Annotated in this window: 39 protein-coding genes, 1 tRNA gene and 3 pseudogenes; 21 read left to right on the forward strand and 22 right to left on the reverse strand. The window is 64.0% G+C overall.

The genetic code is table 11. The features are described 5' to 3' along the window. Positions 1-580: 580 nt before the first annotated feature. Positions 581-2,056: a porin gene (locus SO139_RS32350; RefSeq protein ID WP_449380859.1), complete on the reverse strand. Its 1,476-nt coding sequence runs from the start codon at positions 2,054-2,056 to the stop codon at positions 581-583. 598 nt (positions 2,057-2,654) lie between these two features. Then, positions 2,655-2,748 (reverse strand) — tRNA-Ser (locus SO139_RS32355). Positions 2,749-3,070: 322 nt separating this feature from the next. Between SO139_RS32355 and SO139_RS32360 the strand changes: the two genes are divergently transcribed. Further along, positions 3,071-5,080, forward strand: coding sequence for a tetratricopeptide repeat protein (locus SO139_RS32360; protein ID WP_498541253.1), 2,010 nt, complete (start codon positions 3,071-3,073; stop codon positions 5,078-5,080). Positions 5,081-5,165: 85 nt separating this feature from the next. On the opposite strand, the gene SO139_RS32365 is transcribed toward SO139_RS32360, so the two are convergent. Next, positions 5,166-5,432, reverse strand: coding sequence for a hypothetical protein (locus SO139_RS32365; protein WP_449380881.1), 267 nt, complete (start codon positions 5,430-5,432; stop codon positions 5,166-5,168). Positions 5,433-6,713: 1,281 nt separating this feature from the next. Between SO139_RS32365 and SO139_RS32370 the strand changes: the two genes are divergently transcribed. Beyond that, positions 6,714-6,896 (forward strand): hypothetical protein, encoded by a 183-nt coding sequence (locus SO139_RS32370; RefSeq protein WP_449380882.1) that lies wholly within the window; start codon positions 6,714-6,716, stop codon positions 6,894-6,896. A 25-nt stretch (positions 6,897-6,921) separates the two neighbouring features. Here SO139_RS32370 and gatB read toward each other — a convergent pair whose 3' ends face one another. The 7 genes from gatB to SO139_RS32405 all read right to left on the reverse strand — a co-directional run bounded on the left by gatB (position 6,922) and on the right by SO139_RS32405 (position 13,008). Continuing rightward, positions 6,922-8,400 carry an Asp-tRNA(Asn)/Glu-tRNA(Gln) amidotransferase subunit GatB gene (gene gatB, locus SO139_RS32375; RefSeq protein ID WP_449380883.1) on the reverse strand — a complete coding sequence of 493 codons (1,479 nt, stop codon included), beginning with the start codon at positions 8,398-8,400 and terminating at the stop codon, positions 6,922-6,924. Next, complete coding sequence (locus SO139_RS32380) at positions 8,397-8,687, reverse strand: hypothetical protein (RefSeq protein ID WP_449380884.1); 291 nt, start codon at positions 8,685-8,687, stop codon at positions 8,397-8,399. Before SO139_RS32380 ends, gatB begins: the two co-directional genes overlap by 4 nt. 2 nt (positions 8,688-8,689) lie before the next feature. After that, complete coding sequence (gene gatA / locus SO139_RS32385) at positions 8,690-10,165, reverse strand: Asp-tRNA(Asn)/Glu-tRNA(Gln) amidotransferase subunit GatA (RefSeq protein ID WP_449380885.1); 1,476 nt, start codon at positions 10,163-10,165, stop codon at positions 8,690-8,692. Further along, complete coding sequence (locus SO139_RS32390) at positions 10,162-10,374, reverse strand: hypothetical protein (RefSeq protein ID WP_284262967.1); 213 nt, start codon at positions 10,372-10,374, stop codon at positions 10,162-10,164. Before SO139_RS32390 ends, gatA begins: the two co-directional genes overlap by 4 nt. Before the next feature lie 80 nt (positions 10,375-10,454). Next, positions 10,455-10,742 carry an Asp-tRNA(Asn)/Glu-tRNA(Gln) amidotransferase subunit GatC gene (gatC, locus tag SO139_RS32395; RefSeq protein WP_449380886.1) on the reverse strand — a complete coding sequence of 96 codons (288 nt, stop codon included), beginning with the start codon at positions 10,740-10,742 and terminating at the stop codon, positions 10,455-10,457. Between the two features lie 192 nt (positions 10,743-10,934). Continuing rightward, complete coding sequence (locus tag SO139_RS32400) at positions 10,935-12,011, reverse strand: NAD(P)H-dependent flavin oxidoreductase (RefSeq protein ID WP_449380887.1); 1,077 nt, start codon at positions 12,009-12,011, stop codon at positions 10,935-10,937. Positions 12,012-12,027: 16 nt separating this feature from the next. Then, entirely contained in the window at positions 12,028-13,008 is a 981-nt protein-coding gene (locus SO139_RS32405; RefSeq protein WP_449380888.1) for an NAD(P)H-dependent flavin oxidoreductase, read from the reverse strand. Positions 13,009-13,103: 95 nt separating this feature from the next. Between SO139_RS32405 and SO139_RS32410 the strand changes: the two genes are divergently transcribed. After that, complete coding sequence (locus SO139_RS32410) at positions 13,104-13,994, forward strand: LysR family transcriptional regulator (RefSeq protein ID WP_449380889.1); 891 nt, start codon at positions 13,104-13,106, stop codon at positions 13,992-13,994. Here the strand turns inward: SO139_RS32410 and SO139_RS32415 are convergent. Then, entirely contained in the window at positions 13,981-14,196 is a 216-nt protein-coding gene (locus tag SO139_RS32415; RefSeq protein ID WP_449380890.1) for a hypothetical protein, read from the reverse strand. The two genes, SO139_RS32410 and SO139_RS32415, sit on opposite strands and share 14 nt — an antisense overlap. 47 nt (positions 14,197-14,243) lie before the next feature. Here SO139_RS32415 and ruvX point away from each other — a divergent pair, with 47 nt between their 5' ends. Next, positions 14,244-14,735 carry a Holliday junction resolvase RuvX gene (gene ruvX / locus SO139_RS32420; protein WP_449380891.1) on the forward strand — a complete coding sequence of 164 codons (492 nt, stop codon included), beginning with the start codon at positions 14,244-14,246 and terminating at the stop codon, positions 14,733-14,735. 3 nt (positions 14,736-14,738) lie between these two features. Further along, positions 14,739-15,662, forward strand: a complete 924-nt coding sequence (locus tag SO139_RS32425) for an AEC family transporter (RefSeq protein WP_449380892.1) — start codon at positions 14,739-14,741, stop codon at positions 15,660-15,662. Here SO139_RS32425 and SO139_RS32430 read toward each other — a convergent pair. From SO139_RS32430 to SO139_RS32445, 4 genes and pseudogenes are all read right to left on the reverse strand, one after another. Then, positions 15,548-16,413: pseudogene (locus tag SO139_RS32430) on the reverse strand (CPBP family intramembrane glutamic endopeptidase). The gene SO139_RS32425 and the pseudogene SO139_RS32430 overlap by 115 nt on opposite strands. Before the next feature lie 269 nt (positions 16,414-16,682). Then, positions 16,683-17,450, reverse strand: a complete 768-nt coding sequence (locus tag SO139_RS32435; RefSeq protein WP_449380893.1) for a CPBP family intramembrane glutamic endopeptidase — start codon at positions 17,448-17,450, stop codon at positions 16,683-16,685. Between the two features lie 146 nt (positions 17,451-17,596). Next, a complete protein-coding gene (locus SO139_RS32440) occupies positions 17,597-19,240 on the reverse strand; it encodes an isovaleryl-CoA dehydrogenase (protein WP_449380894.1) in 1,644 nt (547 codons plus the stop codon). A gap of 200 nt (positions 19,241-19,440) precedes the next feature. Next, on the reverse strand, positions 19,441-20,205 hold the full coding sequence (locus SO139_RS32445) for a M15 family metallopeptidase (RefSeq protein ID WP_449380917.1): 765 nt from the start codon (positions 20,203-20,205) through the stop codon (positions 19,441-19,443). A 216-nt stretch (positions 20,206-20,421) separates the two neighbouring features. On the opposite strand from SO139_RS32445, the gene SO139_RS32450 reads away from it, so the two are divergent. The 4 genes from SO139_RS32450 to SO139_RS32465 all read left to right on the forward strand — a co-directional run bounded on the left by SO139_RS32450 (position 20,422) and on the right by SO139_RS32465 (position 24,655). Beyond that, positions 20,422-21,375, forward strand: a complete 954-nt coding sequence (locus SO139_RS32450) for an aspartate carbamoyltransferase catalytic subunit (RefSeq protein WP_027522965.1) — start codon at positions 20,422-20,424, stop codon at positions 21,373-21,375. A 5-nt stretch (positions 21,376-21,380) separates the two neighbouring features. Further along, positions 21,381-22,682 (forward strand): dihydroorotase, encoded by a 1,302-nt coding sequence (locus SO139_RS32455; protein ID WP_449380918.1) that lies wholly within the window; start codon positions 21,381-21,383, stop codon positions 22,680-22,682. Positions 22,683-22,708: 26 nt separating this feature from the next. Next, the gene (gene plsY, locus SO139_RS32460; RefSeq protein ID WP_449380895.1) at positions 22,709-23,305 is read left to right on the forward strand and encodes a glycerol-3-phosphate 1-O-acyltransferase PlsY; all 597 of its coding nucleotides are present in this window, start codon (positions 22,709-22,711) and stop codon (positions 23,303-23,305) included. 150 nt (positions 23,306-23,455) lie between these two features. Beyond that, a complete protein-coding gene (locus tag SO139_RS32465; protein WP_449380896.1) occupies positions 23,456-24,655 on the forward strand; it encodes a patatin-like phospholipase family protein in 1,200 nt (399 codons plus the stop codon). Here SO139_RS32465 and SO139_RS32470 read toward each other — a convergent pair. Beyond that, complete coding sequence (locus SO139_RS32470) at positions 24,647-25,888, reverse strand: amidase (RefSeq protein WP_449380897.1); 1,242 nt, start codon at positions 25,886-25,888, stop codon at positions 24,647-24,649. The two genes, SO139_RS32465 and SO139_RS32470, sit on opposite strands and share 9 nt — an antisense overlap. Before the next feature lie 91 nt (positions 25,889-25,979). Between SO139_RS32470 and dprA the strand changes: the two are divergent. After that, a pseudogene (gene dprA, locus SO139_RS32475) lies at positions 25,980-27,121 on the forward strand (DNA-processing protein DprA). 132 nt (positions 27,122-27,253) lie between these two features. Here dprA and SO139_RS32480 read toward each other — a convergent pair. Beyond that, complete coding sequence (locus tag SO139_RS32480; RefSeq protein ID WP_449380898.1) at positions 27,254-27,664, reverse strand: winged helix-turn-helix transcriptional regulator; 411 nt, start codon at positions 27,662-27,664, stop codon at positions 27,254-27,256. Positions 27,665-27,747: 83 nt separating this feature from the next. On the opposite strand from SO139_RS32480, the gene SO139_RS32485 reads away from it, so the two are divergent. Beyond that, positions 27,748-28,353: an FMN-dependent NADH-azoreductase gene (locus SO139_RS32485; protein WP_449380899.1), complete on the forward strand. Its 606-nt coding sequence runs from the start codon at positions 27,748-27,750 to the stop codon at positions 28,351-28,353. Positions 28,354-28,425: 72 nt separating this feature from the next. On the opposite strand, the gene SO139_RS32490 is transcribed toward SO139_RS32485, so the two are convergent. Continuing rightward, entirely contained in the window at positions 28,426-28,608 is a 183-nt protein-coding gene (locus tag SO139_RS32490; RefSeq protein ID WP_449380900.1) for a hypothetical protein, read from the reverse strand. Positions 28,609-28,771: 163 nt separating this feature from the next. Further along, a pseudogene (locus tag SO139_RS32495) lies at positions 28,772-29,544 on the reverse strand (SDR family NAD(P)-dependent oxidoreductase). 119 nt (positions 29,545-29,663) lie between these two features. Between SO139_RS32495 and SO139_RS32500 the strand changes: the two are divergent. Then, on the forward strand, positions 29,664-30,131 hold the full coding sequence (locus SO139_RS32500) for a winged helix-turn-helix transcriptional regulator (RefSeq protein WP_449380902.1): 468 nt from the start codon (positions 29,664-29,666) through the stop codon (positions 30,129-30,131). A gap of 11 nt (positions 30,132-30,142) precedes the next feature. On the opposite strand, the gene SO139_RS32505 is transcribed toward SO139_RS32500, so the two are convergent. Next, complete coding sequence (locus SO139_RS32505) at positions 30,143-30,670, reverse strand: hypothetical protein (RefSeq protein WP_449380903.1); 528 nt, start codon at positions 30,668-30,670, stop codon at positions 30,143-30,145. A gap of 279 nt (positions 30,671-30,949) precedes the next feature. Here SO139_RS32505 and SO139_RS32510 point away from each other — a divergent pair, with 279 nt between their 5' ends. Further along, on the forward strand, positions 30,950-32,395 hold the full coding sequence (locus tag SO139_RS32510) for an adenylate/guanylate cyclase domain-containing protein (RefSeq protein WP_449380904.1): 1,446 nt from the start codon (positions 30,950-30,952) through the stop codon (positions 32,393-32,395). A gap of 219 nt (positions 32,396-32,614) precedes the next feature. Here the strand turns inward: SO139_RS32510 and SO139_RS32515 are convergent, their stop codons facing one another. Further along, positions 32,615-32,854 (reverse strand): hypothetical protein, encoded by a 240-nt coding sequence (locus tag SO139_RS32515; RefSeq protein ID WP_449380905.1) that lies wholly within the window; start codon positions 32,852-32,854, stop codon positions 32,615-32,617. A 226-nt stretch (positions 32,855-33,080) separates the two neighbouring features. Here SO139_RS32515 and topA point away from each other — a divergent pair, with 226 nt between their 5' ends. The 4 genes from topA to SO139_RS32535 all read left to right on the forward strand — a co-directional run bounded on the left by topA (position 33,081) and on the right by SO139_RS32535 (position 39,387). Next, complete coding sequence (topA, locus tag SO139_RS32520; RefSeq protein WP_449380906.1) at positions 33,081-35,822, forward strand: type I DNA topoisomerase; 2,742 nt, start codon at positions 33,081-33,083, stop codon at positions 35,820-35,822. 7 nt (positions 35,823-35,829) lie between these two features. Next, positions 35,830-38,178, forward strand: coding sequence for a ribonuclease R (gene rnr / locus SO139_RS32525; protein WP_449380907.1), 2,349 nt, complete (start codon positions 35,830-35,832; stop codon positions 38,176-38,178). Then, positions 38,166-38,546: a DUF983 domain-containing protein gene (locus SO139_RS32530; protein ID WP_498541254.1), complete on the forward strand. Its 381-nt coding sequence runs from the start codon at positions 38,166-38,168 to the stop codon at positions 38,544-38,546. The genes rnr and SO139_RS32530 overlap by 13 nt, the downstream gene beginning before the upstream one ends. 91 nt (positions 38,547-38,637) lie before the next feature. Further along, a complete protein-coding gene (locus SO139_RS32535) occupies positions 38,638-39,387 on the forward strand; it encodes an NUDIX hydrolase (protein ID WP_449380909.1) in 750 nt (249 codons plus the stop codon). Positions 39,388-39,398: 11 nt separating this feature from the next. Here the strand turns inward: SO139_RS32535 and SO139_RS32540 are convergent, their stop codons facing one another. Further along, the gene (locus tag SO139_RS32540) at positions 39,399-39,941 is read right to left on the reverse strand and encodes a hypothetical protein (RefSeq protein ID WP_449380910.1); all 543 of its coding nucleotides are present in this window, start codon (positions 39,939-39,941) and stop codon (positions 39,399-39,401) included. A 235-nt stretch (positions 39,942-40,176) separates the two neighbouring features. On the opposite strand from SO139_RS32540, the gene SO139_RS32545 reads away from it, so the two are divergent. From SO139_RS32545 to SO139_RS32560, 4 genes are all read left to right on the forward strand, one after another. Further along, entirely contained in the window at positions 40,177-41,502 is a 1,326-nt protein-coding gene (locus SO139_RS32545; protein ID WP_449380911.1) for an LLM class flavin-dependent oxidoreductase, read from the forward strand. A 124-nt stretch (positions 41,503-41,626) separates the two neighbouring features. Further along, positions 41,627-41,794 carry a 50S ribosomal protein L33 gene (rpmG, locus tag SO139_RS32550; protein WP_449380912.1) on the forward strand — a complete coding sequence of 56 codons (168 nt, stop codon included), beginning with the start codon at positions 41,627-41,629 and terminating at the stop codon, positions 41,792-41,794. A gap of 129 nt (positions 41,795-41,923) precedes the next feature. Beyond that, entirely contained in the window at positions 41,924-42,427 is a 504-nt protein-coding gene (locus tag SO139_RS32555) for a hypothetical protein (protein ID WP_449380913.1), read from the forward strand. A 160-nt stretch (positions 42,428-42,587) separates the two neighbouring features. Then, on the forward strand, positions 42,588-43,014 hold a 427-nt coding region (locus SO139_RS32560), incomplete at its 3' end, for a transposase (protein ID WP_449380914.1).

Genomic DNA, 43,014 nt, shown 5'->3' on the forward strand with positions numbered 1-43,014 from the left:
TCCAACTGCTCACAGTCGTATCTCCAACTCCGCTGCTTTCCTCGGAAAGAAGCCGTTACGTTCGAGCCAATATACCCCGCAACATCCGCGAGAAAAACCCAGGTGGCTGCTCGTCGGATTCTCTCTCTGATCGGCCGAATGATCGATCATAGGCAGCGTTCACGACGGGCAATCTCTTGGGCGGCGCGCTGTTCTACCGGACGAGTCGGCGAGGTCGACGATGGGCAGGATCGTCTCGGCGACCTGGCTGAATTGCACCCTTTTGCGGCCCGCCAGGCGAGCTAACTACGGGCCGAGGTGGGCCACCGGCGCCTGCTCCCGGATCAATGCTGTCCGAGCCCCCTCCCATGCCACCGGCGCCTTGGGCATGTGCAAAGCCTATGGCAGCGACGATCGCTGCGCCAAGCGCGCCAATCACCGCTCCCGTTCGAATGGTCGAACCGCAACTCACGCTGAAGACTTCAATGCCGCTCCCCCTCGAGAAAGCCGGCTCGGTCGAGCCAATATAGGCCGCAACACCAGCAAAGAAAAACCCCGGCGGTTTCCCGCCGGGGTTCTCTGATCGGTCGAAAGATCGATCTTAGAAGTTGCGCTGAGCGCGGAGGAGCAGGGAGACCGAGTCCTGGTCCTTCATCTCATACAGAGCTGCCGGCTTGGCAGCCGCAGGAACGCCCGGGCTCGCGATGACGCCAGAGTACTTCTGGTCCAGACGCGACCAGTTGACGTCCGCCGTGAAGGCCAGGTTCTTGACCGGGGTCCACACGGTGTTGACACCGATCACTGCGAAGTTGAAGTCCGGGTTGCAGTTGCCGGTCAAGCCGAGGAGCCCAACCATGTTGGCACAGATCGCGGTCTTGCCACCGCCACCGTATTGCACTGCGCCGTAACCGCCGTAGATGGCGCTGGCCCAGTTCGGGTTCCAGTTGTGGGTGTAGCCACCACGGAAGCCCCAAGTCTTGACGGTCTCGATACCTGAGCCGTTGACGAAGACGCCATCAGCAATGCCGGCGATCCCGAGGCCCTGGTAGGCGCCAATGCCGCTGCCGCTGTACATAAAGAACGTCTGCGGGAACAGGCTCTGGAAGTTGTAGCGAGACGCGCCATCCGTGTAGACGGCCTGCAAGTTGATGGAGTCGCCAGGTCCGGTCGGGATGTTCTTGATCGACAACGAACCCTGAACTGCCCAGCCCCACTTGTCGTCGGGGTGACCGGTCGGCTCAGTCAGGCCGTAGTAGGCGGCATGGAGGTTATGTCCAACAACCGACAACTGGGCCAGACCCCAAGCCTGGTCGACGCGGATCGCACCGACGAGGTCGGGAACACGCGTTCCACCCCAATCGTTGTTGCCGTAGATACCCTGAACCATGTTGGCTGCAGTCGCACCCGACAGGTTCCAGAGGTTCGACTCGCCACCTGCCGAAGTCGTTTCATCCTGCAACGCCACCGAAGCGGTGATGCCCTGACCGAAATCAGCCGTGTAAGCGACCTGGTTCACGCCGGTGACGTGGTTGGAGCCGCCCGGAATGGTATCGGGACCGCCAGCCGGATAGCTCTGCCACGGTGCGTCGAAGATCGAGACCGTGCGGCCGAAGGTGAAGCCAGCGAACTGGATGAACGCGTGGTAGAGACCGAGCGAGGCGCTGCCGGTTGAGAACGTCGACGGGTTGCTGCCGGTGACCGAGGTCGTATCCCAGGTGAAGACCATATCAGCGTAGGTGCGAACCACGCCGTACTCGGTGGCCGTACGCGTATCGACCGTGAAGTCCATACGGGCGCGGCTGCCCCAGTAGTTGGTCAGACGGTTGTTCGAACCCTGGTTCGCGCCTTGACGGAAGCCGTAGTCGCCACCGAGGGCCCAGGCATCGGCGCGCAGATAGCCGCCGAACTTGATGCAGGTGTCAGTGCCCGGCATGTAGTAGAATCCGGCACCGTACAGGGAGCAGATCTTCACGTATTCGACCGCTTTGGCCTTCACGGGGAGATCGGCTGCCTGTGCTCCGCCCACGGCGATCAGACCCGCCGCTGAGCCGAGCAAAAGGCTCTTAACCAACTTCATGTTAAACCTCCAAGTTGCTCTTCAGGGAAGGTCACTGACCGGATGGCCAATTTCCCATTCCCGTTTCAAATCACCGCCTAGCCGCTTCGCGCCTTCGGACACACCCGCATGAACGCGAGGGACTTAAGCGAACCACCTAAAACGGGACGACCTCGGGATGCCCCCCTCCGTCGCCCGGTCACAATTACCGAACGTCCTTGCACACACAACAAAAGAACGCTCCAGACCGGCCCTACGAAGCGCGTTTTCCAACGGGTGTTGCACAAATAACACGTGGATGTGATCGCGGCGCGTTTGTAAGTATTTGTTTTCCATGCCGTTTTTGAAACGGTTCCAAATGCCACCAAATTCTTCGCCGTGAAGCGGCGGCCGTGCCAGCTCTCCGTGACGCCCTTGCGACGCACGCGAATCGAAGAATCGGCAACCGACTCGGAATGGATGCTGGATGGTCTCGTCGCCGCGCCGTTCGACCGTTGGGCGCACCAGGCCAAGCCAAAGACAAAGTGCGATTTCGCGGGGGACGAGCTGCCGCCGCGGCCGGACTAACCTTGGACTTATATTGTGCGGGGGATTTGTAACGGAGGCTGGACGTCACGACTGGCGGAGACGGAGGGATTCGAACCCTCGATAGGCCTTTACAAGCCTATAACGGTTTAGCAAACCGCCGCCTTCAGCCACTCGGCCACGTCTCCGGCTTCGCCGGGTATGCCCGACCCGGCGGCGAGCCGCAAGCGGCAGAATTGAGGCTGGCGGGTTTCTTTGCACATGAAAGCTTTTGCAGCGAGGAAAGCCAAGCACAGGTTGGCACTGGCTGACGTCCGGAGCGCCGGCCGTCGTCACGCCCGCACATCGGGCAGCCATCGCGTCAGTTGGTCGCGCGTGGAGACTCGGCACGAGCGCTGTTTCGTGCCTTGCAGCACGAGCCGCGTTGTTCTCTCGAGTAAAGGCGACTAGTCTTTTTGCACCAGTTCGCCAAAGCACAGACCCGCCATCGGGGTCCGGAAACCCAATCACATGTCGCAGCAAAGCCGCAACAAGGGAGCTTCGGCCCCCTCCTCACTCCATCCGTCGGCTATTCTGGACCAGGCGATTGCGGCCCACCGTTCGGGCAAACTGTCGGATGCGGAACGCGGCTACACGACCATCCTGAAGGGAAGCAGAACACATCCCGTCGCGCTGCATATGCTGGGGCTGTTGCAGGCCCACCGCGGCAATTTCGCGGACGCCGAGCCATTGCTCAAGAAGGCTGCCCGCGTCGACCCCGGCAATCCCGACGTTCTTTTCAACTATGCCAACGTGCTGCGTGCATTGGACAAGACAGACGATGCGCTCGCCTGGCTTGCGAAGGTGATTGCCCTGTCGCCGGACTTCGCCGATGCGCATCTCAATCGCGGAGCGATCCTGCTTGCACGGAAGGAGCTTCACGGCGCGATCGCGGAGCTTGATCGTGCCATTGCGATCGCGCCATCGAGCGCAGCGTTCTTGAACCGAGGCAGTGCATTCCAGCAGCTCGGTCAGCTCGACGAAGCACACGACAGCTACCAAAGGGCCGTCGAGCTCACACCGTCGAATCCACAGTACCATTTCGTCTTGTCTGAGGTCCTTACCCAAATGGGCCGACACGACGAAGCGATCGAGGCGCTCGAAAGAACGGTCTCACTGAACAAGGCCTTCCCGTTCGCGCTGAGCAAGCTCGTTGATTCCAGGCAGAAGCGCGCCGACTGGCGCAGTTTCGAACGTGAGCGGGCCGCCCTGGACGAGGCCGCAGAATCCGGCGTGGCGATCGATCCCCTCACCTTCATTCTCGCCTCGTCGTCTCCCGCACACCAATTGACCTGTGCGAAGACATATGTCGCCAATGTCGCCCCGGAGCGAGGTGCCGCGAGACCCAGAACGCCGTCACCGGCTTCCCGGCTGCGGGTCGCGTACGTGTCTGCCGATTTTCACAATCATGCCACCGCGCATTTGATGGCCGGAGTTTTCGAGGAGCACGACCGCGAGCGCTTCGACATAAGCGCCATCTCCTACGGACCGGATGACCGCAGCAAGATGCGCGACCGCGTGAAGGCAGCATTCGAGCGCTTCGAAGACGTCAGGCACCTTGCCGACGAGGACGTGGTCAAGCTGATACGCCAGCTCGACATCGAGGTCCTCGTCGATCTCGGAGGCTTCACCGCCCTTGCGCGGCCGAAAATCCTTGCGCACCGGCCGGCTCCCATCCAGGTCAACTATCTCGGCTTTCCCGGCACGATGGGCGCGCCGTACATCGACTACATCATGGCCGACCGGATCGTCATCCCCGAAGCAGAGCAGAAGTATTACGCCGAAAAGGTGATTTATCTCCCCAACAGCTATCAGGCGACCGACGCAAGGCGACCGCCCCTGTCAAATGCACCGGCCCGAAGCGAGGTCGGGCTGCCGGACGATGCATTCGTCTACTGCGCGTTCAACAAAACATTAAAGATCACGCCCCGGCTGTTCGATGTCTGGATGAGGCTGCTTACCAAGACCGCCGGCAGCGTCCTTTGGCTGTTTGATGGGGGCCCGATCGCCAGTGAGAACCTGAGGCGTGAAGCCGTTGCGCGCGGCATCGCCGCCGAGAGAATCGTGTTTGCCCGACCCATCGCTATCGACGAACACCTGGCGCGCCACCAGCTTGCCGATCTGTTCCTGGACACGTTGCCCTACAACGCCCATACCACGGCCAGCGACGCCCTGTGGGCTGGCTTGCCGGTCCTGACATGCCTCGGCACCGCCTTTGCGGGACGTGTTGCAGCCAGTCTCCTGAATGCTGTCGGCCTTCCTGAACTGGTGACGCGATCGCTGGACGAATATGAGGCTTTGGCGCTTCGGATCGCGCACGACTCCGAACTTCGAACCGCCCTCAAGAGCAAGCTGGCGACGCATCGGTCCACCTGGCCTCTCTTCGATACTGTCGGCATGGCGCGAGACGTCGAAAAGGCCCTCACCGAAATGTGGCGCCGGCATTGCGCCGGCGAAGCGCCGGCCTCGTTTGCCGTCTGATCTCATCACGAGGTCGGCCTAAGGTCACCTTGGCGCGATCGCATCGATCGGTCAAAGTTCGGTTCCCTGCGGCGGAGTGAACCGGTCAGTGCGCGGTGGCCCAGGCCCTCGCCTCGCGCTGCGCGGCTGCGATCTCGGCATCCGACATCTGCCCGGCGACTTCCTGGCGAAGCGCGATCGCGTCCCTACGGCCCTTCAACGCCGCGAGGTTGAACCATTTATGCGCAGCGATGAGATCGACGAGGCCGGAGCGGCCGCTCGCCCAATACATGCCCCGCTCGAACAGCACGTCCGACAACGCAGTCGCGTCGATCGGCGTCGCGGTCTCCAGATCGAAAGTCCCCTGAAACATGTCGCATCCCCTTTATTGTTGTGCCGCCTCGTTCCCCCGAGCGCGGCTCCCGTCCAAACTGTTCAACTCGTCCCCATGCCGCTCTTGCCGGCTTGTTGAGGCGATCTTGGCGAGCAAATTTGAATGGCAGTTTAAGTATCGCGATGAAGGGGACGTAAACGCGAGGTCACGCGGCGCGGCTGCGAAAATGCAAGAAGTCAGGGATTCTCAAGCACTTCTGCGATCCGTCAGATTTTGTTTACCGTTCGGATCTTCGGACGATGATAACCATCGCGCGTGGTGAGAGGCGCACGATCGCAGCCACCTCCTGAGCCGTCATTTCCCGCGACGGCGGGGAATCCAGTACGCTGCGACTTCTCCGTATGCGTCACTGCCTCTGGAATACTGGATCGCCCGGTCGAAGCCGGGCGATGACGCCGGAGTGTGGGCGCGCAGTCGGACCACAGGGGGCGCAAGCCTGTTCGGCTGCGTGTCACGCCTTGGACCTGAAACTTTGGAAAATGAAAACGCCGGCGAGGATCCCGGCTACTCGAACGAGGGCGTCGGCGAACACGTCAGGACCAGATTTCATTTTGGCCGCGAGGCTACTCATGAAATTGCGGGGCCGATAAAGGCGAACCGCACCGAACGAAGAAAACTGGTTTCTTCTGCCGGACCAGACCTTGACGAGCAAGCTCGGCAAGGAAGGACGATCCGACCGTTGACCTGATGTCTCGCCGACACCCTCTATCGCCGATCAGAGCCCGGTTGACTGAGACCTGCCCTGCCTGAGGCAAACCAGATCGCAGAAGGCGCTGATGACGTGCCGGCCGTCAGAGAGGCCGGCGACTTCAGAAGCGAAGTTACTTCTTCTTCTTCGCGACCTTGCGGGTCTTCTTCGCAGTCTTCTTCACTGCGCTCTTCGCCTTCTTCGCCTTCTTCGCTTTCTTGGCCATGTTGCCCTCCGATGTGTGAGATGGCTTTAATCGCTGCGTGCATTCGGGGATCGAATGCACTGCATCCCGAATACACCAACACGGCGAAAAAAACATCTTCTCGCTTAAGGAAGTGTTGACGGAGCAAAGCGCGCAAGTACTCCGCGCTTCGCGCACGCGCTCGACGAGTCGTTCGATCGTCTATGCGGAAAGTGCCTGCCGCATCAGCGCCGGCGAAAGCATCGATTGCAAGAAAACCCTATGCTGCAAGCCCATTCCGCATTCGCACATTGCGCGCGATCGACGTTCCGTCGCGCGTTGCGTCTCGCTCGAAGGCGCACGAAGTGCGTTTCGCGGACTCTGAGTCGTGAATTTTGGCAATGAAAATATTTTCATGCTTAACGGCGCGACCGCTCGCCGGAGCGTGCTCGCAGCCGCCGTTTTGCACGAATCGAAGATGGCGATTCGGTTGGACGTGGACGGTGCGATCGAGGCGACGTCGGTGTCGCCGCATGCGCGCGACGGATGCGCGAAGGCAGGATCGCGGTGACGGCACGCGCCGTCACCGCATCGCGTCAGATGCCGAGCTTGGACTTGAGCAGGTCGTTGACGCTCTGCGGGTTGGCCTTGCCGCCAGACGACTTCATCACCTGGCCGACGAACCAGCCAAGCGCCTGCGGCTTATCCTTGACCTGCGCGACCTTGTCGGGATTGGCCGCGATGATGTCGTCGACCACCTTCTCGATCGCCGAGAGATCGGTGACCTGCTTCATGCCGCGGCTTTCGACGAGCGCGCGCGGATCGCCGCCCTCCTGCCAGACGATCTCGAACAGATCCTTGGCGATCTTGCCGCTGATCGTACCCTCGCCGATCAGGTCGATGATCGCGGCAAGCTGCTCGGCGGCGACGGGAGAGCCCGAAATAGCCCGGCCTTCCTTGTTGAGACGGCCGAACAGCTCGTTGATCACCCAGTTCGCCGCCATCTTGCCGTCGCGCGCGCGATTGCCGAGCCTGTCCAGCACGGTCTCGTAGAAGTCAGCGCTTTCGCGCTCGGCGACGAGCACGCTCGCATCATAGGCTGACAGACCCAAGTCGGCGACGAAGCGCGTCTTCTTCTGATCCGGCAGTTCGGGCAACTCCGCCTTCAGCGCATCGACAAACTCTTGCGAGAACTCCAGCGGCAAGAGATCGGGATCGGGGAAGTAGCGGTAATCGTGCGCCTCTTCCTTCGACCGCATCGAGCGCGTCTCGCCCTTGTTGGGGTCGTAGAGCCGTGTCTCCTGGTCGATCTCGCCGCCATCTTCAAGGATCTCGATCTGGCGCCGCGCCTCGTACTCGATCGCCTGTCCAATGAAGTTGATCGAGTTCATGTTCTTGATCTCGCAGCGGGTGCCGAGCGGCCCGCCGGGACGACGCACCGAGACGTTGACGTCGGCGCGCAGGTTTCCCTTCTCCATGTCGCCGTCGCAGGTGCCGAGATAGCGCACGATCGAGCGCAGCTTGGTCACATAGGCCTTGGCCTGCTCGGCGTCGCGGATGTCCGGTTTTGAGACGATCTCCATCAAAGCGACGCCACAGCGGTTGAGATCGACAAAGGACAGCGACGGCGACTGGTCGTGCAGCAACTTGCCGGCATCCTGCTCCAGATGCAGCCGCTCGATGCCGACGTTGACGCTGCGGCCGCCGTCGAGCTCGACAAGCACCTCCCCCTCACCCACCACCGGCGACTTGTACTGGCTGATCTGATAGCCCTGCGGCAGGTCGGGATAGAAATAGTTTTTCCGATCGAACACCGAGCGAAGATTGATCTTCGCGTTCAGCCCGAGCCCGGTCCGGACAGCCTGTCTGACGCATTCCTCGTTGATGACCGGCAGCATGCCGGGCATCGCCGCGTCGACCAGCGACACGTGGGTGTTCGGCTCACCGCCGAATGCGGTGGACGCGCCCGAGAACAGTTTTGAGTTCGACGTCACCTGGGCGTGGATCTCCATGCCGATGACCATCTCCCAGTCGCCGGTGGCGCCCTTGAGAAGCTTGTGCGTGGCCGTGCTCATGTCGTGCTCCCGAGCAGGGCGGCAGCGATGCGCTCCCACTCCGTCTGTAATGAATCCTTCGCGGCCGGTTGGCCCGCCTGGCGATACCAGTAGCCGGCATTGCCGAGATCGCCTTCAACACGATGCAAATAGGCATGCACCCAGGCGGCGTCGCGGCTGTCCTCGTCCTGGACGATCTTGTGCGCCTTGTCCCAGTCGCCCTTCGCGGCCCACCAGAGCCCTGCGAGCGGCGCGCTGAGGTTCGGCGCAGGCGCGGCGCAGTCGAGGCTGGCGATATACGCCGCCATGTTCACCACCACCTCGTCGGCGTGAAGTGGCCGGCCGCTTGCTCGATCACCTCGCCGAGCGAGAACAGCGTCTCCTCGTCGAAGGGCCGGCCGATCAGTTGGAGGCCGAGCGGCAGGCCTTGCGCGTCCTTGCCGGCGGGCACGGCGATGCCCGGCAGGCCGGCCATGTTCACGGTCACCGTGAAGATGTCGTTGAGATACATCTCGACCGGATCGGCGCCGCCCTTCTCGCCAATGCCGAAGGCGGCGGACGGTGTCGCCGGCGTGAGGATCGCATCGACACCCTTGGCGAAGCAATCCTCGAAATCCTTCTTGATCAGCGTACGCACTTTTTGCGCGCGCAGGTAATAGGCGTCGTAGTAGCCGGCGGAGAGCACGTAGGTGCCGATCATGACGCGGCGCTTCACCTCGGCGCCAAAGCCTTCGGCGCGGGTGTTTTCATACGTCTCGATGATGTTGCGTCCCTGCTCGCGCAGGCCGTAGCGCACGCCGTCGTAGCGCGCGAGGTTGGACGAGGCTTCCGCCGGCGCCACGATGTAATAGGCCGGCAGTGCGTATTTGGTGTGCGGCAGCGACACCTCGACGAGCTCGGCGCCGGCCGCTTTCAGCCAGGCCGCGCCTGCTTCCCAAAGCTTTTCGATCTCGGCCGGCATACCGTCGAGCCGATATTCCCTGGGTATGCCGATCTTCATGCCCTTCACGGACCTGCCGATCGCGGCCTCATAGTCCGGCACGGCGATGTCGACGGACGTCGTGTCCTTCGGGTCGTGGCCGGCCATTGAACGCAGCAGCATCGCGCAATCGCGTACGCTGCGCGCGATCGGACCTGCCTGATCGAGCGAGGAGGCAAAGGCGACGATGCCCCAGCGCGAGCAGCGGCCATAGGTCGGCTTGATGCCGACGGTCGCGGTAAAGGCCGCTGGCTGGCGGATCGAGCCGCCGGTGTCGGTCGCCGTCGCGCCCATGCAGAGTAGCGCAGCAACGGCCGAGGCCGAGCCGCCGGACGAGCCGCCCGGCACCAGCGTCGTGTTGGAGCCCTCGCGCCGCCAGGGATTGCCGACAGGACCGAAGCAGGAGGTCTCGTTCGACGAGCCCATCGCGAACTCGTCATTGTTGAGCTTGCCGAGCATCACCGCACCATCGCGCCAGAGCTGCGAGGTGACGGTCGACTCGTAGGTCGGCACGAAATTGCCGAGGATCTTTGAGCAGGCCGTGGTGCGCACGCCCTTCGTCGCAAACAGGTCCTTGATACCGAGTGGAATGCCGGCGAGCGGACCGGCACTACCCTTGGCGATCTTGCCATCAGCTTCGCGCGCCATGGCGCGCGCCTGGTCGGGCGTCTCCAGGATGAAGGCGTTGAGCGCGCGTGCAGCTTCCATCGCGCTCAGATGCGCGTCGGTCAGCTCGAGCGACGTGAATGTCTTGTCGGCGAGACCCTTGCGGGCCTCGGCGAGCGTCAGCGATGTCAAATCGGTCATTTATTGATCGGGCTACAGAAGAACGGAGACAGGGTCTTGTCGTTGGCCGGGTCGTCTTTTTTGGCGGCGGCTTTCGCAGCCGCCTCGATCTCGTCGAGCACGGCATTGACGGCCACATTGGGATCGGCAGTCTTGCCCTGCCGCTCCATCGCGTCGAGATAGTTCATGTAGGCCTGATAGGCCTTCTCATCGTCGCATAGCAGGCACATCGGACTCGTGTCCTAATACTCTTTAGTTTGACGCGTTTTCTTCACGCGAACCGGCTTCCACTTCGCTCGAAAACGCCATGCTACTCGACGACCTTCGGCACCAGGAAGAAGTGACCTTCGGTCGCGGGCGCATTGGCAACGATATCGTCGGCGATCTCGCCGTCACTGATGACGTCCTCGCGCTTCTTCATCTCCATCGGGGTCACCGAGGTCATGGGCTCGACGCCCTCGATATTGACCTCCGAGAGCTGTTCGACGAAGGCAAGCATGGCGTTGAGCTCGCCCTGGAGATGCGGAACCTCATCGTCGGAAACCGCAATGCGCGCGAGATGCGCGATGCGGCGGACGGTAGCGGCGTCAACGGACATTATATAAGGCCTCGAACGGCAGAAATCCTGTCTGCCGTATAGCAGAGGCCGGTTTTGCGCCGCAACCGGCGCTGGGCGCATGATCCGGACCCGAAGGGCCGCGTTAGCGCAAAGTGCGCAGCGGTTTTCCGAAAGATCATGCGCAAACAATAACCTAAAGCGCGATGACGATCCTCCTGGATCTCATCGCGCCTAGCCGGCCAGCGCTTTCAGGCGGGCCTGCGCGGATTTGGCCAGGTCCCGGGTCAATCCGGCCGCAGGCATCTCGCGGCCCATGCCGATGGCCTGTCCCGCCCAGAGATTGGTGAAATCCACCCTCCCCTGCTTTTCGGCCGCCGCCTTCAACGGCCCCAGCGCGGTCGCGGCATGGGGAAAGGCCGGCGCGTCCGGCGAAATCGGGCCGGCTTCGCGCATCAGGCGGTTCTGTACACCGCGCGCGGGCCGGCCGGTCATCACATTGGTGATCACGGTGGAATCGTCCCCGGCCTCCGTGAGTGCCCTGCGACCGCCGGCGCTGACCTTGGATTCCGGGCAGCGCAAATAGGCACTGCCGATCTGCACCCCGGACGCGCCGAGCGCGAAGGCAGCGGCGATACCGCGTCCATCCGCGATACCGCCGCAGGCGATCACCGGCACCTTCACGGCATCGACGACCTGTGGCACCAGCGCGAAGGTGCCGGGCTGCTCCGAGATATTTTCAGTCAGGAACATGCCGCGATGGCCGCCCGCCTCTGCGCCTTGCGCGATCACGGCATCGACGCCGTGCTGCTCGAGCCAGACCGCTTCCTTCACGGTGGTGGCGGAGGAAATCACGATGCACCCGGCCGCCTTGACGCGCCTCAGCAGCGCCTTGTCCGGCAGGCCGAAATGGAAGCTGACGACTTCTGGCTTCAGCTCCTCGACGACCTCGCAGAACGCCGCATCGAATGGCGCGCGGTTGGCTGCATTGATGGGCGCCGCCGGATCGAGACCATGCTCCTTGTAGTAGCCCGCGAGGCGCTGCTTCCAGCGCGCTTCGGCCTCGGCCGTGAGCTCGACCGGCGTGTGGCAGAAGAAGTTCATGTTCACCGGCGTGGAGACGCGCTGGCGAATGAGATTGACCTGCTCGCGCGCTTTCTCCGCCGACAGCATGGCGCATGGCAGCGAGCCGAGCGCACCGCCCTGCGCCGCGGCGATCACGAGCTCCGCATCCATCACGCCGGCCATCGGCGCCAGCACGATCGGAAATTCGATCTTGAAGAGGTCGATCAGTCGACGGTCAGGCCACATGGTTGTTCTCTCTTGTTCAAGCAGCGGAAGCGACGGAGTTGCGCCGGCCGGTCAGCAACTGCTCCGCCTCAGCTGCGATCCGCTCGACGATGTCGGCTGCCGGCGGAATATCATGGATCAGGCCGACCGCCTCGCCTGCAATCACGGCGGCGACGTCGAAATTGCGGCTCGCCTTTGCGGCGGCATAATCAGCCGCAACCTTGGCGACATTCTGCATCAATTCGACCTCGCGCCCCATCCAGCGCCGGGCGTGATCGTTGATCAGGCATCGCCCGGTAAACGGCGCCGGCCAGACATTGTTGCGGGAGAGATCGAAAATGATGCCGCGCATGGTCGAGCCGCTCGTTGCATCACAGATGCGCCGTTTCGCCTCGTCAGCGCCGTCGGCCTCCTGGCTCGCATAAAAGCGCGTACCGAGCAGCACGCCGCTTGCGCCCAGCATCACCATGGCGGCGAGCCCGCGCCCGTCGGCGATGCCGCCGGCCGCGACCACCGGCACACGACCCGCCGCGAGATCGACGATTCCAGGCACGAGATCGACGGTGGTGCGGGATGCACCATGGCCGCCTGCCTCGGTGCCTTGCGCGATGAGAACGTCCGCGCCGGCATCGAGCGCCTGTCGCGCCATGGCCTCGTCCTGCACTTGGCAGATCAGCCGCGCACCGGTCGATTTGATCTTCGGCGCGAACGGCGCGGGATCGCCGAACGACAGCATGATCGCTGCGGGCCTTGCCGCGAGCGCGATATCGAGAAGGTCGGGGTGCCTGGCGAGGCTCCAGGTGATGAAGCCGATTCCGAACGGGACGCGCAGCGCTTTCAGCTTCGCCGTCTCCTGCTCCAGCCAAGCCCTCTCGCCATAGCCGCCGCCCAGAATACCAAAGCCGCCGGCGCGGCTCACCGCCGTCACCAGGCTGCTGCCAGCGATGATATCCATCGGAGCAAGGAGGATCGGGTGCTCGATGCCGAGCAGCGTGGTCAGCGGTGTGGTGATCGCCATGGCTCCTCCTGTGTGGACAGCGACACTAAGTGAGAATAACATTCTTGAAAATTGAATTCTTTCGAACGCTGCCATCTCGAAAACGAAACGAGGCCATGGAACTCAGCGATATCAGGACTTTCGCCGCGGTCGCCCGCGCCGGCGGCATCACCCGTGCCGCGGAAGAGCTCAATACGGTGCAGTCGAATGTCACCCAGCGGATCAAGGCGCTGGAGGCCGAGATCGGCACGCCCCTGTTCGAGCGGCACAGCCGCGGCATGACGCTGACCGGCGCGGGCAAACGGCTTTTGCCTTACGCGCAACGGATGGCGGCGCTCTCGCGCGAGGCCTTCCTTGCCGCGCGCGATGATGGCGAGCCCAAGGGACCGCTCGCGATCGGCTCGATGGAAACGACGGCGGCTGTTCGCCTGCCACCGCTGCTCGCCGATTTCCATCGCCGTTTCCCTGCCGTGCGGCTGAGCTTGCGCACCGCGACCACCGCCGATCTCGTCGCCGCCGTGCTCGATGGCGCGCTCGACGGCGCCTTCGTCGCTGGTCCCATCGAGCATGCCGAGCTCATCGCCGTCAGCGCCTTCCGCGAGGAGCTGGTGCTGGTCAGCGCGCGCCGTTGGGCATCACTCAAAGAGCTCCGCGCCGGCACGCCGGAGTCGGGCCCGACGGCGCTGGTGTTCCGCACCGGCTGCACCTATCGCCAGCGGCTCGAGCAGATCTTCGTCGAGTTCGGCTGGCCCTCGGCGGCGCGCTTCGAGCTCGGCACGCTCGACGGCATGATCGGTTGCGTCGCCGCCGACATGGGCGTGACATTGCTGCCCCGCGCTGTGGTCGAACGCAGCGCGATGATCGGCAACGTGGCGATCCACGAGCTGCCCCCGTCTTATGCAGGGGTCGAGACGCTGTTCATCCAGCGCCGCGCCGGCCACCAGTACAGCGCACTCCAAGGGTTCGTGTCCTGCCTGAACAGGGATGACGAGGTCATCGCGGCCTGAACGACCAACGCCGCAGCGCCACCATCGCCCAGATCGCCTCCACCACGCCGAACGGCCAGGCGCCTTGCAGGAAGCCGTAGGCCGAGCCGAGCGCGCAGGATGCGGCGAACAGCAGGACGAACCAGTGGCTGCGATCCTCCAGCGCATAACAGACCAGCATCGCGGTGACGGCGAACAGGCCGAATAAGGTCAGCGCATCCATTGTTCTCGGTTCACTCCGCAGCGCTTCGCATGGTATGCGCTAACGCCATGCCGGCACCTATCCTACCTCTCATCGACGCTGCAACCCACTGGCCCGCGCGCGGTGCGCTGATCGGGCTCGATCTCGGCACCAAGACGATCGGCGTTGCCGTCTCCGATCCCGACCGGCGGCTCGCGACCGGTGTCGAGACCATCCAGCGCAAGGCGTTCAAGCAGGATGCCGCAAAGCTCCTTGCCATCGCCACAGAGCGCAAGGCAGTCGGCTTCGTGCTCGGCCTGCCAATCAACATGGACGGCAGCGAGGGCCCGCGCGCGCAATCGACCCGCGCCTTCGCCCGCAATCTTGCCGGCCTCACGGCCTTGCCGATCGGCCTGTGGGACGAACGTCTCTCGACGTCGGCGGTCGAGCGCGAGCTGATCGGCATGGACGTCAGCCGCGCCAAGCGCGCCGAGGTGATCGACGAGCACGCCGCGATCTTCATCCTGCAAGGCGCGCTCGATCGCCTCGCCAATCTTCGCGCGGCACCCGGAACGGACTGACCCATGGCGGTGGTGATTGCTGCACTGCTGCCGGTCTTCATTCTCATCGTGCTCGGCGTAGTGCTGAAGCACAGCCTGATGCGGCTCGACACCCAATGGCACGGGCTGGAGCGGCTGACCTATTACGTGCTATTTCCGATGCTGCTGATCCAGACGCTGGTGAAGGCCGACCTCGACAAGGTACCGGTCGCAGGCGTCGGCGGCGCACTGCTCTTGTCCTCGCTTGCGATGTCACTGTTGTGCCTGGCGCTGCGCCCGGCCCTGGCGCGGCTCGACATCGATGGGCCCGCCTTCACCTCGATCTTCCAGGGCGCGACCCGCTGGCAGACCTATGTCGCGCTGTCGGTCTCGGCCAATCTGTTCGGCGATGTCGGCCTTGCGCTGGCCTCAGTCGCGATGGTCGCGATCATTCCGCTGGTCAACGTGTTCAGCGTCGCGGTCCTCGCGCACTACGCATCGCCGAACAAGCAGTCCGTCGGCGCCATCGTCATGACCGTGGCAAGCAACCCGCTGATCTGGGCCTGCGCGATCGGCCTCTTCGTCAACGTCCTGCACCTGCCGCTGCCAAGGATCTGGCACGAGGTGGCGGATGCGTTGAGCCGCTCTTCCCTCGCCATCGGCCTGCTCGTCACCGGCGCGGGCCTGCATCTGAACGGCCTGCTCCGCCCGAGCGTGGCCGCCGCCATCGGCGTCGCCTTCAAGCTCGTGCTGATGCCCGTGATCGCGCTTCTGCTCGCGCTGTGGTTCGGGCTGACCGGGACGAGCCTTGCGATCATCGCAGTCTGCGCGGCGGTGCCGACCTCGCCCAGCGCCTACGTGCTGGCCCGCCAGATGGGCGGCGATGCGCCGCTGCTCGCGCAGATCATCACGCTGCAAACGATTTTGGCGGCGATCACGATGCCGATCGCGATCGCGCTGGTGGCCTGAGCGCTAGACGTACGGACGCATTGCAAGACGACGATATTGGAAGTTGAGTGGGCTATCACTGTCAGCCAGGTTGAGGCACTTCTCCAACGGATATAGCCAAGAGCAAGTCCAGAGAGGAAAATATTGGTCTGCCCAATCCAGCTGTATTGGACGTGGCAGATCGCCACAAAGCAGACGTGAGCACAATGGTCCCGATCGCCCCTAGAAATGTCTCGGACCATCCGCGGAACATGAAGCCCCGAACGATCAACTCCTCCACAACCGGCGCGGCGATGCAACTCCCTACGAGCATGATCAGCAACCCGCCCGCACCGCCGACGCCGATGTACGCGCTCGTCGTTTGCTCCTGCGGACCAAGCACGAGGTAAGACAACACAGACTGCAGGCCGAATACGACGGCCACAATGCCCACGGCCCTCAACAATTGGCCCGGGCGCGGCCAGTTCAAAGCCAAATACTCCGAGAATTCTCTACCTGCCTTCCGGGTCGCAACCCAGAGTACGGTAACCGCAGCAGGGGATCCCAGGATGGTCGCGGCGCCCTGCCAATTCGGTTGGTACCACAACGCGTCAATTTTCTCGGCTGACGACCCATCCATGGGCTTCAGGATAAGAGTCAGCAACACTTGGGCCGACAATAAATAAGCGGCGCAAGCAATCAGCGCACCGAGCAACGTCTCCATGAAATCCCAGGTCCGAGGCTTCCGAACGGAGCCCGCAGCCGAGGGATTGGCATTTTCGAGATCGGACATTTGGGCTTTCCGCGACAACGTCGCAGCGAAGGTGGGCACAGGTTCTACCCAACATACTTGAGGACCAAACGGCCGGCAATGCAATGGCGCGGGCGGTCTGAGGAACGCCCCCAATACCTCGTCATTGCGAGCGAAGCGAAGCAATCCAGACCGTCGCCGCGGGGGGATTCTGGATTGCTTCGCTTCGCTCGCAATGACGGTTTCCGTGGCTGCAACTCAAGGCTACTGCTTGGCGCTCGTTCATTTCGCGCGAGGCTAGAGCCGCCCGCCTACCCCCCCAGCCACATCGTCAGCACCACCGCCGTCAGATTGTTCAGCGCGTGGAGCACGATCGTGAGCCACAGCGAGTTGGCGCGGTAGCGCATGTAGCCGAACCACAATCCGATCGAGAAGACCTCGGCAAGAAAATACATGTCGTACTGCAGATGCACGGCGGTCCAGACCAGCGACGACAGGATGATCGCGCCGGGCACGCGCAGAAAGCTTTCCGACCAGCCGCGGAAGAGGAAGCCCCGCGCGATCACCTCTTCGGAGATCGGCGCGGCAATGCTGAAGGAGAGCACGAGCATCGTCGCCGCGCCCTTGTCGCGGCCTGATTTCAAGAGATCTGTCATGAAGCCTGGCGTCGCCTCGCGGCCCAGCGCACGCGACATCGCCTCCCAGATCACCACGATCAGAACGAGACCGACGGCACCGAGCAGAATCTGCAACCAGGATGGCCAGCGCAGCGCAAGGTAGTCGGCGAAGGAAGCTCCCTTCAGGCGAATGGCCAGCCACACCGCGGCCAGCGTGGTCGGCAGGCCCGCGATCACCGACCACGCCAGCGCCTGCGGATCGCGGCCGACGGACTCGAGCGATGCCATGTCGATCGGGCCACCACGATGCGCGACGAGATAGACGATGGTGCCAATCTGGCCGACGAACATCGCGGCGAAGACGAACACGCCCCACAGCGCCGTGCCCCAGAATTTCCAGACGGGCGGCGGCGCCCCGGGCGTCACGATCAGCGGCGGGTGGTCGGGATTGAGAGTGTCCATCAAGAAGCTTTCGTTAGGCGCGGCAAACTATCGAGAGATCGTCATGCCCGGGCTTGTCCCGGGCATCCACGTCCTTCGTGCCGCACTGTGACACGTGGATGGCCGGGTCAAGCCCGGCCATGACGGGCAGTGAGAGCGTTCCCCGATCAAGGCAGCGCCCGTTCCAGCAGCGCTCGCTGGTCCCCACTCTCCAACTCCACGGCGCCATACATGCTGGCGTGATTGGTGGCGAGGCGTGTGGCGGCAAACAATTCGGCGTTGCGGGGTGATACGAGGTTGAGCGCCGCGGCCGCCGACAGCAGCGCCAGCTTCTCCACCGCAAGCCGCGCGACGCGCTCGCTATCGCCTCGGCGGAAGGCTTTGCCGATGAAGCTTATCGCCTCACCCGTTCCTGGCAGGCCCTTGGTCTCAGCGGCCAGGCTTTGCAGCACCGTCATCGCCGCATCGGGCTCGCGCGCCAGCGCACGCAGCACGTCGAGGCACATCACGTTGCCCGAGCCTTCCCAGATCGCGTTCACCGGCGACTCCCGGTAGTGGCGCGCCAGAATGCCGTCTTCGACATAGCCGTTGCCGCCGAGGCATTCCATTGCTTCGTAGAGGAACGCCGGCGCGCTCTTGCAGACCCAGTATTTGATCGCGGGCGTCAGCAGCCGCATGTAGGCGGCCTCGCCTGCATCGTGCGGCGTGCGGTCGAAGGCACGGCAGAGCCGCATCACCAGCGCGACCGTTGCCTCGACATGCAATGCCATGTCCGACAGCACCGCCTGCATCAGCGGCTGATCGGCGAGATGTTTCTGGAATACGCTGCGGTGACGCGCGTGATGCAGCGCATGGGCGAGCCCCGAACGCATCAGTCCACTAGAGGCGATCGCACAATCCTGCCGCGTTAGCTGCACCATCTGGATGATGGTGCGGATGCCCTTACCTTCGTCGCCGACGGCTTGCGCATAGGCGCCGACGAACTCGACCTCCGAGGACGCATTGGAGCGATTGCCGAGCTTGTCCTTCAACCGCTGAAACTGGATCGCGTTCACCGAACCATCCGGCGCAAAGCGCGGCATGAAGAAGCAGGTCAGCCCGCCCTCGGCCTGCGCCAGCACGAGGAAGGCATCGCACATCGGCGCCGACATGAACCATTTATGGCCGGTGATGCGATAGGCGTTCCCATCGCGCACCGCGCGCGTCATGTTGGCGCGTACGTCGGTGCCGCCCTGCTTCTCGGTCATGCCCATGCCGAGCGTCATGCCGCGCTTCTCCCACCACGGTGTGAAGGTGGGGTCGTAGCTTTTCGTCGAGAGCACCGGCATCACGCGCGCGAGCAACTCCGGCTGCATCGCCAGCGCCGCGACGGAGGCGCGTGTCATGGTGATCGGACAGAGATGTCCGGTCTCGACTTGCGATGCGATGTAGAATTTGGCTGCACGAATGACCTCGGCCGCATCGCCCGCGGGCTGTCCATCCGCGGTCCAGGTGGAGTTATGCACGCCGGCATGCGCGCTGTGCGCCATCAGCTCGTGATAGGCGGGGTGAAACTCGACCTGGTCGCGGCGGTTGCCCTTGGCATCAAAGGTGCGGAGTTTTGGCGTGTTCTCGTTGGCGAGGCGCCCACGCTCGGCCATCGCCGCCGAGCCCCAATGCCGGCCGAACGCGGACAACTCCTGTTCGGCAGCGGTCCCGCCATTGGCCTTCACCGCCTCGACCAGCGGCCGGTCAGCGGCAAACAGGTCGATGTCCTCGAACGGCGGCGACTGATTGAAAACCTCGTGGGTCGCGAAGCTCGGCTGGGTCATCGAGTGTTCCCGATTGATCACGATATCGCAGTGGGGCAATCCCTCACCTCTCCCGGAGGGAGAGGTCGGAGTGCGCAGCACTCCGGGTGAGGGGATCAGGTCCCTCGATAGAGCTGTTCCCCTCACCCGCGCCTTCGGCGCGACCTCTCCCTGTGGGAGAGGTAATCCGACTCCTGGCTGCCCAAACGACCATCTGCACTCTACCTCGTCCGCGGCTGGATCGGGAAATCATAGGCCGCCCCGCCAGCCCCCGGCAGGGAAAAATGCCACCACTCCTTCGAATAGTTCACAAAGCCTTGCCGGGCCATCGCAGCGACCAGCCGCTTGCGCCAGGCCCGCTGATCGGCCGTGATCATTGGCGCTGCGGTATGGCCCTTCGCATCCGTGCAGTCATAGCCCGTGCCCATGTCAACGCTGCCTTCAGGCGGCCGAGCCTCGACCGGCGCCGTGCAGTCGCCATAGGCCTTCGCGGGATCGTATTTGGCGGAGTTGTCGGCCTTGAGATCGATGAGCGTGAGATCGAGCGCAGCACCGGTGGAATGCTGCGAGCGGCTCGCGATATAGCCGAGCCGGAACAGCTCGGTCTTGGGAATCTTGGGGTTGTAGCGCCGCTCGGCCGCCGGCTCGCGGCCGTTCTGCGCCCACGCCACCATATCGAGGGACGCACGCACCGGCCGATAGCAATCGAACATCTTCAGCGAGAGGTTTTGGCCGGCGAGCTCCTGCTGGATCGCTTTCAGCCGCAGCCCCACCTCCCGCTTCACCACGCATTCGCCGGCGCCATAGCCGCTCAGCGGATGGCCGGTGAAATTGTTCGAGGTCGCGTAGCGGATGTCCTGGACGATGCTGGGATCGATGTCGCGCAAGTACACGAAGCCGCCGGGGAGCGGTTGGGCGTGGGCTTCGCCAACGAGTGCTGCGACCAAGAGCGCTGACAAAATTGCTTTCAAGGGAAGCTCCCACATCGTCATGGCCGGGCTGGTCCCGGCCATCCACGATCTTCTATCGCATTTGACGCAAAAAGAACGTGGATGCCCGGGACAAGCCCGGGCATGACGGAGGAGACTGCAACAGCCCAAATTGGGGCACCAAACGTTTGCCAGATCAGATCAGGGGATAACTCACTTCCCTACCTTTGGCCCTTGCCCCCTCACCCATCCCCGCCTATAGCTCTGCTTTTAATGACCCCTGCATCGAAATCGACCTTCGTCCTCGGTCACCGGCATCTGCTGGGTATCGAGGGCCTTTCCGCTGCCGACATCACCGGCCTCCTCGACCTGTCCGAGGAATATGTCGAGGTGAACCGCCAGGTGGACAAGAAACGCGCCGTCCTGCGTGGACGGACGCAAGTGAACCTGTTCTTCGAGGCTTCCACCCGCACCCAATCCTCATTCGAGATCGCCGGCAAACGCATGGGTGCCGACGTCATGAACATGTCGGTCTCCTCCTCCTCCATGAAGAAGGGCGAGACGCTGATCGACACCGCAGTGACGCTCAATGCCATGCACCCGGATATCCTGGTGGTGCGGCATCACGCCTCCGGCGCGGTGGAACTTCTGGCCCGCAAGGTTGACGGTTCCGTGATCAATGCCGGCGACGGCGCGCATGAGCACCCGACGCAGGCGCTGCTGGACGCGCTGACGATCCGCCGCAACAAGGGCCGAATCGAGGGCCTCGTGATCGCGATCTGCGGCGACGTCCTGCATTCGCGCGTTGCCCGCTCCAACATCATCCTCCTCAACACCATGGGTGCCCGCGTCCGTGTCGTCGGACCCTCCACGCTCTTGCCGCCCGGCATCGAACGGATGGGCGTCGAAGTTGCGCGCGACATGCGCGAGGGCCTGGAAGGCGCCGACATCGTCATGATGCTGCGCCTCCAGCGCGAGCGCATGAACGGCTCCTTCGTGCCGTCCACCAGCGAATACTTCAACTATTTCGGGCTGGACCAGAAAAAGCTCGCCTACGCCAAGCCCGATGCGCTGGTGATGCATCCCGGTCCCATGAACCGCGGCGTCGAGATCGACACCGCGGTCGCCGACGGCGCGCAGTCCCTGATCCGCGAACAGGTGGAGATGGGCGTCGCCGTGCGCATGGCGGTGCTGGAAGCGCTCGCCCGTAACCTGCCGAACGCGTGATGCCAATGCTGACCGACCGCCGCCCGATCCTGCTCGCCAACGCCCGCGTCGTCGATCCCTCCAGGGACTTTGACGGCGTCGGCGACGTCCTGATCGCCGACGGCATCGTCCGCGAGACCCGCCGCGGCATCGGCGCGGCTGGCGTCCCCGAGGGCACCGACATCGTCAACTGCTCCGGCAAGATCGTCGCTCCCGGCCTGATCGACATGCGCGCCTTCGCCGGCGAGCCGGGCTACGGCCATCGCGAAACCTTTGCGAGCGCGAGCCAGGCGGCGGCGACCGGCGGCATCACCACCGTGATCTGCCAGCCGGACACCTTGCCGGTCATCGACAATTCGGCGACCGTCGACTTCGTGATGCGCCGGGCCCGCGACACCGCGATCGTCAACATCCAGCCGATGGCCGCCCTGACCAAGGGGATGCGTGGCGAGGAAATGACCGAGTTCGGTCTCCTGAAAGCCGCCGGCGCGGTCGCCTTCAGCGACGGCGACCGAAGCGTCACCAATGCGCAGGTGATGCGCCGCGCCCTCACCTATGCGCGCGATTTCGACGCGCTGATCGTGCACTACACCGAGGATCCCAACCTCGTCGGCGAAGGCGTCATGAACGAGGGCGAGTTCGCGACCCGCCTCGGCCTGATGGGCATCCCGAACGCGGCGGAAGCCGTGGTGCTGGAGCGCGACATGCGCCTCGTTGCGCTGACCGGCGGCCGCTATCACGCGGCCTCGCTCTCCTGCATCGACTCGCTCGATATTCTCAAGCGCGCCCGCGATGCCGGTCTTGCCGTCAGCGCCTCGGTCTCGATCAACCATCTCGCGCTGAACGAGAACGATATCGGGCCCTACCGGACGTTCCTGAAGCTATCGCCGCCGCTGCGCACCGAGGACGACCGCCGGGCCCTGGTTGCGGCCGTCGGCTCCGGCCTCGTCGACGTCATCATGTCCGACCACAATCCGCAGGACGTCGAAGGCAAGCGCCTGCCGTTTGCGGAAGCAGCTCCCGGCGCTGTGGGCCTCGAGACGATGCTGTCGGCGGGCCTGCGACTGGTACATAATGGCGAGATGGAACTGAACACGCTGATCCGGGCAATGTCGACGCGGCCGGCCGAGCTGCTCGGCCTGCCCGGCGGCACCTTGCGCGCCGGCGCGCCGGCCGACGTCATCGTGATCGACGCCGACACGCCCTGGGTGCTCGATCCGGCCGATCTCAAATCGCCCTGCAAGAACACGCCGTTCGACGAAGCCCGCTTCTCGGGACGGGTGGTGCGCACCATCGTCGGCGGGCGGACGGTGTTCGAGCATGTCTAAACTGCGCCGGCCAGGGAGACGCCGCGATGGGAATTGAAGCTGTCCTGCCAGTTGCATTCCTTGTCGGCTATTTCCTGGGCTCGATCCCGTTCGGGCTCGTCCTGACACGCCTTGCCGGCACGCAGGACCTGCGCACGGTCGGCTCGGGCAACATCGGCGCGACCAACGTGCTGCGCACCGGCCGCAAGGGACTGGCGGCAGCGACGCTACTCCTCGACGCACTCAAGGGCACGGTTGCGGTGGTGGTTGCGGGCTATCTCGCCGGGCCCGATGCAGCGATGCTGGCAGGGCTCGGCGCCTTTCTCGGCCATCTCTTCCCGGTCTGGATCAAGTTCAAGGGCGGCAAGGGCGTTGCGGTCTATATTGGCATCCTGCTTGGCCTGTTCTGGCCGGGCGCGCTGTTCTTCTGCCTGCTCTGGCTCGCCACTGCCTTCACCACGCGCTACTCCTCGCTCTCGGCGCTGGTCGCAGCCTTCGTGACGCCGATCTTCCTGTGGTGGTTCGGCCACCTCGCACTCGCCTCGCTGTTCGCGGTGCTGACGCTGCTTTTGTTCTACATGCATCGCGAGAACATCAAGCGATTGCAATCGGGCACCGAGAGCCGGATCGGCCAGAAATCATAATCCGGAAAAAATACGGATATCGCCGCACCTCCTCCGCAATATATGCCAATTCCTGTTCGCAACTTTCGGCTTGTTTCCCGGCCGGAGTGGTCAACGGGTCCGAGGCCTGTCATCCTGACGGCAGAAAATGGCGTTACGCGGTAGCTCAGAATGAGCGAGACGATTGTCGACATGCATGACGAGGGTAGCTTGCAGGGTGCTGCGCGCACGCGCGCAAGCATGCTGCTCTCCGCCGCGGACATCTGGTCCAGTGCGCCCTCTCCACCTCCTGTTGCTGAGATTGCGCCCGCATCACCGCTGTCGCCCGCTCCTGCTCCGGTCGCGCCAGCAGTTCCACTGATCGAACCTGTGACCGCCGTTGCAGCCGTCGCGCCGAGCGTGACACCCTCCGAGCACTGGCCGCCTCGAAGATTGTCGCTGGCACTCCAGGGCGGTGGCACCTTTGCGGCTTTCACCTGGGGCGTGCTGGAGCGCCTGCTGGAAGAGCCGGGAATCGAATTCGACACCATCAGCGGCGCCAGCGCGGGCGCCATCAACGCGCTGCTAGTCGCCGGCGGCCTCGCCGAGGGCGGCCGCGAGGGCGCGCGGGCGCGCCTCGAGCGGTTCTGGGTGCGGCTGATGCACGAGGCCTCGTTCCGCTCGCTGATGCTGGTCGGCGGCTTTTCGCCGGCGGGAAGCTCTGTGGCATTCGGGCCGACGCTGCGCTCCGGCCAGTTCGATCCGTTCGACCTCGATCCGCTGCGGCAGGCGCTGTCCCGCGACATCAATTTTGCGGCGCTGCGCGACAAGGCCTGCCCCAGGCTCCTGATCGCGGCGACACGGATCCGCGACGGGCACCAGCAGGTGTTTTCGAACGAGGCGATCACCGCCGACGTCGCGCTGGCTTCGACCTGCCCGCCGCTGGTGCATTGCGCGATCGAGGTCGACGGCGATGCCTATTGGGACGGCGGCTATGGCGGCAATCCGCCGCTGGTGCGGCTGGTACAGGAGTCGCGCGCGTCCGACGTGCTGGTCGTCCAGGTGACGCCCTCGCGCGACAGCTACGTGCCGATCACGCTCGCCGCGATCGACCGCCGGCTCGACCAGATCGCGGCCAACGCCGCGCTCAACGCCGAGGTCGCCGCGGTGGAATGGGCACGCACCGGCACCGCCCCCGCGCTGCGGCTATTCAGGATCGCGGCGGAAGACGAGATCGAGGGGCTGGCGCAGCGCTCGTCGACCGATCTCGGCCGCGGCTTCATCCGCCTGTTGCACCGGAGCGGCCGCACTGCTGCCGACCGCTGGCTGCGGCGGGAGACGCGTAGCGAGCCGTCCGTCCAGCGCACGCGCGCCGAGCCCGCGCTAGTTTGACGCCGCGAGCGCGTTCTCGAGGAAGCGCGCGGCGGCCAGCGCGCCCGCATCATTGCCAAAGCGCGCGATGAGCTGCACGCCGACCGGCAGGCCTTCCACCTTGAGAGCCGGCACGTTGACACAAGGATTGCCCATCAGCGTCCACAGCCGGTTGTAGCGGGGATCGCCGGTCGACGAGAGCCCCTTTGGCGCGGTGCCCGGGGCCGAATAGGTCAGGAGCACGTCGACCCCCTCAAAGACTTCGCCGAGCTCACGGCGGCCGCGGCGGCCGATTCGGCGCGCCTCGTCGTATTGGCGCGACGTGACCCCAACCGTTGCATCGAGGGTCGCGCGCAGCATCGGCGCGATCTCGTCGTGACGTTCGGAAAACTCCCAGGCGAGCGCACGATGCGCCTCAAAATCCTGGATCACGGGGTGAATGCGCCAAGCCTCCTGCACCATCTCGGGCAGGTCGATCTCTTCCACGCTCGCACCGGCGCGCGTCGCGGCCTTGATCGCCGCGCTGAGCCCCTGCTCAGCCGCCGGCTCGACAGGACCGGCGAACGCCTGCCTGACCACGCCGATGCGCGGCGACGTTGCCGCGACGATGTCGGAGAATTCGACCCGGCCGGTCATCCCGAACAATCCGCGCGCGATGTCGTCGACACCGGCACCGAACAGTCCGACCGTGTCGAGCGCCCAGGAAAAACATTTGACGCCCACCGTCGGCAGCAGACGGAACGACGGTTTGATCGCGGCAACCCCGCAATAGGCCGCGGGCCGGATCACCGAGCCGCCGGTCTGCGTGCCCACCGCCAGCGGGATCATGCCGGCAGCTACCGCAGCCGCCGAGCCAGCGGAAGATCCACCCGGCGTGTGGCCGGGATTGTGTGGATTGAGCGTGACGGTCGGATCGCGCGAGGCAAACGCCGTCGTTGTGGTCTTGCCGATGATGGTGGCGCCCGCGCGCTTGAGCATCATCACGACCGGCGCGTCGGCACGCGGCTGCCAACCCTTGTAGATCGCGGAGCCCATCTCGGTCGGGAAGTCCGCGGTGTCGATGATGTCCTTGATGCCGACCGCAACGCCGCGCAGGGGACCTGAGCCTTGCGCCTTCGCAGAGTTGGCGTGGCAGACGAAGGCCCGGACGTCGTTCTCCCGCCCCTCGATCGCCTCCAGCGACTGCGCGATAGCGGCGTCCGGCGAAAGCTCGCCCCTCTCGATGCGGAGCTGGAGATCGGCGAGTGAGATCATGGCCCAAATCCTTCTTGTTGGGAGCGTTTTTAGCATCGCGAGGAAGTCGCGCAAGCGCAGCGCCCTGTTGCCCACGCGCCCAGGTTGTTCCATGCTGTGCGCGCAAGGAGACACCGTGGACGCCATCACCACCACAACAGCCCTCACCGAGGCCGAGCGCATCGACCGCTTGCGCCTGATTCGCTCGGACAATGTCGGTCCGCGCACTTTCCGTTCGCTGCTCGATCATTTTGGCAGCGCGCGCGCCGCGTTGGAGCGGCTGCCGGACCTTGCGCGCCGCGGCGGCGCGGCGCGATCGGGACGCATCTGCTCCGCTGACGAAGCGAGAGCCGAGCTCGCGGCAAGCCGGAAGTTCGGCATGAGCTGGCTCGCGCCCGGCGAGGACGGTTATCCCTCGCGGCTTGCGACGATCGACGATGCGCCGCCACTGCTCGCGGTGCGCGGCGACGCCGCCAGCTTGATGCGGCCGATGATCGCGATCGTCGGCTCGCGCAATGCCTCGGGCGCCGGGCTCAAATTTGCAGGCCAGCTCGCGCGCGAGCTTGGCGAGGCCGGCTTCGTTATCATCTCGGGCCTTGCGCGCGGCGTCGACCAGGCCGCGCACCGCACGAGCATCGCCAGCGGCTCGGTCGCCGTGCTCGCCGGCGGCCATGACTGCATCTATCCGCCCGAGCATGTGGACCTGCTCGCCGCGATCCTCGACCAGAGCGGCGCTGCCATCTCCGAGATGCCGCTCGGCCACGAGCCGCGCGCACGCGACTTTCCCCGCCGCAACGCCTGATTTCGGGCGCCTCGCTTGGAGTCGTGGTGGTGGAGGCCGCACAGCGATCGGGCTCGCTGATCACCGCGCGCATGGCGGCCGAACAGGGCCGCGAGGTCTTTGCCGTGCCGGGCTCGCCGCTCGATCCGCGCGCCGCCGGCGCCAACGATCTCATCAAGCAGCGCGCAACGCTCGTCACGGAGGCTGCCGACATCATCAATGCGGTGCAGCCGATCATGGAAAGACCGATCATGCATCCGGCCGGTGAGCCCGACAGCGAACCCTTCGAAACCGATCCGCAAGGACATGATCGCGACCAGATTATCGGCCTGCTCGGCCCCGTGCCCATTTCGATCGACGATCTCGTGCGCATGTCCGGCGCCTCGCCAGCGATCGTCCGAACCGTGCTGCTGGAACTCGAGCTCGCCGGACGCCTGGAGCGCCACGGCGGTGGTCTGGTCGCCCTGCTCTAAAGCGCGATCGGAAAAAGATCGAAAACAACCCCATGCAAAGTAGAAAGCACGCCACAGGCGGGCGTCGCAGGCGCCCGAGGTGGACGGGGCTAAACCGCTCCAACCAAAAGCAATTCAGCCCAACAGCTCACATCAACCCTCATTCCGTTTGTCGAACCGCGCCCGCGCCGCCTCGATCTCGGTCTGGTGCGCCCGCGCCCACATCCCGAGCGCGACGACGGGCTGCGCGAGCCCGCGGCCCAGATCAGTCAGCTCGTAATCCACGCGTGGTGGAATGGTCGGGAAGATCGTGCGCGTGACGAGCCCGTCGCGCTCCAGCCCGCGCAGCGTCAGGGTCAGCATCCGCTGCGAGATGCCGGCGATCATGCGCTTCAGCTCATTGAAGCGCTTCGGCCCGTCGCCGAGCATCATGATCACGAACACGCTCCATTTGTCGCCAACCCGGGCAAGGATGGAAGCGACGCCGCGGCAGTCGGCATGGTCGGGATGCGGCACCGGCAAGGCAGGCAAATCGCTGTGTGTTGGTTTCAAAGATGTGCCCATGGCTCAAAAAAGTGCGTTCTTGCGGGGATTTCGGCAGTCACTCATGTAGTGCGGGTTACAAATCTATACCATGGGTGACCCAAATGAAACTCCTCCATATCGACTCCAGCGTGCTCGGCCCCCACTCCGTCAGCCGGCAGGTTTCGGCGGCCATCGTCGACCGGCTGCGCCAGGCCACGCCGTCCCTCGACGTCGTCTATCGTGATTTGACCCAGGTGCCGTTCGCGCACCTTTCCGGATCGCACCTTGCCGCCGCGCAAGGCGGCCCGGCGCCGGCCGAACTTGAGCCCGACCTCGCCGCCAGCAAGACCGCGCTGGATGAATTCCTCGCCGCCGAAATCGTCGTGATCGGCGCGCCCATGTACAATTTCACCATCCCGAGCCAGCTCAAGGCCTGGATCGACCGCATCATCGTGGCAGGAAAGACCTTCCAATACGGCGCCACCGGACCTGAAGGCCTTGCCGGCGGCAAGCGCGTCGTCGTGGCGATCTCCCGCGGCGGCTATTACGGCGCTGGCACGCCGCTCGCTGCCCTGGAGCACCTCGAAACCTATCTGCGCAGCGTGTTCGGCTTCATCGGGATCAGCCCGGAATTCATCATCGCGGATGGCATCCAGGTCGGGCCGGACCACCGCGAGAAGGCCATCGCAGGCGCGCTTGAGGCCGCGACCAGCCTGCGCGCGGCATAGGCTTCACGCCAACGCCATCTGTCGCCGCCACATGCGGGCGGCGGCGGTTGCATGAGCATTCCGCTCATGACGCTAAAACCACATCCCCTGAATGCCCAGGATGACGGCGACAAGCGAGATGAACAGTCCGATGCACGAGAACAAGGCGACCGCAACGAGCTGATGGCTGTCGGATTTCTTCGCGGGGATGGCGGAACGTTCGGTGTAAATACGCGGTGCTGAAATCGACGAAAGAATTCGAGCTGCTTTCGGCATAACGGGCTCCCTTAAATGGGTCTTATGACCCTGCCCATAGAAATGTCTGTGCAGCGCACGCAAAGGTTCAACGCCTTCACGGACAGTTTTGAAATATGTCCTGCAGACGAGGGAACCGGCCGGCGCAACCGCGTGAGGCCGGTTCAATTTTCACTTCATTCGATCAGCCGCGAAAGATTGGCGCGCCCGCAGGCGAGCCGGTCGCGCCGCCATCGACGAAGATCTCCGCGCTCTGGACGTGCGCGGAATCATCGGAGGCGAGAAACAGCACCGTCTTCGCAATGTGATCTGCTTCACCAATTCGGCCCAGCGGCGTGGTCTTGGCGATGCGGCCTTCCAGCGCGGCAAAGGCCTCGTTGGTCGGTGCGGTGCCCTTCCAGATCGGCGTGCGGGCCGCGCCCGGCGCCACTACGTTGACGCGGATATTGCGCGGCGAGAGTTCGGACGCCTCACCCTCGCCATCGCGCGCACGCCGGCCTTGCTCGCGGCGTAGGCGGAATAGCCGGGATTGCCGAGCACCGAGATCACCGAGCCATTGAGAATGATGGAGGCGCCGTCATTGAGATGCGGCAGCGCCGCCTGCACGGTGAAGAACACCGACGTGATGTTGGTGCGGATCACCTGCTCGAAGGCGGACAGCGTAGTGCCGCCGAGCGGGGTATTGCCGGGGATGCCGGCATTGGCAAAGACGATGTCGAGCTTGCCGAATTTTTCGACCGCGCGCGCGATCGCCTTCTCGGTCGCGGCGACGTCGTTGATGTCGGCTTCCACCGCAAGACCGCTCGCCCCGAGTTCCTTCGCCGCAGCCTCCAGCGTCTCCTTGTTGCGCCCCGTGATGGTGACCCTGGCGCCCTCGGCCACGAACAGCTTTGCCGTCGCAAGCCCGATGCCGCTGTTGCCGCCGGTGATGAATGCCGTCTTGCCCTTCAGTCTCACGCTCGCCTCCGATGGTTGCATAATGAAACCTGATTGCCATTTAGGGCATCCGGTTTTATAATGCAACCACACAAGCGCGTGATCGGCGCGATGGCGGACAAGCAGACGGAAACGGCACGATGGTGAAACGAACGAGCTTTGAAGGAGACTCCTGCCCGATCGCGCGATCGCTGGAAGCGATCGGCGACTGGTGGTCGCTCCTCATCATCCGCGAGGCGCTGTTCGGCGTGCGTCGCTTCGGCGAGTTCCAGAGCAAGCTCGGCATGGCCAAGAACATCCTCGCCACGCGGCTGCGCGCGCTCGTCGACCACGGGATCCTGAAGATCGCGCCCGCCTCCGACGGCAGCGCCTATTCTGAATATGTGCTGACGCCGAAGGGCCGCGGCGTTTTCCCCGTGCTGGTCGCGCTCCGGCAATGGAGCGAGGAGTTCGACGACCGCCCCGAGGAGATCGCGACCATCCTGGTCGATCGTGACAAGGGCCGCCCGGTACGAAGGCTCGAGCTGCGCGCGGAGGATGGACGGGTGCTGAGTGCGGCCGACACGACGCTGAAGGCGCGATCGCGGCGGAGCCGGAACGCGGGTTAGCGGATGTTGGCTTATCCCGGCGGAGCGGAAACGCTCCGCTTGTCGGTGATTGACCCTGACGGGACACCTATCTCCACAGCGTTAGGTCGTATGCCGCGACGGGCCATTTCCATCCGATCCGAATCGAATGAGCCTTTCGGTTTGCAATCCGACATGATGGATGAATATCCCTTCCTCTTGCCGATCGGCGCCGAGGGTTTCCCATCCAAATCAATAAACCAGTAATACGAGCGGCAGTTCGTGTCAGAAGATGCAGCCGCAGCGCAGACCCTTGGCAACCGAGATTCGCAGTAGGTTACATCCTGATAGAAATGCATCGGCACGCCCTCGCATTCGACGCTCCAGGTCCAAATGCTCACTCTCGTGATTGAACAGGCATCCCTGTGAAGCGCGTAGGCGATCTCGAGTCCCGGTATTTCCAATGCTTTGAGGGAAAGTTGCATGGCCTCCTCGGTTGAGGGAGCATTGACCAGCCTAAAGGCGGTCCAGATGGCGTAGGCTCCCACGCCAACAAGCGCTGTGATGCCAAGCAGTTTCATTTGCAGCTCATCGGCAGAGTCGTCAAAGCGACGAAGTAATATCGTGTCTCGCAAGAAGTGGCATTGTTGCTTTCAATCAACGTCGCTCACAACCTAGACGCTACTCACGCAAAAGACACGAGAGGCAAATGCTCACGATTAATAGATAGTTGCTCGCGCAGTCCCGCCCCAAAGCATGCATTTGTCCCTGGGGTTTTATGCTACTCTTGGACGGCCGGAAGATGGTGCCATCTTCGCTGACATGTGAAGTCCAACCTCGTCGACGACTTGGGTGGGAAAATGCATCACGTTCAAGAGAGGCTGCTCGAAAGCAAGATGACCGAGGTCGAGCAGGCCCGGTCCTGGAGCCCGCGCGTCATCTCCAAATTCGAAAGCTTGATCCGGGGTGGCGACGACCTCTCGCTTTATCGCATCAATCCGCTTTCCTTTGCGCGCGACCGCGCCATCAGCGAAGCAGAGAGCATCGACCTGTTTCTCCATGCCGCGCGGAGCGGTCTGTTCGACATGAGCTGGGATGTCGTCTGCCCCCAGTCCGGCATGGTGCTCGACAGTTTCGGCGCCTTGCGAACCCTGAAAACCCACTATGTCTGCGGCCTGTGCGATGTCTCTGGCGACACGGACCTCGATGACTTCATCGAAGTGACTTTCACGGTTTCCCCGCAGCTTCGAAGGCTTCCCTTCCACGATCTGGCGTCGCTTTCGGTCGAGGATTTCCACTGGAAGGCCCGCTTTCTCACCGACGGGCGCTTGCCGGGTCAGCCGATCCGCTTTCTTGACGTCCTGCGCGGTCTCGTTCGCGGCTTGTCGTTCTTGCCTCCGGGCTCCACAACGTCGCTCATGGTCGAGCTCGGCCCCGGCGCGCTTGCAGGCGTCAATGTGCAGACCCAGGCCAGCTTCGCAGTGAATGTGGTGGGCGAGCCCGCATCGGCTCCGACGCGCTTGCCAATCAAGTATGATGGACGCCGTTTTTCTCCGCTCGCATCCGCCGTGCCGCCCGGGCCGGTGGTGGTTGAGGTGGAAAATAGCTCTGCGACACGCGGCTCCTTGCTTCTGATCAACTGGCCGCCCGAGATCCTGGCGCAGACGGTCAAGCCCGCGCTCGACTTCGATCCCTATCTGTCAGGCGGCATGCTGCTCGCCCGACAGACTTTCCGACGACTGTTCCGGTCGGAGCGTGTCGATGAGAAGGAAGGCCTCGGCATCAGGCAGGTGACCCTGCTGTTCACGGACCTGAAGGGATCGACGGCCATGTACGAGCGGCTTGGCGACCTCAACGCCTATGCGCTGGTACGCGAGCACTTTGCCCTGCTGGGCTCAACCGTTCAGCAGCACTCGGGCGCGATCGTCAAAACGATCGGCGACGCCGTGATGGCCGTGTTCTCGCGCCCGGCCGATGCCGTCTCGGCCGCGCTGCACATTCTGGCTGATATCGAGCGCTACAATGCCGAGCATGGCGATCCCAGCATCATCCTGAAGATCGGAGCCCATTGCGGTCCCTCGATCGCGGTCACGTTGAACGAGAACCTCGACTATTTCGGACAGACCGTGAATGTGGCGGCGCGTGTCCAAGCGCTGGCCGGCGCCGGGGAAATTTGCCTTTCGGAAGCGCTCTATGCGGCACCCGGGGTAAGTCAACTTCTCGCCGGTCGCAACGTCGTCGCGTTCGACGCACCGCTTCGGGGTGTCGAGGGAGCAGCGTGCGTCTATCGCGTGACGGACATGTAGACCGCAGCCGCAGCAAATGACGACGTGGAAGCAGTGGCGCGCCGCTCATGCAGCCGCTGTAGGGTGGGCAAAGCGAAGCGTGCCGACCAATTCCGTCGACGCAAGGGAGGCAGAAGGGTGGGCACACTTTCGCCTTCGCTCTTCGATAAGGCGAAAGCTTTGCCCACCCTACGGCAGTCCTGCTTTCATGACATCGGAGAACGTGGCCCGCTCCGAGCTTCACGACAGCTTGCGCTTGCTGCGGAGGCGGATGTGCTCGTCGGCCTCTAACTGGGTCATGCCGAGGAGATAATGCAGCACGTCGAGCCTGTGGCGCTCGGCGATCTGGCGCAACTGAGCCACCTGCTCGGCGATGAACGCGACAGCTTCGTCCGCCCCGCCCTCGCCCGGTTCCTCGCTCCGCGAACGCTTTCCTCCGGCCGACGCGGTCGGCGGCCGCTTCCTTGCTGGTTTCGTCACCAGACCCCATCCGAATCCTTGCCCACCTTCGACTCTACGCCGCCCACCCCACAACTCAAAGGCGGTATTATACAACTTTCGCGATATGAAACTTTGCTCATTTTCGGCCCGTTCAACACCGCTCGATTTGACAGGGACGGCCTCACCACCCATGTTCGGGACGAAACGGCCGACCCGAGTCCCTTCGAATTTGGCCTAGATTTCTCCCGTAAGTTACTGGAACTACATGAATATCGTCATTGTCGAGTCGCCGGCGAAGGCCAAGACGATCAACAAGTATCTGGGCTCGTCCTACGAGGTTCTGGCCTCGTTCGGCCATGTCCGGGACTTGCCGGCGAAGAACGGTTCGGTCGATCCGGACGAAAATTTCAAGATGATCTGGGAGGTCGACCCCAAGGCTGCCGGCCGGCTCAATGACATTGCCAAGTCCCTGAAGGGCGCCGACCGCCTGATTCTGGCCACCGACCCCGATCGCGAGGGCGAGGCGATCTCCTGGCACGTGCTTGAGGTGCTGAAAGAGAAGCGCGCGCTGAAGGACCAGAAGATCGAGCGCGTGGTGTTCAACGCCATCACCAAGCAGGCGGTCTCGGAAGCGATGAAGCATCCACGCCAGATCGACGGTGCGCTGGTCGACGCCTACATGGCGCGCCGCGCGCTGGATTATCTGGTCGGTTTCACCCTCTCCCCCGTGCTGTGGCGAAAGCTGCCGGGCGCCCGCTCGGCCGGCCGCGTGCAGTCGGTGGCGCTGCGCCTCGTCTGCGACCGCGAGCTCGAGATCGAGAAATTCGTCGCCCGTGAATACTGGTCGCTGATCGCAACCCTGTTGACGCCGCGCGGCGACGCCTTCGAGGCTCGTCTCGTCGGCGCCGACGGCAAGAAGATCCAGCGGCTCGACATCGGCACCGGCGCGGAAGCGGAAGACTTCAAGAAGGCGCTGGAACTGGCTACCTACGCGGTGACCGCGGTCGATGCCAAGCCCGCCCGGCGCAATCCGCAGGCGCCCTTCACGACCTCGACACTCCAGCAGGAAGCCAGCCGCAAATACGGCTTTGCACCCGCGCATACGATGCGGATCGCACAGCGGCTCTATGAGGGCATCGACATCGGCGGCGAGACCACTGGACTTATTACTTATATGCGTACCGACGGCGTGCAGATCGCGGGTGAAGCAATCACCCAGGCGCGCAAGGTGATCGGCGAGGACTACGGCAACGCCTACGTGCCGGACAGCCCGCGCCAGTACCAGACCAAGGCCAAGAACGCGCAGGAAGCGCACGAAGCGATCCGCCCGACCGACCTCTCCCGCCGTCCCGCCAGCATGGCCCGCAAGCTCGACGCCGACCAGGCCAAGCTCTACGAGCTGATCTGGAAGCGCACCATCGCGAGCCAGATGGAAGCGGCTGAGCTGGAGCGCACCACCGTCGACATCACGGCAAAGGCAGGCGCCCGCACGCTGGAGCTGCGCGCCACCGGGCAGGTCATCAAGTTCGACGGCTTCCTGGCGCTCTACCAGGAGGGCCGCGACGACGAGGAGGACGAGGACTCTCGCCGCCTGCCCGCGATGAGCGAGGGCGAGGCCGTCAAGCGCCAGTCGCTGTCCGTCACCCAGCATTTCACCGAGCCGCCGCCGCGCTTCTCGGAAGCCTCGCTCGTCAAGCGCATGGAAGAGCTCGGCATCGGCCGGCCCTCGACCTATGCCTCGATCCTCCAGGTCCTGAAGGACCGCGGCTACGTCAAGCTCGAGAAGAAGCGCCTGCATGGCGAGGACAAGGGCCGCGTCGTGGTCGCGTTCCTGGAGAGCTTCTTCAGCCGCTACGTCGAATACGACTTCACCGCGGGTCTGGAGGAGCAGCTCGACCGCATCTCCAACAACGAGATCTCCTGGCAGCAGGTGCTGAAGGACTTTTGGCGCGACTTCATCGGCGCCGTCGACGAGATCAAGGATCTGCGCGTCGCGCAGGTGCTCGACGTGCTCGACGAGATGCTGGGGCCGCACATCTATCCGCCCCGCGCCGATGGCGGCGACGTCAGGCAGTGCCCGAGCTGCGGCAGCGGCAGGCTCAACCTGAAAGCCGGCAAGTTCGGCGCCTTCGTCGGCTGCTCGAACTATCCGGAATGCCGTTACACGCGCCAGCTCGCCGCGGACGGCGAGACCACCGCTGACCGTTCGCTCGGTCAGGATCCCGACACCGGTTTCGACGTCTGGGTGAAGGCCGGCCGTTTCGGGCCGTATATCCAGCTCGGCGAGCAGAAGGACTATGAGGAAGGCGAGAAGCCGAAGCGCGCCGGCATCCCGAAGGGCACCTCGCCCGGCGATGTCGACCTCGAGCTTGCGCTAAAGCTGTTGTCGCTGCCGCGCGAAATCGGCAAGCATCCGGAGACCGGTCAGCCGATCACCGCCGGTCTCGGCCGCTTTGGGCCATTCGTGAAGCACGAGAAGACGTACGCCAGCCTGGAAGCCGGCGACGAGGTGTTCGACATCGGCCTCAACCGCGCGGTGACGCTGATCGCGGAGAAGGTCGCGAAGGGCCCGAGCCGCCGCTTCGGCGCCGACCCCGGCAGGGCGATCGGCGACCACCCGACGCTCGGCACCGTCACCGTGAAGAGCGGCCGCTACGGCGCCTATGTCACGGCAGGTGGCGTCAACGCGACGATCCCTGCCGAGTTCGAAAAGGACGCGATCACCCTGCCCCAGGCTATCGCGCTGATCGACGAGCGCGCGGCCAAAGGTGGCGGCAAGACCAAAGCAAAGAAGGCGAAGGCGACCAAGACCACGGCAAAGACTGCCGAGGGCGAGGATCCGCCCAAGCCAGCAAAGAAACCGGCCGCGAAAAAAGCCGCGGCCAAAACGAAATCTGAATCAACCAGCAAGGCACGCGCAGCCGTGTCGTCGACGGCCAAGACGTCGCCGACCAAGGGATCTGCCGCGGCCAAGGCACCGGCCAAGAAGAGTGCCGGCAAGAATTAGAGGTTAAGTGAAACGTAAGAATGACCATGGCTTTCCCGACCGGAACGCCATCGTCGCCTTCATCAAGGCAAATCATGGAAACGTCGGAACCCGCGAGATCGCGCGCGAGTTCGGCCTGAAGAACGCCGACCGCATCGAGCTCAAGCGCATGCTGCGCGAGCTCGCCGATGACGGAATCATCAAGAAGAAGCGCCACAAGGTTTCGGAGCCGGACAGCCTGCCGCCAACGCTCCTCGCCGACATCACCGGCCGCGACGCCGATGGCGAGTTGATCGCCTCCCCCGCCGAATGGGACGAGGTCGAGAGCGGCGAACCGCCGAAAATCCTCATCGAGATGCCCCGCCGGCCGAAGCCGGGCACGGCGGCCGGCGTCGGCGACCGCGCCCTGCTTCGCATCGAGCGCTCCGACGAGACCGAAGGCCCCGCCTGGCGCGGCCGCATCATCAAGGTCATCGACAAGGCCAAGAGCCGCATCCTCGGCGTCTTCCGCAGCCTGCCCGAGGGCGGCGGACGGCTCGTACCGGTCGACAAGAAATTTGCCGACCGTGAACTCAACATTGCGAAGACCGAGACGCAAGGCGCAGAGGATGGCGACCTCGTCAGCGTCGACATCGTGCGCTCGCGCGGCTTTGGCCTGGCCTCGGGTCGGGTGAAAGAAAAGCTCGGCTCGGTCAAGTCGGAGAAGGCGATCAGCCTGATCGCGATCTACGCCCACGACATCCCCCTGCAATTCTCCCCAGGCGCGATGCGCGATGCGGAAGCTGCGGAGCCGGCGAACCTGAAAGGGCGCGAGGACTGGCGCGACGTCCCGCTCGTCACCATCGATCCGCCCGATGCCAAGGATCATGACGACGCGGTGCATGCGCAAGCAGACGAGGATCCCAACAACAGGGGCGGCTTCATCGTCAATGTCGCGATTGCGGATGTGAGCTTCTACGTCCGCCCTGGCACTGCGCTCGACCGTGATGCGATCGACCGCGGCAACTCCGTCTATTTCCCCGACCGCGTCGTGGCGATGCTGCCGGAGCGGATCTCCAACAATCTGTGCTCGCTGGTGCCGGGCGAGCCGCGCGGCGCACTTGTCGTGCGGATGGTGATCGGCCCCGACGGCCGCAAGCGCTCGCACTCGTTCCATCGCATCCTGATGCGCTCGGCCGCCAAGCTGCACTATGCGCAGGCGCAGGCCGCGATCGACGGCCGGCCGGATGACACCACCGGCCCCCTGCTCGATCCGATCCTCAAGCCGCTCTATGCCGCCTACGCCTGCGTCAAGCGCGCCCGCGACGAGCGCGATCCGCTCAATCTCGATCTGCCCGAGCGCAAGATCCTGCTGAAGAGCGACGGCACGGTCGATCGCGTCGTCGTACCCGAAAGGCTGGACGCGCATCGCCTGATCGAGGAGTTCATGATCCTCGCCAACGTCGCGGCGGCCGAGATGCTGGAGAAGAAGTCGCTGCCGCTGATCTATCGCGTGCACGACGAGCCGACGCTGGAAAAGGTCCACGCGCTTCAGGAGTTTCTGGAGACGCTCGACGTTCCCTTTGCCAAGAGCGGCCCGCTGCGCCCGACCCTGTTCAACCGCGTGCTGGCTCAGCTCGAGGGGCACGACTACTACCCGCTGGTGAGCGAGGTGGTGCTGCGCGCACAGGCGCAAGCCGAGTACTCCGCCGAGAATTATGGCCATTTCGGTCTCAATCTGCGCCGCTACGCGCATTTCACCTCGCCGATCCGCCGCTACGCCGATCTCGTCGTGCATCGCGCGCTGGTTCGCGCGCTGGGCCTTGGCGAAGGCGCGCTGCCCGACAGCGAGACACCGGAAACCCTAAGCGAAGTCGCCGCGCATATTTCAGTCACCGAGCGGCGCGCGATGAAGGCCGAGCGCGAGACCGTCGACCGGCTCATTGCGCATCATCTCGCCGATCGCATCGGCGCGACCTTCCAGGGCCGCGTGTCCGGGGTCACGCGTGCCGGCCTGTTCGTCAAGCTCGACGACACCGGCGCCGACGGGCTGATCCCGATCCGATCCCTCGGCACGGAATATTTCAACTATGACGAGAGCCGCCATGCCCTCGTCGGCTCGCGCAGCGGTGCCATGCATCAGCTGGGTGATGTCGTCGACGTCCGTCTGGTAGAAGCTGCTCCCATTGCCGGCGCGCTGCGCTTCGAGCTGTTGTCGGCGGGCGAGAGCGCGCCGCGTGGCCGCAGGGATTTTCGTCCGCAGCGCAAAGCGGCGAAGGCGCGACCCGGACGCAGTCCCGAGACGAGGCGCAAGCCGGAGAAGCAGAAGAAGTCCGGCAAGGGCAAGAAGGGCAAGGGCGCGAAAGGCAAGGGAAAGAACAAGGCATGGAAGCGATGAGCACCACGCCAAAGATCTGGACGCGCGAGACCGGCCTCGTCGAGAAGCGCGACGTCTGGGGTGCGATGAAGCGCGGCTTTCGCGGCCGCTGCCCGCGTTGCGGCCAGGGCAAGCTGTTCCGCGCGTTCCTCAAAACCGCGGACAACTGCTCATCCTGCGGGCTCGACTTCACGCCGCATCGCGCCGACGATCTGCCGGCCTATCTCGTGATCGTCATCGTCGGCCACATCGTGGTGCCGAGCATCCTCTGGATCGAGACCAACTACACCACGCCAGCCTGGATCAGCTTTGCGGCCTATCTCCCCTTCACCTTCATCGCCTCGCTCGCGCTCTTGCAGCCGGTGAAGGGCGCCGTGGTCGGCCTGTAATGGGCCCTGCGCATGCACGGCTTTGACGACAATCCGCCGGATGGTATTCCGCCGGTGTAACAAGAATGAAGAAAACCGTTCGGGTGAGGAAATGACTGAAGCGGCGCAGGCGGAAAAAGAAAGGGTTCACGACGAGAAGGAGCCCGATCACCATCCTTATTTTCGGCCGAAGGATGCCGCCACCCTGATCCTCGTTGATCGCAGCGGCTCCATTCCAAAAGTGCTGGTCGGCAAGCGCCACGACAAGGTGGTGTTCATGCCCGGCAAGTTCGTCTTCCCCGGCGGCCGCGTCGACAAGGCCGACTATCGCGTGCCCTGCGCGGCGCCGATCACGCCGGAGCTTCAGGCCAATCTGTTCAAGGGCAGCCCGAGGACGGAGGCCTCGCGTGCAAAATCGCTTGCGATCGCCGCGATCCGCGAGGCCTGCGAGGAAACCGGTCTCTGCCTCGGGCGTCAGCACGACGGCAACGCGCCGAAGCTTGACGGCCCCTGGCAACCGTTTGCCGATGCGGGCCTCCTGCCCGATCCCTCCGGCCTGTTCCTGATCGCGCGCGCAATTACGCCCCCCGGCCGCGTCAAGCGCTTCGACACGCGCTTCTTCACCGCGGATGCCTCTGCCATCACCCATCGTGTCGAGGGCGTGGTGCATGCCGATGCCGAGCTGGTCGAGCTGGTCTGGGTCGAGCTCGGCTCACAGCCGCTCGCCGACCTGCATCCGATGACGCGGAACGTGCTCAATGAGCTGGACAAGCGGCTCGCCACCGGCCCGCTCCGCCATGACGCACCGGTGCCGTTCTTCCATTTCTACGGCGGCAAGATGCAGAAGGATATTTTGAGCTGACCTGAGACGGATCACTCGTCCGCGTCAGGCTCCGTGCCGACATAGTCGCGTGCCGGAAGCTTGAGCTTGCGACCGAGCTCGTTCGCAAGTTCGGTCGCGTCTTCGCGCCTGGTGAAGCTCGACAGCGTGATCGGCGTGGTGCCCTTGTTGCCGCAGAGGTTGACGTCGTACACCGTCAGCTCCGCATCGCAGTCATCGGTGATGCTGATGAGGTGGTAGTCCGACAGATTGCGCGAGCTGCGGATATTCAGCGGGCCAAACTGCCTGGTGATGACGACCTGGCGCAGCGTCTCATTCAGAACGATGAAATAGCGGAATGTCAGCAGGATCAGACCGGGAATGCCGACCGCAAGGCCAAGACCCGTGAAGACCAGCACAGGCACCCAGTCATCGGCCAATCGACCGAATCCGGACAGGTCCTGTCGCAACCCGAGGGCGACGTTCCAAAGCAGGTAGGCGCTCGCCGCAAGCAGCGGCAGCGACAGCAGCCGGCCGATCCAGGGCATCGGCCGATCGATGCGAATTGTACCGTCCACCGCCATTGCGCTGGCCATTGCCTGTCTCCTCACGGGCCGAAGTCATCGCTTGGTCGGACCAGGACGCCGATCGGTTCGAGGGAGAAGCTCCCTCCTCCCGTCATTTCGGGGCGCGCCACTTGGCGCCAGCCCGGAATGACGAATGTGCTGAGGGGCGAGAGAAAAACAAAAAATTGTTCTGCGCGTGGCCGATGGCACAAGCGGGCGCCGCACCTATGTCATCTCGAACGACATCCAGCATGGACACGGGGCGATGGCACAACGGCAACTCAAGCTCGGGGCGTTCATGCGCCCGGTCTCAATCCACACCGGCGCCTGGCGCTATCCGGGCGCCTGGCCCGACGCCAATTTCAATTTCGGCCACATCAAGACGCTGATCAGGAAACTCGAGGCCGGCAAGTTCGATGCGTTCTTCATGGCCGATCACCTCGCCGTGCTCAACATGCCGATCAACGCCTTGAAGCGCAGTCACACCGTGACCTCGTTCGAGCCGTTCACGCTTCTGTCAGCGCTCTCCGCCGTGACCGAGCGCATCGGCCTGATCGCGACGGGCTCAACCACGTTCGACGAGCCCTATCACGTCGCGCGGCGTTTTGCTTCGCTCGACCATCTCAGCGGCGGTCGCGCCGGCTGGAATATCGTCACCACCTCGAATCCCGACGCGGCGCTGAATTTCGGTCTCGACGATCACATGGAGCACGCCGAGCGCTACAAGCGCGCGAGAGAATTCTATGATGTCGTCACCGGCCTCTGGGATTCCTTCGCAGACGATGCCTTCGTGCGCGACGTCGAAAGCGGCCTGTTCTTCGATCCCTTGAAGATGCATGTGCTCGACCACCAGGGCAAATATCTGAAGGTGCGCGGTCCCCTCAACATCGCCCGTCCCGTCCAGGGCTGGCCGCTCATCGTGCAGGCCGGTGCGTCCGAGGACGGCAAGCAGCTCGCCGCCGAGACCGCGGAGGCTGTGTTCACCGGCGGCGGGAGCCTTGCCGACGGGCAGAAGCTCTATGCCGACATCAAGGGCCGGATGGAGAAGGTCGGCCGCGATCCCGAGCATCTCAAAATCCTGCCCGGGGCTTTCGTCGTGGTCGGTGACAGCGTCGATGAGGCCAAGGAGAAGCGTGCGCTGCTTGACAGCCGCGTGCACTACGACAGCGCCATCGCCTCGCTCTCGGTCATCCTCGGCACGGACGCGAGCGGCTTCGACCCCGATGGACCGCTGCCGCCGATCCCGGAGACCAACGCCAGCAAGAGCGGCCGGCAGCGGATGGTCGACCTTGCGGCGCGCGAAAAGCTGACCGTACGCCAGCTCGCCCAGCGCGTCGGCGGCTATGGCGGGCTCTCCTTCGTCGGCACGGCCAAGACCATCGCCGACCAGATGGAGGAGTGGCTGGTCGGGCGCGGGTCCGACGGCTTCAACATCATGTTCCCGTTCCTGCCCGCCGGCCTCGACGATTTCGTCGACAAGGTCGTCCCGGAACTGCAACGGCGCGGGATTTTCCGGAAAGAGTACGAAGGGACCACTTTGAGGGAGAATCTGGGCCTGCCGCGGCCGAAAAACCGGTTCTTCGAGGGTTAATCGGGCCGATTTGGGCGAGTTTCTGGCCGCAAAACCTTGACTTTGGGCGGTTTGTGGCTAGGTTGCCGGCCAACGCGGGCCGTTTGGCCGGCTCCAGATTCCCTTCAATTTTGAGGTCCTGAACATGGCCAAAGCGGTCACCATCAAGGTCAAGCTCGTGTCCTCGGCTGACACCGGCTTCTTCTACGTCGCCAAGAAGAACTCGCGCACCATGACCGAGAAGCTGGTCAAAAAGAAGTACGACCCGGTCGCGCGCAAGCACGTCGAATTCAAGGAAGCCAAGATCAAGTAGGATCGCGGCAACACGCTGAAACGACTTTGACGGGGCCTTCGCGGCCCCGTTTTTATTTGCGGCCGTTTTTATTTACCGGTGTTGGTCGTAGCCTTGGCGTCCATGAGCGCAACCCTGAACGAGGGAAACGTGGGTGGCTACTCGGTCGCCTATGGCCGCGACGACACCTATTTCCCCGTCTACGTGACGGCGGCACTGGCCGCGATCTTCTGCACCGCCGCCCTCCTCACCGGCGCTTTCTACTGGCTCCTGCTCGCGGCGCTTGCAGCCAGCTTCACCTATTACAACATTCCGCTGCTCGAGACCGGCCGTCCCACCATCGGCGCCAATCAATACGGCATCTTCGTCCAGGCCTTCGGCCTGATCCGGTGGCGCGCCATCGAGCGCATCGATCTCGTCGAGATCGCCGAACGCGCGATGACCGTGCACGAGCTGCAAATAGTCCTCAACGCGCCGCTCACCAGCGCGCTGGTCGCCGACTGGCGCAAGCAGCCGTCCTGGCGCTGGCTGATGCGCCTGCCCTGGCGGATGAGCCACACCAACATGGTGCGGATCAATGTCGAGCCGTTCGACCAGCCGCCCGACATGATCCATCGCACCTTCCTGAGGATGTGGCGCTACTACCGCAGCTAGGGCGTACTCATGAATCCGTGATGTCCGCGTTCGGTGGTCGAGCAGACACGCGGCACCGAACCCGGCATGTCGGCTTGTGACCGATTCCGTTGAAAAAGGCCGCGGTTGCGACTCAGAGATACCAGTGATTCAGTCTGTCTAGTTGGCAGGACTGAAGATCATGATGGGACATCGGCAAGTCGAACAGGCTGCTTTGTTCTATGAGTTCTCGCTCGAGAGGCACGTCCCTTCCGACCATTTGCTTCGCTCGATCGATAGGTTTGTCGACCTTGAACAGGTCAGGCAGGATCTGGCGCCTTTCTACAGCAGCATCGGCCGGCCTTCGATCGATCCGGAGCTAATGATCCGGATGCTTTTAATCGGCTACTGCTTCGGCATCAGATCGGAGCGGCGCCTTTGCGATGAGGTCCACCTTAATTTAGCCTACCGGTGGTTCTGCCGGCTCGGTCTGGACGGCGCAGTGCCAGATCACTCGACCTTTTCCAAGAACCGGCATGGTCGCTTCCGGGAGAGCGATCTGTTCCGTCGCGTGTTCGAAAGCGTTTTGCGCCGCTGCATCGAGGAGCGACTGGTCGGCGGTGAGGGAT

The organism is Bradyrhizobium sp. UFLA05-89 (assembly GCF_059803475.1).

What these genes read in the sequence shown, in the direction of transcription:
- SO139_RS32510 (WP_449380904.1), top strand. Translation starts at nt 30,950, where the DNA reads ATGCATCACGTTCAAGAGAGGCTGCTCGAAAGCAAGATGACCGAGGTC.
- SO139_RS32465 (WP_449380896.1), top strand. Translation starts at nt 23,456, where the DNA reads ATGAGCGAGACGATTGTCGACATGCATGACGAGGGTAGCTTGCAGGGT.
- SO139_RS32415 (WP_449380890.1), bottom strand. Translation starts at nt 14,196, where the DNA reads ATGGATGCGCTGACCTTATTCGGCCTGTTCGCCGTCACCGCGATGCTG.
- topA (WP_449380906.1), top strand. Translation starts at nt 33,081, where the DNA reads ATGAATATCGTCATTGTCGAGTCGCCGGCGAAGGCCAAGACGATCAAC.
- SO139_RS32360 (WP_498541253.1), top strand. Translation starts at nt 3,071, where the DNA reads ATGTCGCAGCAAAGCCGCAACAAGGGAGCTTCGGCCCCCTCCTCACTC.
- SO139_RS32380 (WP_449380884.1), bottom strand. Translation starts at nt 8,687, where the DNA reads ATGGCGGCGTATATCGCCAGCCTCGACTGCGCCGCGCCTGCGCCGAAC.
- SO139_RS32405 (WP_449380888.1), bottom strand. Translation starts at nt 13,008, where the DNA reads ATGGCGATCACCACACCGCTGACCACGCTGCTCGGCATCGAGCACCCG.
- SO139_RS32450 (WP_027522965.1), top strand. Translation starts at nt 20,422, where the DNA reads ATGACCCCTGCATCGAAATCGACCTTCGTCCTCGGTCACCGGCATCTG.
- SO139_RS32365 (WP_449380881.1), bottom strand. Translation starts at nt 5,432, where the DNA reads ATGTTTCAGGGGACTTTCGATCTGGAGACCGCGACGCCGATCGACGCG.
- SO139_RS32440 (WP_449380894.1), bottom strand. Translation starts at nt 19,240, where the DNA reads ATGACCCAGCCGAGCTTCGCGACCCACGAGGTTTTCAATCAGTCGCCG.
- gatC (WP_449380886.1), bottom strand. Translation starts at nt 10,742, where the DNA reads ATGTCCGTTGACGCCGCTACCGTCCGCCGCATCGCGCATCTCGCGCGC.
- SO139_RS32390 (WP_284262967.1), bottom strand. Translation starts at nt 10,374, where the DNA reads ATGTGCCTGCTATGCGACGATGAGAAGGCCTATCAGGCCTACATGAAC.
- SO139_RS32425 (WP_449380892.1), top strand. Translation starts at nt 14,739, where the DNA reads ATGGCGGTGGTGATTGCTGCACTGCTGCCGGTCTTCATTCTCATCGTG.
- SO139_RS32535 (WP_449380909.1), top strand. Translation starts at nt 38,638, where the DNA reads ATGACTGAAGCGGCGCAGGCGGAAAAAGAAAGGGTTCACGACGAGAAG.
- SO139_RS32545 (WP_449380911.1), top strand. Translation starts at nt 40,177, where the DNA reads ATGGCACAACGGCAACTCAAGCTCGGGGCGTTCATGCGCCCGGTCTCA.
- SO139_RS32480 (WP_449380898.1), bottom strand. Translation starts at nt 27,664, where the DNA reads ATGGGCACATCTTTGAAACCAACACACAGCGATTTGCCTGCCTTGCCG.
- SO139_RS32435 (WP_449380893.1), bottom strand. Translation starts at nt 17,450, where the DNA reads ATGGACACTCTCAATCCCGACCACCCGCCGCTGATCGTGACGCCCGGG.
- SO139_RS32485 (WP_449380899.1), top strand. Translation starts at nt 27,748, where the DNA reads ATGAAACTCCTCCATATCGACTCCAGCGTGCTCGGCCCCCACTCCGTC.
- SO139_RS32470 (WP_449380897.1), bottom strand. Translation starts at nt 25,888, where the DNA reads ATGATCTCACTCGCCGATCTCCAGCTCCGCATCGAGAGGGGCGAGCTT.
- SO139_RS32410 (WP_449380889.1), top strand. Translation starts at nt 13,104, where the DNA reads ATGGAACTCAGCGATATCAGGACTTTCGCCGCGGTCGCCCGCGCCGGC.
- gatB (WP_449380883.1), bottom strand. Translation starts at nt 8,400, where the DNA reads ATGAGCACGGCCACGCACAAGCTTCTCAAGGGCGCCACCGGCGACTGG.
- SO139_RS32490 (WP_449380900.1), bottom strand. Translation starts at nt 28,608, where the DNA reads ATGCCGAAAGCAGCTCGAATTCTTTCGTCGATTTCAGCACCGCGTATT.
- SO139_RS32530 (WP_498541254.1), top strand. Translation starts at nt 38,166, where the DNA reads ATGGAAGCGATGAGCACCACGCCAAAGATCTGGACGCGCGAGACCGGC.
- SO139_RS32500 (WP_449380902.1), top strand. Translation starts at nt 29,664, where the DNA reads ATGGTGAAACGAACGAGCTTTGAAGGAGACTCCTGCCCGATCGCGCGA.
- plsY (WP_449380895.1), top strand. Translation starts at nt 22,709, where the DNA reads ATGGGAATTGAAGCTGTCCTGCCAGTTGCATTCCTTGTCGGCTATTTC.
- SO139_RS32445 (WP_449380917.1), bottom strand. Translation starts at nt 20,205, where the DNA reads ATGTGGGAGCTTCCCTTGAAAGCAATTTTGTCAGCGCTCTTGGTCGCA.
- ruvX (WP_449380891.1), top strand. Translation starts at nt 14,244, where the DNA reads ATGCCGGCACCTATCCTACCTCTCATCGACGCTGCAACCCACTGGCCC.
- SO139_RS32400 (WP_449380887.1), bottom strand. Translation starts at nt 12,011, where the DNA reads ATGTGGCCTGACCGTCGACTGATCGACCTCTTCAAGATCGAATTTCCG.
- SO139_RS32350 (WP_449380859.1), bottom strand. Translation starts at nt 2,056, where the DNA reads ATGAAGTTGGTTAAGAGCCTTTTGCTCGGCTCAGCGGCGGGTCTGATC.
- SO139_RS32505 (WP_449380903.1), bottom strand. Translation starts at nt 30,670, where the DNA reads ATGAAACTGCTTGGCATCACAGCGCTTGTTGGCGTGGGAGCCTACGCC.
- rpmG (WP_449380912.1), top strand. Translation starts at nt 41,627, where the DNA reads ATGGCCAAAGCGGTCACCATCAAGGTCAAGCTCGTGTCCTCGGCTGAC.
- gatA (WP_449380885.1), bottom strand. Translation starts at nt 10,165, where the DNA reads ATGACCGATTTGACATCGCTGACGCTCGCCGAGGCCCGCAAGGGTCTC.
- SO139_RS32455 (WP_449380918.1), top strand. Translation starts at nt 21,381, where the DNA reads ATGCTGACCGACCGCCGCCCGATCCTGCTCGCCAACGCCCGCGTCGTC.
- SO139_RS32540 (WP_449380910.1), bottom strand. Translation starts at nt 39,941, where the DNA reads ATGGCCAGCGCAATGGCGGTGGACGGTACAATTCGCATCGATCGGCCG.